The sequence below is a fragment of the Photobacterium angustum genome (assembly GCF_003026365.1).
Classification (GTDB): Bacteria; Pseudomonadota; Gammaproteobacteria; order Enterobacterales; family Vibrionaceae; genus Photobacterium; species Photobacterium angustum.
The window spans coordinates 1-57671 of record NZ_PYOM01000010.1 but is presented as its reverse complement, the minus strand read 5'-3'; the positions used below and the strand labels follow the sequence as shown (position 1 = coordinate 57671).

51 protein-coding genes and 1 tRNA gene (1 of these 52 running past the window's edge) are annotated in these 57671 nt (G+C 37.8%); 24 read left to right on the top strand and 28 right to left on the bottom strand.

What is annotated here, in order from left to right:
• Both CTN01_RS11860 and CTN01_RS11855 read left to right on the top strand, forming a co-directional pair.
• Window positions 1-272, top strand: the end of a protein-coding gene (locus CTN01_RS11860; RefSeq protein WP_005365854.1) for a nucleotidyltransferase family protein. Its footprint begins 517 nt before the window's first position; 272 of the gene's 789 nt are visible here — the last part of the coding sequence; the start codon falls outside the window, past its left edge; it ends in the stop codon at window positions 270-272.
• 226 nt (window positions 273-498) lie between these two features.
• The gene (locus CTN01_RS11855) at window positions 499-975 is read left to right on the top strand and encodes a DM13 domain-containing protein (RefSeq protein WP_045149428.1); all 477 of its coding nucleotides are present in this window, start codon (window positions 499-501) and stop codon (window positions 973-975) included.
• Window positions 976-1156: 181 nt separating this feature from the next.
• Here CTN01_RS11855 and CTN01_RS11850 read toward each other — a convergent pair whose 3' ends face one another.
• Window positions 1157-1801: a LysE family translocator gene (locus CTN01_RS11850; RefSeq protein WP_045149430.1), complete on the bottom strand. Its 645-nt coding sequence runs from the start codon at window positions 1799-1801 to the stop codon at window positions 1157-1159.
• A gap of 151 nt (window positions 1802-1952) precedes the next feature.
• On the opposite strand from CTN01_RS11850, the gene CTN01_RS11845 reads away from it, so the two are divergent.
• Window positions 1953-2228, top strand: coding sequence for a nitrogenase-stabilizing/protective protein NifW (locus CTN01_RS11845; RefSeq protein ID WP_005365860.1), 276 nt, complete (start codon window positions 1953-1955; stop codon window positions 2226-2228).
• Between the two features lie 109 nt (window positions 2229-2337).
• On the opposite strand, the gene ykgO is transcribed toward CTN01_RS11845, so the two are convergent.
• Together ykgO and CTN01_RS11835 are read right to left on the bottom strand one after the other, a co-directional pair.
• Window positions 2338-2481 (bottom strand): type B 50S ribosomal protein L36, encoded by a 144-nt coding sequence (gene ykgO, locus CTN01_RS11840; RefSeq protein WP_005365863.1) that lies wholly within the window; start codon window positions 2479-2481, stop codon window positions 2338-2340.
• Between the two features lie 2 nt (window positions 2482-2483).
• The gene (locus tag CTN01_RS11835; RefSeq protein ID WP_005365865.1) at window positions 2484-2741 is read right to left on the bottom strand and encodes a type B 50S ribosomal protein L31; all 258 of its coding nucleotides are present in this window, start codon (window positions 2739-2741) and stop codon (window positions 2484-2486) included.
• Between the two features lie 159 nt (window positions 2742-2900).
• On the opposite strand from CTN01_RS11835, the gene CTN01_RS11830 reads away from it, so the two are divergent.
• The 4 genes from CTN01_RS11830 to CTN01_RS11815 all read left to right on the top strand — a co-directional run bounded on the left by CTN01_RS11830 (window position 2901) and on the right by CTN01_RS11815 (window position 6368).
• Window positions 2901-3284 (top strand): hypothetical protein, encoded by a 384-nt coding sequence (locus CTN01_RS11830; protein ID WP_005365867.1) that lies wholly within the window; start codon window positions 2901-2903, stop codon window positions 3282-3284.
• Window positions 3285-3295: 11 nt separating this feature from the next.
• Window positions 3296-4678, top strand: coding sequence for a class II fumarate hydratase (locus CTN01_RS11825; RefSeq protein ID WP_045149432.1), 1383 nt, complete (start codon window positions 3296-3298; stop codon window positions 4676-4678).
• A 482-nt stretch (window positions 4679-5160) separates the two neighbouring features.
• On the top strand, window positions 5161-5535 hold the full coding sequence (locus tag CTN01_RS11820; protein WP_244156068.1) for a fumarate hydratase: 375 nt from the start codon (window positions 5161-5163) through the stop codon (window positions 5533-5535).
• A 254-nt stretch (window positions 5536-5789) separates the two neighbouring features.
• Window positions 5790-6368: a DJ-1/PfpI family protein gene (locus CTN01_RS11815; protein ID WP_045128753.1), complete on the top strand. Its 579-nt coding sequence runs from the start codon at window positions 5790-5792 to the stop codon at window positions 6366-6368.
• A 128-nt stretch (window positions 6369-6496) separates the two neighbouring features.
• Here CTN01_RS11815 and CTN01_RS23040 read toward each other — a convergent pair whose 3' ends face one another.
• The 3 genes from CTN01_RS23040 to CTN01_RS11800 all read right to left on the bottom strand — a co-directional run bounded on the left by CTN01_RS23040 (window position 6497) and on the right by CTN01_RS11800 (window position 8446).
• Complete coding sequence (locus tag CTN01_RS23040; protein WP_244156069.1) at window positions 6497-6730, bottom strand: hypothetical protein; 234 nt, start codon at window positions 6728-6730, stop codon at window positions 6497-6499.
• A gap of 207 nt (window positions 6731-6937) precedes the next feature.
• Window positions 6938-7468 (bottom strand): hypothetical protein, encoded by a 531-nt coding sequence (locus tag CTN01_RS11805; protein WP_244156070.1) that lies wholly within the window; start codon window positions 7466-7468, stop codon window positions 6938-6940.
• Between the two features lie 135 nt (window positions 7469-7603).
• On the bottom strand, window positions 7604-8446 hold the full coding sequence (locus CTN01_RS11800) for a DMT family transporter (RefSeq protein ID WP_107188329.1): 843 nt from the start codon (window positions 8444-8446) through the stop codon (window positions 7604-7606).
• 557 nt (window positions 8447-9003) lie between these two features.
• On the opposite strand from CTN01_RS11800, the gene CTN01_RS11790 reads away from it, so the two are divergent.
• Entirely contained in the window at window positions 9004-9252 is a 249-nt protein-coding gene (locus CTN01_RS11790) for a hypothetical protein (protein ID WP_045149436.1), read from the top strand.
• 130 nt (window positions 9253-9382) lie between these two features.
• Here the strand turns inward: CTN01_RS11790 and CTN01_RS11785 are convergent, their stop codons facing one another.
• Entirely contained in the window at window positions 9383-10243 is an 861-nt protein-coding gene (locus tag CTN01_RS11785) for an AraC family transcriptional regulator (RefSeq protein WP_045149474.1), read from the bottom strand.
• 154 nt (window positions 10244-10397) lie between these two features.
• Between CTN01_RS11785 and CTN01_RS11780 the strand changes: the two genes are divergently transcribed.
• Window positions 10398-11114, top strand: coding sequence for a sugar isomerase domain-containing protein (locus CTN01_RS11780; RefSeq protein ID WP_045149438.1), 717 nt, complete (start codon window positions 10398-10400; stop codon window positions 11112-11114).
• A gap of 433 nt (window positions 11115-11547) precedes the next feature.
• Here the strand turns inward: CTN01_RS11780 and CTN01_RS11775 are convergent, their stop codons facing one another.
• From CTN01_RS11775 to CTN01_RS11765, 3 genes are all read right to left on the bottom strand, one after another.
• A complete protein-coding gene (locus CTN01_RS11775; protein WP_045149439.1) occupies window positions 11548-12984 on the bottom strand; it encodes a glyceraldehyde-3-phosphate dehydrogenase in 1437 nt (478 codons plus the stop codon).
• A 398-nt stretch (window positions 12985-13382) separates the two neighbouring features.
• Window positions 13383-14621: a cysteine desulfurase-like protein gene (locus tag CTN01_RS11770; protein WP_045149441.1), complete on the bottom strand. Its 1239-nt coding sequence runs from the start codon at window positions 14619-14621 to the stop codon at window positions 13383-13385.
• Window positions 14599-15237: a 2OG-Fe dioxygenase family protein gene (locus tag CTN01_RS11765; protein WP_005365892.1), complete on the bottom strand. Its 639-nt coding sequence runs from the start codon at window positions 15235-15237 to the stop codon at window positions 14599-14601. Before CTN01_RS11765 ends, CTN01_RS11770 begins: the two co-directional genes overlap by 23 nt.
• Before the next feature lie 576 nt (window positions 15238-15813).
• Here CTN01_RS11765 and CTN01_RS11760 point away from each other — a divergent pair.
• The 5 genes from CTN01_RS11760 to CTN01_RS11740 are packed head-to-tail and all read left to right on the top strand — an operon-like array spanning window position 15814 to window position 21463.
• The gene (locus CTN01_RS11760; RefSeq protein ID WP_045185920.1) at window positions 15814-16953 is read left to right on the top strand and encodes an efflux RND transporter periplasmic adaptor subunit; all 1140 of its coding nucleotides are present in this window, start codon (window positions 15814-15816) and stop codon (window positions 16951-16953) included.
• Window positions 16953-18227 carry a TolC family protein gene (locus CTN01_RS11755; protein WP_045149445.1) on the top strand — a complete coding sequence of 425 codons (1275 nt, stop codon included), beginning with the start codon at window positions 16953-16955 and terminating at the stop codon, window positions 18225-18227. Before CTN01_RS11760 ends, CTN01_RS11755 begins: the two co-directional genes overlap by 1 nt.
• A complete protein-coding gene (locus CTN01_RS11750; protein WP_045149446.1) occupies window positions 18224-19438 on the top strand; it encodes an ABC transporter permease in 1215 nt (404 codons plus the stop codon). The genes CTN01_RS11755 and CTN01_RS11750 overlap by 4 nt, the downstream gene beginning before the upstream one ends.
• Window positions 19439-19440: 2 nt before the next feature.
• Complete coding sequence (locus CTN01_RS11745) at window positions 19441-20715, top strand: ABC transporter permease (RefSeq protein ID WP_045149448.1); 1275 nt, start codon at window positions 19441-19443, stop codon at window positions 20713-20715.
• A gap of 1 nt (window position 20716) precedes the next feature.
• The gene (locus tag CTN01_RS11740) at window positions 20717-21463 is read left to right on the top strand and encodes an ABC transporter ATP-binding protein (protein WP_045149450.1); all 747 of its coding nucleotides are present in this window, start codon (window positions 20717-20719) and stop codon (window positions 21461-21463) included.
• Window positions 21464-21527: 64 nt separating this feature from the next.
• Here the strand turns inward: CTN01_RS11740 and CTN01_RS11735 are convergent, their stop codons facing one another.
• The 7 genes from CTN01_RS11735 to CTN01_RS11700 all read right to left on the bottom strand — a co-directional run bounded on the left by CTN01_RS11735 (window position 21528) and on the right by CTN01_RS11700 (window position 31470).
• Window positions 21528-21917, bottom strand: a complete 390-nt coding sequence (locus tag CTN01_RS11735) for a hypothetical protein (protein WP_045149452.1) — start codon at window positions 21915-21917, stop codon at window positions 21528-21530.
• A 731-nt stretch (window positions 21918-22648) separates the two neighbouring features.
• Window positions 22649-24658 (bottom strand): diguanylate cyclase domain-containing protein, encoded by a 2010-nt coding sequence (locus tag CTN01_RS11725; protein ID WP_107342161.1) that lies wholly within the window; start codon window positions 24656-24658, stop codon window positions 22649-22651.
• The gene (locus CTN01_RS11720) at window positions 24648-25265 is read right to left on the bottom strand and encodes a YfiR family protein (RefSeq protein WP_045149453.1); all 618 of its coding nucleotides are present in this window, start codon (window positions 25263-25265) and stop codon (window positions 24648-24650) included. The genes CTN01_RS11725 and CTN01_RS11720 overlap by 11 nt, the downstream gene beginning before the upstream one ends.
• A 9-nt stretch (window positions 25266-25274) precedes the next feature.
• Window positions 25275-27401: a TonB-dependent receptor plug domain-containing protein gene (locus CTN01_RS11715; protein WP_045183280.1), complete on the bottom strand. Its 2127-nt coding sequence runs from the start codon at window positions 27399-27401 to the stop codon at window positions 25275-25277.
• 501 nt (window positions 27402-27902) lie between these two features.
• A complete protein-coding gene (locus CTN01_RS11710) occupies window positions 27903-29843 on the bottom strand; it encodes a monovalent cation:proton antiporter-2 (CPA2) family protein (RefSeq protein ID WP_045149454.1) in 1941 nt (646 codons plus the stop codon).
• 11 nt (window positions 29844-29854) lie between these two features.
• Window positions 29855-30469, bottom strand: coding sequence for an NAD(P)H-dependent oxidoreductase (locus tag CTN01_RS11705; protein ID WP_045084178.1), 615 nt, complete (start codon window positions 30467-30469; stop codon window positions 29855-29857).
• Between the two features lie 170 nt (window positions 30470-30639).
• Window positions 30640-31470 (bottom strand): AraC family transcriptional regulator, encoded by an 831-nt coding sequence (locus CTN01_RS11700; RefSeq protein ID WP_244156075.1) that lies wholly within the window; start codon window positions 31468-31470, stop codon window positions 30640-30642.
• A 311-nt stretch (window positions 31471-31781) separates the two neighbouring features.
• Here CTN01_RS11700 and CTN01_RS11695 point away from each other — a divergent pair, with 311 nt between their 5' ends.
• Window positions 31782-32933: an iron-containing alcohol dehydrogenase gene (locus tag CTN01_RS11695; protein WP_045149455.1), complete on the top strand. Its 1152-nt coding sequence runs from the start codon at window positions 31782-31784 to the stop codon at window positions 32931-32933.
• 70 nt (window positions 32934-33003) lie between these two features.
• Here CTN01_RS11695 and CTN01_RS11690 read toward each other — a convergent pair whose 3' ends face one another.
• Together CTN01_RS11690 and lptA are read right to left on the bottom strand one after the other, a co-directional pair.
• Entirely contained in the window at window positions 33004-33471 is a 468-nt protein-coding gene (locus CTN01_RS11690; protein WP_045149456.1) for a GNAT family N-acetyltransferase, read from the bottom strand.
• A 125-nt stretch (window positions 33472-33596) separates the two neighbouring features.
• Window positions 33597-34091: a lipopolysaccharide transport periplasmic protein LptA gene (lptA, locus tag CTN01_RS11685; RefSeq protein ID WP_045149457.1), complete on the bottom strand. Its 495-nt coding sequence runs from the start codon at window positions 34089-34091 to the stop codon at window positions 33597-33599.
• Window positions 34092-34472: 381 nt separating this feature from the next.
• Between lptA and CTN01_RS22780 the strand changes: the two genes are divergently transcribed.
• The 3 genes from CTN01_RS22780 (at window position 34473) to CTN01_RS11675 (ending at window position 36427) form a co-directional block, all read left to right on the top strand.
• Window positions 34473-34616, top strand: a complete 144-nt coding sequence (locus CTN01_RS22780; RefSeq protein ID WP_045149459.1) for a hypothetical protein — start codon at window positions 34473-34475, stop codon at window positions 34614-34616.
• Between the two features lie 145 nt (window positions 34617-34761).
• Window positions 34762-35406, top strand: coding sequence for a DUF1007 family protein (locus CTN01_RS11680; RefSeq protein ID WP_230627057.1), 645 nt, complete (start codon window positions 34762-34764; stop codon window positions 35404-35406).
• A 19-nt stretch (window positions 35407-35425) separates the two neighbouring features.
• Entirely contained in the window at window positions 35426-36427 is a 1002-nt protein-coding gene (locus CTN01_RS11675) for a nickel/cobalt transporter (protein ID WP_045149461.1), read from the top strand.
• A gap of 16 nt (window positions 36428-36443) precedes the next feature.
• On the opposite strand, the gene CTN01_RS11670 is transcribed toward CTN01_RS11675, so the two are convergent.
• Both CTN01_RS11670 and CTN01_RS11665 read right to left on the bottom strand, forming a co-directional pair.
• The gene (locus CTN01_RS11670) at window positions 36444-36845 is read right to left on the bottom strand and encodes an ACT domain-containing protein (protein WP_045084172.1); all 402 of its coding nucleotides are present in this window, start codon (window positions 36843-36845) and stop codon (window positions 36444-36446) included.
• Window positions 36846-36889: 44 nt separating this feature from the next.
• Complete coding sequence (locus CTN01_RS11665) at window positions 36890-38188, bottom strand: lipopolysaccharide biosynthesis protein (RefSeq protein ID WP_045149462.1); 1299 nt, start codon at window positions 38186-38188, stop codon at window positions 36890-36892.
• A gap of 868 nt (window positions 38189-39056) precedes the next feature.
• Between CTN01_RS11665 and CTN01_RS11660 the strand changes: the two genes are divergently transcribed.
• Window positions 39057-39130: transfer RNA gene (locus CTN01_RS11660), tRNA-Gly, on the top strand.
• A gap of 181 nt (window positions 39131-39311) precedes the next feature.
• Window positions 39312-39434: a hypothetical protein gene (locus CTN01_RS23110; protein ID WP_255418313.1), complete on the top strand. Its 123-nt coding sequence runs from the start codon at window positions 39312-39314 to the stop codon at window positions 39432-39434.
• Window positions 39435-39475: 41 nt separating this feature from the next.
• Here the strand turns inward: CTN01_RS23110 and CTN01_RS11655 are convergent, their stop codons facing one another.
• On the bottom strand, window positions 39476-40393 hold the full coding sequence (locus CTN01_RS11655) for a hypothetical protein (protein WP_052666673.1): 918 nt from the start codon (window positions 40391-40393) through the stop codon (window positions 39476-39478).
• A gap of 238 nt (window positions 40394-40631) precedes the next feature.
• Between CTN01_RS11655 and CTN01_RS11650 the strand changes: the two genes are divergently transcribed.
• Window positions 40632-41576, top strand: a complete 945-nt coding sequence (locus tag CTN01_RS11650) for a questin oxidase family protein (protein WP_045149464.1) — start codon at window positions 40632-40634, stop codon at window positions 41574-41576.
• 219 nt (window positions 41577-41795) lie between these two features.
• Complete coding sequence (locus tag CTN01_RS11645) at window positions 41796-42041, top strand: hypothetical protein (RefSeq protein WP_005365946.1); 246 nt, start codon at window positions 41796-41798, stop codon at window positions 42039-42041.
• A gap of 76 nt (window positions 42042-42117) precedes the next feature.
• On the opposite strand, the gene CTN01_RS11640 is transcribed toward CTN01_RS11645, so the two are convergent.
• The 4 genes from CTN01_RS11640 to CTN01_RS11625 all read right to left on the bottom strand — a co-directional run bounded on the left by CTN01_RS11640 (window position 42118) and on the right by CTN01_RS11625 (window position 45624).
• Complete coding sequence (locus tag CTN01_RS11640) at window positions 42118-42435, bottom strand: hypothetical protein (protein WP_045084167.1); 318 nt, start codon at window positions 42433-42435, stop codon at window positions 42118-42120.
• Between the two features lie 205 nt (window positions 42436-42640).
• Window positions 42641-42817 (bottom strand): ATPase, encoded by a 177-nt coding sequence (locus CTN01_RS11635; RefSeq protein WP_005365948.1) that lies wholly within the window; start codon window positions 42815-42817, stop codon window positions 42641-42643.
• A gap of 225 nt (window positions 42818-43042) precedes the next feature.
• Window positions 43043-44746 (bottom strand): phospho-sugar mutase, encoded by a 1704-nt coding sequence (locus CTN01_RS11630; RefSeq protein WP_045149466.1) that lies wholly within the window; start codon window positions 44744-44746, stop codon window positions 43043-43045.
• Window positions 44747-45102: 356 nt separating this feature from the next.
• A complete protein-coding gene (locus tag CTN01_RS11625; protein ID WP_045185936.1) occupies window positions 45103-45624 on the bottom strand; it encodes a DUF2058 domain-containing protein in 522 nt (173 codons plus the stop codon).
• Window positions 45625-45941: 317 nt separating this feature from the next.
• Here CTN01_RS11625 and lysM point away from each other — a divergent pair, with 317 nt between their 5' ends.
• Together lysM and CTN01_RS11615 are read left to right on the top strand one after the other, a co-directional pair.
• The gene (lysM, locus tag CTN01_RS11620) at window positions 45942-46373 is read left to right on the top strand and encodes a peptidoglycan-binding protein LysM (protein ID WP_005365954.1); all 432 of its coding nucleotides are present in this window, start codon (window positions 45942-45944) and stop codon (window positions 46371-46373) included.
• A gap of 23 nt (window positions 46374-46396) precedes the next feature.
• Window positions 46397-46849, top strand: a complete 453-nt coding sequence (locus CTN01_RS11615; protein WP_045149468.1) for a YidB family protein — start codon at window positions 46397-46399, stop codon at window positions 46847-46849.
• Window positions 46850-46921: 72 nt separating this feature from the next.
• Here CTN01_RS11615 and astB read toward each other — a convergent pair whose 3' ends face one another.
• Together astB and CTN01_RS11605 are read right to left on the bottom strand one after the other, a co-directional pair.
• Complete coding sequence (astB, locus tag CTN01_RS11610; RefSeq protein WP_045149469.1) at window positions 46922-48256, bottom strand: N-succinylarginine dihydrolase; 1335 nt, start codon at window positions 48254-48256, stop codon at window positions 46922-46924.
• Between the two features lie 242 nt (window positions 48257-48498).
• A complete protein-coding gene (locus tag CTN01_RS11605) occupies window positions 48499-57606 on the bottom strand; it encodes a T1SS-143 repeat domain-containing protein (RefSeq protein ID WP_249033682.1) in 9108 nt (3035 codons plus the stop codon).
• Window positions 57607-57671: the final 65 nt, after the last annotated feature.

The window sequence follows — 57671 nt, the reverse complement described above, 5'->3', positions numbered from 1 at the left end:
GTTACCGAGATTTGAATGTATTAGTTGAACTGCCACAAAGTAAGATCATTGCAGAAGTACAACTTCACTTAAAAGATATTTCTGATGTGAAGAATGGTAAAGAGCATGATATTTACGAACAAATTCAGAAAATTGAACGTTTAGCTCTGCATCAAAAACGCCCCCTGACAGAGTTTGAAGAGAAGAAAATTAAAAACCTACGTCAAGAGTCATTACATTTATACCAAACCGCTTGGCAGCAATACTTACAACCTAACAGTGTTGCCGTTTAATTCACTTTTTTATTCACTTCAACGCCCTTCTTGTTAGGGCGTTTTTATATTGATCACTTAAATAATAATTTTTAATTGGTTAACGAATAACAATAAACAAAGCCCGTAGTGAGTGATCATTACAGGCTTTTTGTATATTTATTAAAAATAAAGTATTAATAATTTGAATTTATAACAGTTTTAAGCAATACCGATACAAACCTAGTGTTTCAGCAAAGGTAGACTTATGACTATCAAAAAATCAATCACACTCCTTATCACTCACTTACTTGCTGGCGCATTTGGTGTCGCTCTAGGGATCTATTTACTACCTATTTTGACTGCGCCAACAGCACCAACAACATCTGAAGTCACCAGCCTTTCCACACAAGCACAGTATTCAGCAGAATTTAAGCGTGATTTAGCTGGCAGCGATTTTCTTCATTGGGGCAAAGGAAAAGTATCAATTTCACCAACAAAGATAACCTTAATGGGAAAACTCGCACCGGGCCCTGATTATAAACTATACCTATCATCTAAATTTGTAGAAACCGAGACAGAATTTAACCAAGAAAAAACCAACATGGTGTTGGTAGGAAACGTGAAAACTTTTGATAATTTCGTTGTGAATGTGCCTCAGAGCATTGATATAACCAAATACAATACCGTGATCGTGTGGTGTGAGTCTTTTGAGCAATTTATTACTTCGGCTAAATACCAGTAACATCGAGTACAGCTACATTGTGACGAGAAAATCACTTATTAGACAAAATACAATAACCTTAAGTACACCACTCTCACAGCAAATGTTATTAATTTCAGCAGACACTTGCTGAGCATTTATATTTAATATGATCAAAAAAGCGATCCTCCGATCGCTTTCGTTTATCTCAAGCAAACCGATATCAATTAGAACTTGATAACGCAACCTTCGCGCCTAATGCCATTAACACCGCTCCCATTACTTTTTCGACATACTGTTGTGCCGATAGGAAAGCATTTTTAATGTAACTGCGGTTTAAGAACACAGCGACTAGCGAGAACCACACAAAACACGTTATCGACACAATGGCACCATAGGTAATTTGAATAGCGATAGGTGTCGATGCACTGACTAACTGAGTAAATAAACTCAGGAAGAATAACGTCGCTTTAGGGTTTAACATATTGTTTAAAAATCCCATTTTAAAAGCTGCTATAGCACTAATATCTTGCTTTTTAAGATCAGTATTTTCTAATGTTGCCTTCGCAGTGCTTTTTAGGCTTTTATAACCAATATAAAGCAAATAAGCCGCACCAAGGTATTTAACGATAGAAAAGAGCACAATAGATTGTGAAAGTAATACGCCAATCCCTGCTAAAGTATAAAAGATATGTACCCAAATCGCAGCAGCAACACCTAATGCAGTGAGAATACCTGAACGCGTTGAATGAACGAGGCTATTTCTAACCACAATAAGGAAGTCAGGTCCCGGTGCAATAATGGTTAAAATCGTAATAGTAACAACGGCTATTAATTCTGTTAGGTAGGTCGTAAATAACAATTCCATTTTAGTATCCTTTTTCTTTTCGTCCCTCCTACAATAGTTAAATACGATTAATAAACAAACAATTTATTAACAATTCCAACCACAGATCAAAATCAAAACACCTCACCTCCCTCTATGTTACCTTTCGCTTTCACCATAGAGAGACAGCACCATGACCAAACCAAATATTCTCAACACGATTAAGAGTTTTACTTCTATTGAGCAAGCGCTTGATTACTTTGAGATTAGCTACGACAGCCAATTTATCAATACCAATCGTGAGGCGTTAGTAAAACGCTTTGGTGGTTATTTAATCATGGAAAAGCCTGATGATTGGTTTTCAGGACGCCGAGCATTGAAAAATGCCTACTGTCGTGTACAACGCTCATTATTAGATAAATCAACAAGACAAGCTTGTCGCGGATGTACTAGTTGCCAACGTCGATAATAAAACAAAAAGCCCATCACGATCGTAATGGGCTTCATATGTAATATGTTATTTTAATATAATTGACGATACCTAGCCGGTTAGGATTCATCCTTTTACTATTGCTATCTTACTTTTTCTTCTTTACCTTGCCTTGTACTGCTTTAAATCTTGGATTTGATTTACAAATAACATAAAGGCGACCACGACGTTTAACGACTTGGCAATCCTTACTACGCTTCTTTGCACTTTTTAATGAGCTTAATACCTGCATCGTTATTCCCCTTTTAGCCCTGTCATCGCAAACTGTTTATTAAATCGAGCAACACGTCCATCACGTTTAGTCATCTTCTGCTTACCGGTGTAAAACGGGTGAGAATGCATAGAAACATCTAACGTAACATAAGGATATGTTTCTCCCTCTAGTTCAACTGTTCTTGACGTTTGTATTGTTGAACCAACCATTATGTACTTGTCTGCACCAGTATCATGAAATGCCACCGTTCGATATTCTGGATGTATACCTTCTTTCATTTTTACTCTCCCTTGCTGCTTTATTGTTATGTTATAACATAACAATAATCAAGGTCAACATAGATGATAATAATTATCAGTAGCAATTAAAACTTGAAATAATTTTCAAAACAATCAATGATAATGATTATCAATAAGATCTATATCGAGATGCGGATAATGACTGAAACCACTTTTTTATACCAATCATTTTATAAAGCAGAAGATCTCTTTCTTATTCATCAAAATGAGAATGGGTTAGAACATGATCTTGTTGCTAATTACATTCAATCAAGTTTAAGCCTCGCGACTTGGTATAGAAAAGAATCTGATTTTGCGAATCCATTATTAGAAGAGCTTTTTCTTCGCCGCCTCTTTTACAACCTTTTGAATACCATTAATGACGCAACAAAATGCCCAATACTTCGTAGGATTTGTTTAAACCAAATCCATGAGCCTCTAATTGCGCTAAAACATTATTACAATCAATCAAGAACAGGCCATAAACACTTTTTATTACTGCAAAAAGATCTTAAAGAAATCCAATACCTCAATGATCTATAAAGGAAAGATTAATGACTACATACCGCATAGAAACAGATAGTATGGGTGATGTACAAGTACCTGAAGCAGCACTCTATCAAGCGCAAACCCAACGAGCTGTTGATAACTTTCCAATCAGTGGGTTAACCATGCCAGCTACATTTATTCAAGCATTAGCATTAATCAAACAAGCAGCCGCAAAAGCCAATTCCGAATTAGCACTATTAGAAACAGACACCGCCGATGCGATTATCTCTGCCTGCCAAGAAATCATTGATGGACAGCATTTAACGCAATTTCCAGTAGATGTATTCCAAACTGGCTCAGGAACCAGTTCAAACATGAACGCCAATGAAGTGATTGCAACACTGGCATCACAAAAACTTGGCAAAACAGTGAACCCAAATGACCATGTCAATATGGGGCAAAGTAGTAATGATGTTATTCCAACCGCTATCGCAGTAAGCGCATCGCTTGCTACTGAACAAGAGCTTATTCCAGCATTACAGTATTTAAGCCAAGCCATTGAGTCAAAAGCACAGACACTTGAAAATGTAGTTAAAACAGGACGTACACACTTAATGGATGCAATGCCAGTTACTTTGGCGCAGGAGCTCCGTGGCTGGAAATATCAAATAGATGCAGCATCAATTGGAATACAGCAAACATTGCCGCAAGTGAAAGCCTTAGCACAAGGCGGTACAGCAGTAGGAACAGGCGTCAATGCAGTACCGGCCTTCTCTGATTTATTTGCTAAACATCTCTCTGCGACAACGAAATCATCTTTCAAACCTAGTGACAATTTCTTTTATAACATGTCTAGCCAAGATGCGATTGTTAGCCTCTCAGGACAACTAAAAACAGCGGCTGTCGCAATAATGAAGATCGCCAACGATCTACGATGGATGAATTCAGGCCCACTTGCAGGACTAGGAGAAATAGAACTCCAAGCTTTACAACCAGGTTCATCTATCATGCCTGGTAAAGTTAACCCTGTTATTCCTGAATCTGCAACCATGGTGGCAGCACAAGTGATTGGCAACGATACGACTATCACTATTGCTGGTCAATCTGGTAATTTTCAACTAAATGTTATGCTTCCCGTCATTGCTCTAAATATTAGTCAGAGTATTGAGCTACTAACAAACACTTCTGTTCAACTCGCTAACAAAGCAATATTGAGCTTCACAGTTCGTGAAGATAACTTACAAACTGCACTTGCGAAAAACCCTATTCTGGTTACGGCATTGAATCCAGTTATTGGTTATTTGAAAGCCGCTGAAATTGCTAAAAAAGCTTACAAAGAGCAACGCGCAATTATTGATGTTGCAGAAGAAGAGACCGATCTTAGCCGTAAAGAGCTGCAAAAATTACTCGATCCTGCGAAATTAACCCAAGGTGGCATTGCTAAATAGTATTAAAATAAGTGTAATTAAGTATTTTTATTGATTTAATTCACTAAATAAAGTTTTCAAATACCATATACCCGTTATTTAAAATCCATCATTAAATAACGGGTGATCAATGTTATAATTAGCATCATTTAAAAATTATTAACTATCTTGTTCAACCGACTCTTTCTCAGCGAAAAAACATTAATATCTATTCAAGCTAATTGAGAACCAAGCAATATGGACTAACTTATCTGAAAGCGACGAAGAAAATAGGGTTGGCATGCGTTTATTAAGAACAACCATGATCAAAATTTAAAAAACTTCATTTAAAATTCTTCCTGATTAACCTAAAAAACACGATAAAAGAGAAACTTAAACATTAATCTGAATAGCCGATACAATTGCTGTTAATTTTCCAACCTGATATTGCAAAATTAGCCATGATTAGGGGTATCACAAAATTTCTCTTTGGTTAAAATATCGAAAAATTATGGCTGATTATCATGCCATTGTTGGGCTTTTTTGCCCTTTTAAACGTCATCATTCAGGAATATACATTCATGAACCAACCAGCAGACACAATTGCTAAAACTGAGCAAGATAATTCAACGAATGATATGCAACCTGCACAGTTTAATATTGCACGCATCCTTAGCATCGTCCTTAATGTGGTATTAATTCTCGCACAAATTAAGTTATTAAAAGTTCACGACGTTACCATAAAAACATACGGACTTTTCATTCTATGTAACGTCAGCATTTTATTTAGTATCTTTGCGCCACGTTTAACAAGCTTTAAATTAAAACAAATTCTCAAATACGCTTATATGCCAACGGTTATTGCCGTATTCATTTTTATAGGTCAAGTCACCAACTAAACACTGATTTAACACCACGTATGGAGTGTTAAAAATAATGATTACGATTATGCTAACACTTCATTAATTATTCTATTTCACTTCAAATAACTACTAAATTACAGAGTCATTCATTACTCTATTAAAACATTCAAAAATGTATTACTCATCACAACCTTCTCTCTTACCTCCAGTAATGTTGCACGATATGATAGTTCTACTAAACGTTATATCTGTTCCTTTCTCCTTTAAGATCGTTCATGCATGGAGCAAAAATGAATATAGGTATTTATATTTACGAGAATGCAGAAGTTCTCGATTTTTCAGGACCTTTCGAAGTCTTTAGTACCGCTAAGCGCTTACATGCAAAAGATTGGGATATATTTCTCATTGCTGAAACGTCCGCTCCAGTGACTGCACGAGGCGGTTTCCAAGTTCTGCCACATTACAGCTTTAATGATCACCCGCATATAGATGTTCTTATTGTTGTCGGTGGTATTCACACAGAAGAAATGAATAAAGCAGAAGTATTAGCATGGATAAAGCATGTTGATACAACAGCAACACACGTTGTTTCTGTTTGTACTGGCGTTTTTTTACTGGCGAAAGCCCGGTTGTTTACTCAGTTATTTGTTACGACCCATTGGGAAGACATTCCAATTTTAATCGAAACCTTCCCTAATCTAAATGTCATAGATAACAAGAGATGGGTTTGTGATGGAAAGTATGTTACATCCGGAGGAATATCAGCAGGAATAGATATGAGCTTATACCTTGTATCAAAATTACACAGCTTAGTGCTTGCCGAGCAAGTGGCACATCAAATGGAATACCATTGGCAACAATACCCTTAAATGATTTACAAAAAATACCAATGAGCAAAAAGCCATAACGATCACATCAACCGTTAAAATGCCCTTTCGGAAATAGGATATCTAGCCAAAGCGATTAAACCAATCAACAAATTAATGGCACTATAAGACTACGAGCATAATTGTTTTTTCAAGGCTGTATAAGAAGTTTGCTGAGCATGAATGCGAACCGAGTGATGGTAGACTAAAACCTCCCTAGCCCCGGCTCCCATCGCTAGTTCTTTTAACACTCGCTCTTCAATATCAGTGAGTTCACCGTCTACTTTTTCCAATTGGTGCATCACAATACGTGGGCTTATCGCAAACTTGTTATTACCTAATACTTCACGGACAGCATATTGCAACAGCTTATCTGCGCAAGCAAAGTCACCGACAAACTAGCGTTTATGATCAAACGGATTAAGTACTGTAATATTTGAGCCTGATAAATATTTACGTTATCTCCTACCGCTAGTACATTCTTTTTCTTACCTTCAACTGCAATATAAGGAGATAAAGCCACCCTTTCACACGATCCAAATACCTGAACAGATAACTGCTTAACACTCAATTCAACTAATAGGTCGCGTTTGAATTTTTGTAAAAACGACATTGCCTTGCTCTATCCTTAAATCCACGCTAATAAAAAAGTGATGCTTAATGGGAGTGTCTAATTCAGGTTTAGTCACGATCATCGCATAATAGCCAAAACTAAGATCTGTTTTTCTCCCCACTAAAATAACGCGATCATTCAATGATAATTTACTCGCGACTTCAGAGGGAATATCACAAATACTATTATTCATAAATTGTGTAAAATCTTCAGGCTTAATACACCAACCCATGCTTCTATCTTGTGAAAGACCTTTAATGACAATAGTTTGATACGCAATATTGATAGGAAAAGTAATAATTACACTAGGGATCACTTTTATATAAAATATGTAAATAAATAGCGGTGTTATAGTAAAGAAAGTGAATGCTGGTGCAATACTGAATATTTTATTTCCTTTCCTTGTTATACGTGTAAATGCGATTTCTCTAAAGGTATCATTCGTTACAAGAAAATAAAAAACAGTAACCAAAGAATAATACAGGAGCATATTGTCATCATTAACAACATTTTATGAGCATCTGCATACACCAATGTAGACGGCGTCAAAATCAGAAATAATAATCCACTAAAAATAAGAAATACGTAATAACCCAACGATGCGAATAACGACAACATTAACTATTCACCATTTTTTTCTAGGTGAACTCACATTCATTAAATTACCCACCAGCATAAAACTGGCACCTAAGAAAAGAGTCCAATCAATCCCTTCCTCATAAACATAAAACCCCACAATCGCTATTAAAGGTAAGCGTAAAAAGTCCATCATAACCACTAAGGTTACATCGGCAGATTGCATTGCTTTGGTCATACAGAAATGGGCTAATAATGCTGAAACAGACACTAAAACAATCCAGCCCCACGCAAAGACATTTGGCGATTGCCAACCTTGGTAAGCCAGTATTACCCCAAACGGAAGTTGTACTAAACACATGAAAAATAAAATAGTTAATGGCTTATCTGAAGTAGAAAGTGATTTAGTTGAAGCATGAGATACGGCATAACACATCGCCGCCCCTAGCACGATTAACGAAGCACTATTAATGATTTTAATACCGGGCTGAACAATAATAACTACGCCAATAAAACCTAGCATTAAGGAAAACAAACGCTTTGAGGTAAATCGTTCATTTAAGAACAATGTGGCAATAATTGCAGTCCAAATAGGTACGGTAAACTCAATCGCAAAAACTTCTGCCAAGGGTAATAATGTTAATCCTAATAACCAGCCATATTGACCTGCAAAGTGGAATACATTGCGAAACACATGTAACCGCAAGCGTTGTGTCTTAAATAAACGGGTATCTCGATAATATAAGATAATAGCACTAATAATGCCTAATCCAATGATACTACGCAGTGCCATTAACTGAGCAGTGGTGATATCACCAGACAACTCTCTTGCACCAATAGCTATTAAACAAAACGAGCAAAGTGCACCCATCATCCATAATATTGACAGCATCACTGCTAACCCTTTTTGAATACTTGTGATATTAATGATTTAAAATCTAAACCACGGTTATAAACCCAATAATAGAGATAAAAAAATTTAAGCTACTAGAAAGAAAAATAAACCACTTTAATTAATGTGGTTTATTATTAAAGGCTCTAATTTTTTAACAACAGATGGTTCTCTATTAATATCCAGCTCAAAACAACCATCAGTCCCTATCTGATATATCTGACTTATTTTTAGCTCTTTACAATTTTTATTGTAGGTGCCTATAACGTTAAATATTCCAAAATCAGTGTTTATTCGACTTATATTAAATTTTTGCATTTGTTCAACTTAATAATAAATTACCCATCTTATAACTTCTTATCTTGTCTTTCTTTTCGAATACAAATAAAGGCGAAGTACGACACATCTTCATGTAACAAAAAATCCCATTACCATTTTAGTTATCGACGATTATGCAATTGCAAAAGGTATGTTTGCATAACTCAATAAAGACAGAATAAATTATCAAGAATATGCTTATCTCAATACTTAAATATTGATTTTAAAGGGGTGAGATGATGAAAAAGGCTCTTAAAATAAATACTGTCTATATCAATATGGAAACAATTGTTGCTTTTGATCTTGACTATAAAATTGATGGTAATCGTGCTTTGTATCTAATGACCAATAGCAATGAGCTACCTTTTCTTGAAATTGAAGTCGCAGAAGATGGGCTAGCAGAATCTACCGACTATCAAGCACAAAAAGTAACGAATCGAGAATATAATCGTATCAAGAGTGAACTCATGGCATACATGGGGTTATAAATTATTATACGCAATTCTCTATGTAAGATTCGCAGCGCTTTATTCATCCTAGTTTTATCAATAAAGCGTTGTCTATCAACTTATTTTAATCATCGTCTATTCCCTATAGTGGAGGGTTAACGAATCCTACTCATTTGAATTGTTTCCGATATAACGAAGGCGAGATGCCTTTGTACTTCTTAAATGAGCGGTTAAAGTTGGAACGATTGGTATAACCGACACTCTCGGCAATTAAACTTATAGGTTGTAATGTCGTTATTAGCAAATTAGACGCGTGATTCAACCTCAATTTGGTTAAGTAAGATATATAGCTTTCGTTAAAGTGTTGAATAAACCAACGGTGAACGGTGTTTTCACTCACATACATATAGTCCGCGAGTTTCTTTAAAGTAATGTCAGATGAATAATGTTCGTCGATGTACTTACAAATTTGAGCTATCTTACTGAAATCATTGTTGTTGGGCTTTTCCTTTTCTTCTGATTGAGCATAGGAGAGCAGCGTTGTATGTGATTGATCGACCGATAGTTCATCTAAAATTTGGATCAAAACGGCAAGCTGGCCGATTGGGGTAAGATCATCAAAACTATTGAGGTGTTGATAAACCTTTTCTGCAGTTTGAGTAGAGAATCTCACGCCTTTATTCGCATCTCTAATAATAGGCATTAATGTTCTTAGCTCGGCACAGCTATACATAAGATTAGAAATCCATTCTTTGCTAAACCAAATAACATGTGCTTCACATGGATTCTTTTCATCAGAATTTATTGATTCAAAACTATGAGCAATTTCAGGGCCCATCAAAAGCAGTTCGTTGTGCTCAATTTGCCCTTCAAAATGGGCTACACGAGATTTACCTTGAAAGTTTCTATGTAAAACCAATTCAAATTCTTGATGAGCATGCCAATTTTCAGCCTTGACGACCTCTTTAAACATCTTATAACGCCATGACCAGCCAAGCCTTTGCGGTATTTTTTGTATGGTTGCTTTCATTCTAATGTTATTCAGAATCATTCTTCACTTAGATAGATGATGACATATCATTTACATAATTCAAGAAAAGTATCTAAAGTTGTTGGAATAGTATCAAGAGTAGTAATCAGAACTGCTAAGGTAATTGAATCGGTACAATAAAGGAGACCCAACAATGTCTGAATATTTTGATTGTTTACTGCCAAAACTTACCTCTTTAGTAGAAACTAACCAGAAGGCGTTAACTCAGGCAAAAGAGTTGTTCGCTCAAGCCATCATAAATGACAACATGATACAAGTCTTAGGAACAGGTCATTCGCACATGATTGGTTTAGAAGGATTTATTCGTGCAGGCGGCCTTGGCAATATTAATGCTATTTTAGACTCAGTACTGCTTACCAATGATGGTGCTTTAAGAGGCTCCGCAATGGAAAAGTTGTCAGGTTTGGCTGAAATCATTTGGGATGATCAGAATATTTCTCCCAATGATGTAGTAATGGTGATTTCCAATTCAGGACGAAATGCGCTTCCAATAGAATTTGCACAACTTGCTAAAGCTAAAGGGCATCCGGTTATTGCTATAACGTCAGTAGAACAATCATCTAAATACCCAAGCCGCCATAGTTCAGGTTTGAAATTAATGGATATTGCAGATGTCGTCATCGACAATCAGGTTCCCTCTGGTGATGGCTTATGTAATGTGAATGGTAAAGTCACAGGGGCATTTTCTAGTATAGCAGGCATGATAATCATGAATACGCTGGTTGTAGAATCTCAGAAAGAAGCGTTAAAGCAAGGCGTCACTCCACTGATTTTCTCTAGTCAGAATGTCGATGGTTTCGATAATGACTATGTATATAAGCATTTTGGTTCTCGTTTAAAGTCCATGTAAATGGTTGGTATGCCAATTTAGTTTATAAGTTAAATAGCAAGTCAGCACAAAATTCAAACGCTGCGAACACGCTTACAAAATTGGCACTTCTCTTTTAGGAAATGCCATTAGAGAATGTTCAAGACAAAAGTGTTTTAGTTGGTTGCTTTATCTAGGCTGATAGGCATTAGAAAAGTAAGGATAACGCCACATTAAGCGGCTAAAAATAGAAAAATCAGCATCGAATAACGATTCATGAAAATGAACCTTTCCCTTATTATTATCACACCGTAACAAAGATCAATTTTCGCTTAACTTAACAGTAGATAAAGCCACTCAGAACTATGCTGAGTAGTACTAAGTGGCAATCCTCTTCATAAAAACAGACTAGTGAAACACATACATTTTCACTGGTATCTTTGTTATTTTAAGAGCGGTGTAAGAAAACTATTCATTAAACGGAAGGATACGTTTTATAACGTACTCCCATCATTTGCTCCATGCAATGAACAACTTGGCAGCTATAACCAAACTCATTGTCATACCAAATATACAAAATGGCACGATTCTCTTGTACGATGGTCGCAACACCATCAATCACTCCCGGATAACGCGAGCCAACTAAATCTGTCGAGACCACTTCTGTCGAGTCAGTGAAATCAATTTGTGCAGACAACCTTGAAGAGAGCGCTATTTCTCGTAAATAAGCGTTCAACGCTTCTTTATCGGTACACTGCTCTAATTGAAGATTCATTACAGCCATTGATACATTTGGAGTTGGCACACGAATCGCGTTACCTGTGAGTTTCCCTGCCATTTCAGGCATGGCTTTTGCCACCGCTTTAGCTGCACCTGTTGATGTCAGTACCATGTTCAATGAAGCTGCACGACCCCGGCGATCTCCGGTATGGAAATTATCTATGAGATTTTGGTCATTAGTAAATGAATGTACTGTTTCAATATGACCAAACAATACACCAAACTTATCATGTACTGCCTTTAATACAGGAGTAATCGCATTAGTCGTGCAACTTGCAGCAGAAATTATCGTATCTTCACGGTCAATAACATCTTCATTAACACCAAATACAACGTTCTTTATTTCTCCTTTCCCTGGCGCAGTCAACAGCACCTTTTTAGTACCTTTACAGGTAAGATGTTGGCTAAGCCCTTCCGTATCGCGCCACACACCAGTATTATCAACAACTAAGGCATCCTTAATACCGAAAGTGGAATAATCTACATCTTGCGGTTTATTGGCATAGATCACTTGAATATAGTTACCGTTCACAATGATGGCTTTACGTTCATGATCGATAATAATACTGCCATTAAACTGGCCATGCACAGAGTCTCGGCGTAGTAAACTTGCGCGTTTTTCCAAGTCACCCTCTTTTCCACCTCGTACCACAATAGCACGTAATCTTAATGGATATCCGGGACCACTCTTTTCAACTAATAATCGAGTTAATAAACGACCTATACGACCAAAACCATACAGCACCACATCACGAGGTTCTGTCATTGGATCATCTTCAAGTGAACCTTTCAGTGCTGCTTGCAAGAAATCATCTAGCCCATGTGTATCTTCATTACTATCCCAAAATGTATGTGCGAGGCGCCCGACATCAATACGACAAGGTGATAAATCCATATTAATAAGATGATGAATAATTGGTTGAGTTTGTTCAACTGTGAGTGAACAACCAATATATCGCTTTGCAACACGGTGAGCTTTGATAATATCGATTGTTGTCGCATTAACTAAGGTTTTGCCAAAGAGTATAACTTCAACACCTTTTTGACGGTACAGCTGACCTAAAACTGGAGCAATGGATTCGGCATAAGTTTGACTAGTTTGCCATTCTAGGAAGTGCTTTTCAGGGCTCATTTTTTCTCAGGACCTTTTCACGTTAAATTTCTGCTTTCATGGCGATTGTAGGGTAGCCACTTAGCATTAAGAGTGCATTTCAAGCCGTGGTCTATAGCGCCACTTTAAAGACTCGAAAGCACAGCATTTCAAGCTGTAGTTTTTATGACTGAGTGTTATGTTCAGCTAGCAAAAATAAGCGTTACGCATGTTTGATAACGAGTAAAATAATGAAGTACTTAAATAGTGATATATGGCATTAATAAGCCAGTGACACATTAAAAATGGGAATGTTTCATCACCCCCATTTTTAACGTATTTGGTTTACGGAAAATTGAATCGTAGCCAAATCAAGTATGAACAACACGAAGACATTACCAATTGAAAAATAAGGTCTCTTATTAAAGATTACTCAATCGTTAAAGTATCTGATCAAGGGCAATGAAAAATCGTTCGATTTCTTCTTCAGTGTTATAATGCATTAATCCGACACGTAAGATCCCACCCTTTTCTGTTATTTTAAGTGCATCTGTCAACATATCTGCGTAAAGATGACCACTCCAGGTGTAAATCTCCTGCTCTCCTAAGTGAGCAGCTACCTCTGCTGGGTTCAATTCACCAAAGCGCAGTGCAAACGTTGCTGTTCTGTTATCAATACTAGGCTCGCCGAACAATTCAATTGCAGGGTAGTCTTTCAAGCGCGTCAGGAACTTGCTCGCGAGAAAACTCTCGTAATTGCCAATATTCTCATAACCACTCTCTAATTGTTCTCGTAAACACTTTCCGTGTCCTAGAGACGCTAAGTAATCAATTGTCGAAGAGAATGCCGATAACGCCTCAAAATTTAACGTTCCTGTTTCCCAGCAATTCGGTGAGTATGAAGGGGCTGGCTCTACCTTATAAGGAGAGTAATACTCTAAGGCCTGTTGGCGGCCGTACAATACACCAAGGTGAGGACCGAAGAACTTGTACGCAGAACCTGCAACAAAGTCAGCGCCTAAAGAAGTAACATTGATGATTTTATGAGGCAAAAGATGCACTGCATCAATATAAACGACGCTGCCATTGGCTTTACCAAGTCGTGTTATTTTTTCAATATCGACTAACGTACCCGATAGATTACTCGCTGCAGTCACAGCAACAAGTCGGGTTTTATCATTAAGTAAGCCTTCAAACGCTTCAAGGTCAAGTTGGCAAGTGTTATCCAAGATAGGAATATAATGAACTTTTACTCCTTTATCTTGAGCTGCCATAGCCCATGATGAGCGATTTGAACCATGATCTGCTGTACTCAGTATGATCTCATCGCCCTCTTTCCAATCGTTACTTATCGCACGGCTAAAATGGAAAGTCATCGAGGTCATGTTGGCCCCAAATATAATTTCTTCTTTTTTTTCTGCACCGAAAAGTGCTGCCGCTTTCTCACGACAAGTATCAACAAGCTCTACCGTTTTACGACTGACAGAAAAATGGCCACCAAGGTTAGTATTACCTTGCTTAAGATAATTACCATAACTCTCTATCACACTAAGCGGTTGCTGTGCGCCTCCGGGGCCATCAAAATAGATAGCTTGACAACCATCAACCTGACAATTTAACGCTGGAAATTGTTTACGTAACTGATCTACATGTTGACTAAGCGGTAAAGACGAAGACATCTCTTACTCCTTTTTGCCCTTCAATATTGGATAATGTTTCAGATATGTAATGATAAAAGCGTTCGTCATTGAGTATTACGAATTGATTTTCTTCAAGCACTGTATTCATATGTGGATGCTGCTCTACTGGAGAAGCAAAGATTTGCGTATATCCACCTGAGATATTTTTTCTTTGAACACAGAAAATACCAACATATCGGAAGCCATCTTGATGTATTCCTTCTGGCGCAGGTGCACTTGCAGCATCATGGTCGCAAGTAACACGAATTTGGTGAACATCCACAACTGAGTGATCATCTATAGCCCCAGTACTTTCCATAAATGATTTCAGAAGATGCTGGAATTCAACGGTATTTACCATGTCTTGTGACATATCAGAAAAGTCACGTTCAACGTCACCGAGCACCCGATTAACTTGAGATGACTGTTTAAATTTTGAATGAGGCAGTTTAATGATGTTTCCATTTTCAGACTGAAAACGCGCGTAAGCACGAAATCGATGATCGCTGTTGATGTACTTATCAGGGGGTAGTTGGTCAAAGAATGGGGCAACCCTCGCTGCTACCTTTGACGGTACTTGGAAAGCTTCGATTAAGAATTTATTTTCTATCTTCATTAAACATCCTTATCCCTATTCGTGTTAATAAGTCGTTAATTAATGTTATAATATATTGCTAAAACGTTTAATTTCAATCAAATAAGCCAGAAAAAACATAAATTCCAAAATTCAAATCTAATACATAAGAAAGAAGAGTGATTATTCCGACAATTAAGCAAGTATTGGTCATTTAATCTATTAATTATTAAAAAGAAAGAAGGAAGGTATGGTTTTTGATGTCATTTAAAGTAGTTTCAATTTTTAAATGTTAAAGTGACTTCCCTCAGAAATATTCACTCATTAGTTTGAAAGGCATAAACCCTCCCGTAAAATAAATATAGAACTAGGCAAAATATAACCACTTGATAGGAAGGGTAACGCTTATTTATTCATATTGCTCCTATAGAAAATGCCAATGTTTACTTTACTTCTTAATAAGTATTTCCTTTTTATTGTTCTAAAAATAACTTGACAGTTAAATAACACTTTTAATTTATATGTATTTAAATTTTATTCATTTAAATTGTGAACTCTACTGATTATCGTTGTCATATTTAGACTCCTTTTTTCGATTTACACCGTTAGAGTATTACTATGAAAAAACGCTGGATTGTCGTTGCAACCCTAAGTGCTATTGCTGCCTTAGGTATTTATGCAGTTAAAGCTCCCTCTTCTGATGAACACCATTTCACCATGCTAACTGCTAAAAATGCAACTATTGAGAAACAAGCCATTGCGGTAGGACAAATCATGCCGGCTCAAGCGGTAAAGATTAAATCTCAAATAGAAGGGATAGTAGATAAAATTTATGTCAATTTAGGCGATAAAGTAGAGGCGGGCTCTCCCGTTATAAAGCTTCGTCCAAACCCTACTCCACAAGATCTCACACGTGTTAATGCTGACTTATTAAAAAGCAAAGCCGATTTAGAATCAGCCAAAATAAAATTGGCGAATTTAAAACGTTTAGCGGCACAAAAAATTATTCCAGCTAATTTCGATGCCTATATTCAAGCACAAGCCGCTGTGAAATCGAAAACCGCTGAGTTAAAACAAAAACAACAAGAATCTGATCTAATGAGTAAAGGCGAATCAGATGCTGGCTCCACCAAGCTCACTTCTATTATTTATGCACCGATTAACGGTACGGTATTAGATGTCAAAGTCGATGTCGGTGAACCGATCACTTCAACGGAATCAAACCAAGCAGCAACAGAAATTATGACCATGGCTGATATGAAAAATATCATCTTTAAAGGTTCAGTGAGTGAACATGATGCAGCCCAACTGACGGAGGGAATGCCTGTTAATTTAACCCTTGCGCCTTATCCTGATCTAAAAATTGCAGGAAAACTCACTAAAGTTGCAGTGCAATCAGAAAAACTAAACAAAGAAAATAATAGTAGTAATAATAACCAACAAACGCAGAGCTTTGACAATGGTTTTGCAGTTAAAGTCAGTGACATTCAGTTTCCTAAAGATATTACTTTACGCTCAGGCTTTACTGCTACGGCACATATCACATTGAAAAAAGCGACAGACGTAATGACGGTACCTGAGCGTGCACTGTATTTTAAAGGTAATGATCCTTTTGTGCTTATCGCCGATGACTCAACGAAAGGCTATAAAGAGGTTCCCGTGAAGCTAGGCTTATCAGACGGTATAAATGTCGAAGTCTTATCAGGTATTGAACCAAAACAAAGCATCATCGATGCTAGCATGGTCGAGGGCTTGTAATGACAGCTATATGGCGTAACACACTTTTGAGTCTTTCACTGGGTTTGGTATGCACTCAAAGCTTCGCATTAACAATTGATCAAGCATGGGCCGCGGCAAAGAAAACAAGTCCTGATTACCGCATTAAACAGCTTGAAGAAAGTCAGAGTAAATACGGTGTATCACTAAGTAAGAGTGCACTACTCCCTAGCCTTCAAGGAGGTGCTAGTACAAGTTGGACTAAAGATGGCGGCAACAGTAATGGTTATAATATTTCACTGAGTCAATCGATTTGGGATAGCCAAAACTGGGCTGCATTGGATCAATCACAAGTAGATGTGGTTATTGCAAAAATCGCTATTACACAACAGAAAAACACTCTGGCAGAAGAGCTTATCCAAGCTTATTTCGCTTTAGCACAAGCTCAACGTTCGCTTATCATTGCAGAGCAACAACGTAAAGATAGCCAACAACTACTTTCACTAACAGAACAGCGTTACAAAGCCGGTTTGATCATGTCAACTGGGATTGACGATGCTAAAGCGCATGTCATCGGCACTGAAACAACAGTTTTGCAACGCCAATCTGATCTAGCTGAAAAACAGTCCGATCTCGCTATCGTGATCAACCAAACACCTGATCGTGTCAATGAAATCGACAGCCAAAACCTTCACCAACCTGCACTGGCAGTCAATGATGAAAAAGCATGGTTAAAAAAAGCTAAAGATAATAGCCCTGAATTATTGATTGCGAAACAAAATGTAAAACGTCAGCAACTCGGGATAGATAAAGCACAAGCGGGATACTACCCTACCGTTAACGGATCCGTTGGTTACAGTAATAACTTTAACAATAATAGCAAAGGAATTAATGCAAGCCTTGGTGTTTCTGTTCCAATTGACCTTAACGGCACTATTAAAACCAAAGTTTCACAATCTAAACTCGAATTACAAATTGCTAAACAGCAATTAAGAAAAGTCGAACTTAATCTCGAAAATAATGTAAAGACGCGCTTTAACCAACTTGCTCTGGATTGGAAGCGCGTTGAAATGGGTGCGGAAAAAGTTAAGTCGGATGAAAAAGCGCTGAAAACCAAAGAAGTTTTATTTAACTCTGGGGCTGATGGTACTACAGCATTAGACGTTATCAACGTCCAAGATACGGTGTATCAAAGTAAAGAAGACTTGCAGCAACTTCTCTATCAATACTGGTTAAACCGAATTGAATTACTGAAGCTTACAGGTCAACTCAATGACCAAACAATTACCCAGATTTCTCAGGCATTAACGCCATGATCACATTGCTAAATCAAACAGTTCAAACACTGCTTACCCATAGGTTAAGAAGTGCATTGGCCATTATTGCGATAGTCTGGGGTATTGTTTCAGTTTTAGTCTTAGTAGCATTAGGTGAAGGATTTTATCGTGAACATTTAAAATCCTTCTCTATGCTGATGAGCGATACACAGAAAGTCTCTTTTGCACAAACGAGCAAACCGTGGCAGGGATACCCTTCAAGAAGAAAAATTACAGCGACAGAAAGTCAACTCAGTGCACTGTCTGACGTCCATCAAATAAAGCACGTATCTATTTTATATTCGAATGCCAAAGCACAAGTCACAGATATTGACGGTACTCAATTAAAAGGCAATGTCTTTGGTATTGATAACCACTTTCTGGCACTTAATAACACGCGTTTAGAGCTAGGCTCTCGTAAAATATCACCGAGTGATTTAGCGAACCATACCCGTGTTGCTATTATTGGTTGGCGTTTAGCTAAACGCGGAAATATTCGCTTGAACGACAAGATCAACATCAATGGTATTCCGTTTCAAGTGATCGGTATTTCAAAAAAAACAGAAAGTAGTGGGCTTACTAGAATTAAACGTGCTGCGTTAATTCCAACTACAACATTTAATGACTTATGGCTAAGTAACCCTTCCGATCTTTTAGTGCAACCTGCTAAAGGTATTTCAAGCGTTGCATTACGGGCAGCAATGCAAAACTTTTTCGCGAAAAAATACCAATTTGATCCTAAAGATAAGCAAGCCGTACAAATGCCCGATTTCAGCCGCTTTGCTGATTTCTATACCAGCCTATTACGTGGTATCCAGCTATTTCTAGGTGCTAGCGGTGCAATGACACTCGCGGTAGGTGCATTAGGTGTTGCTAATATCATGTTTTTATCTGTAGCAGAAAGAACCCGCGAAATAGGCGTAAGACTTGCCATTGGTGCTACCCCTACTCATATTTTGATGCAGTTTATGGTCGAAGGTGCGGTATTGGTCACGGTGGGAGCCCTCTGCGGTATCATCGTATCTACCATCATCATTCAATTCTTAAACCTTCTCTCATTACCCGATTGGCTAGGTCATCCTGTTATGACGTCAACGTCTATCGTGTTTACTCTTATGATCACAGCAGTACTCGCTTTATTAGCAGCGTTTTTCCCAGCACGTAGGGCTGCACATTTAACACCCGTGATTGCATTAAGTGCGAGGGCTTAGAAATGTTTCCTGTTAAACAAATTTTTCATGAAATGGCAGCAGAAAAGCTTCGCCTAAGTCTTACTATTCTTGCTATTGTTTGGTCGACAGTTTGTATCAGTACCATGCTCGCGTCTGGTGAGGGTTTACGCCAAGGGTTAATTCGCAGTTCGACCAGTGGAAATGGCAATCTAATTTATGTTTCTAGCGGTGTCGCATCCATAAATTATGGTAATTTTTACAAAGGTAAATCACTTGATTTAACTATTGAAGATCAAAAGATTATTCAAGCACTACCTACAGTAAAAATGGTATCAGCAACAGCAACATGGGTAGAAAATCCGCATTATAAAGATCGCCAAGCATTTATGTTCCCTTTTGCGGTAGAGGACAATTATAAAAAGCTCAATGATTTAACATTAACGGCAGGTAGCCGCTGGTTTAACCCTCTTGATACAAAAGAACAGCGAAAAGTCGCTATTTTAGGGAAAACAACAGCAGCACTGTTATTTAACAAAGCGGCGTTTAGCTGGGATAAAGACGTCAAACTCGACAGTGATCCTGTAGGTAAACAATTTAAAATTGGTGATGAAGATTTCACCGTCATTGGTGTACTAGAAGATGATCGTAACATTGAGTCGGGCTCTCCATCTGAATACAGTACATTGATTCCACTGGCGACATGGCAACGCTTTTATCCCAATGCTCCAATCCAAGGCATTAATGTAGAACCTCAACCTACCGCCAACCGTGAACAATTGGCCAAAACTATACGGCAAGTAATAGCGCGAAAATACAACGCTGATATTTCTGATGAACAGTTAATTCAAACGGATGACATGCTGCTACAGCAAGAAACCATGCGTTCATTTTTACTAGGGCTACAAAGTTTCTTAGGAATTATTGGCTTTGTAACATTAGGTGTTGCGGGGATAGGTATCGCAAATGTCATGTACGCCAGTGTAAAACGTGCAACACGTGATATTGGGGTTCGGATGGCAGTAGGAGCAACACCTAGCCACATTCGTTTGCATTATATTGTGCAGGCTATGATGACGATGGCTATGGGGGGTTTTATCGGATTACTAATGACGCTAGGGCTTGTCAGCATCATTGACGCAATCCCTATTTCAGATTCGGGTTTTTATACTAGCTTAGGCAGCCCTAAGCCTGAGTTGTCACCGTCCGTTATGTTAATCGTAATTTCTGCATTAATTCTGGTTGGTATTCTTGCAGCTTGGTTTCCTGCCAATAAAGCGGCAAGTATTACGCCATTAGAGGCATTACAAAGTGAATAAAATGACAAATACATTGGGTACCTCCCCAGCAAACACAACTTTAGTTGAGCTTAATCATATTTGTAAGTTCTATGGCGAAGAAAATAATTTAGTTAAAGCACTAGATAATGTCTCTCTCACTATTGATTCTGGTGAGTTTTTATCCATTCTTGGCCCTTCAGGTTCTGGCAAATCTACACTAATGAACATGCTGGGTTGTTTAGATAAGCCGACATCTGGCGAATATTTGCTGGATAATAACGATGTCTCATCAATGACAAGCCACCAACTTGCAAAAATCAGAAACCACAAAATTGGTTTTGTTTTTCAAAGTTTTAATTTATTAGAATATGCTACTGCATTAGATAATGTTGCGCTACCTCTGGTATACCGAGGCGTAAAAACAAAAGAACGTCGAGCAAAAGCGGCAGATTTGTTAGCCCAAGTAGGACTCGCCGATCGTATTCACCACAAACCGAATCAATTATCGGGTGGTCAAAAGCAGCGTGTGGCAATAGCAAGGGCTTTGGTTAACGATCCACAAATTATCCTTGCGGATGAACCAACGGGGGCATTGGACTCTAAATCAGGCGCAGAGATTGAAGCTCTTTTTAATGACTTGCACCAACAAGGAAGAACATTAATTGTCGTTACTCACGATGTCAGCCTAGCAGAAAGAACGCCACGCATTATCACTATTAAAGATGGACAAATAATTTCTGATAAAAAAACAGGCTATAAACCGCCTTTAGCATCGGCAGTTATTTAACCTTAATTAGAAAATAGCGGGCATTTTGCTCGCTATTTCCGAATTTCGTTTAGAGGCCATTTTCTTATTTTTCAATAATACATTGATATTGATAATTACCATTCGTTTCACCTGCACTGTTTTGTATTGATTGTTTTAAACATTTAGCATTTTTAATAGAAAACTGTTTTAGTTTTTTATTATCAATATCATCGAGACCAATGAAAGGCTGTAACGTATCCACTAGCTGTTGTGCTAGCTCTCCTTTTATTGTGCGTTGCTCTGTCACTTCCTTATAATCACACTGAATTTTGTGCTGATGAGTATCGCAATGTATATCATCAACAATAACCCACGCCTTACCCATGCCATGCTCTACATATACGATTTTCGCCAATACGTTATACAAAACCTGATCATTTGCCATTGCATGTGAACTAAGTAATAACCCCACCAGCAACAGAGTCTTTCTCATGTATCTTTCCTCTTTTAATGTGGCTTAACTTTACCACATCAAAAAAGCGAAACTTTACATCCAGTAAAATTTAACACTACTCAAACATTTATCACTAAACTCATGTTCCTTTTTGCTTACTTATTTGTAAGAGATCTCTTACAAACAACTAAGACAATCACGCTTTGATTTGAATATAGCGTCCATGCTGCTTTTATAACTCTATGTTTATAAAATAATAAAAGTAACGCATTAAAATAATAAATAGATACAGAAAAGAGTAGTTTCCACTTCATACCTATATTCTATTCCTACTTTTACCTATTATTAATGGTGTCAGAGGGAACTGGCAACAGGAACAGGATTGGAACCAAGGACGTTGGTGATCTCAGGATGAGATGTGATGAACTAGGATGGTTTATCAAACAAGGACTGTGATGGATACTACAGGAAGTAGTAAAGGTAGATAGGATATTTGCCAGTCAGGACGACACAAGGACACTTCAAGAAGAAGTAAAGGACACCTCTAAGGAAAGAGATGAGAGTTATAACAGGATGTTATGACGGGTTATGGAAGCCATAGGAACAACTTCAGGAAGAAGTAAAAAGGATTATGCTGAAGGATCACAGCAGTCAAAGGAATGATGCAAGGAGCACGATAGTAGCAGGATGGCTGCAAGTAAGACCTAAGGGCGCAACGAAAGTTGCGCCCTCTCTTTTTGATAATATTTTAAGCAATACTGTCTAAACCACTATTCGGCAGATATGACTGTTTTGAGCTGATTAAATTCAGTGATACGCCCTTTACCTTGCATCTTTGATTGATACATCGCCATATCCGCACAATGTAAAACACTATCAATCCCCGTCACATCTTGAGGTTCAATATAATAACATCCGATGCTCGCACCAATATTAATACTGTGACCTTTAATATTAATTGGCTGAGAAATATTGTTAATAATACGCTCTCCTATATTCAAAATAGGTTCACGGCTTTTTACAGGATTGAGTACAGCTACAAATTCATCCCCAGCTAAACGCGTAACAATATCGTTTTGACGAACACTCATCATTAATTTCTTAGCGACAATTTGAAGAACTTTATCACCAATATCATGACCATAAGAGTCATTTACAAATTTGAAGCCATCTAAATCAATAAACAGTACAGCCATTACATCACTACGAGGAAAAGTTAGTGCTTCTACTAGATAATGGTGTAAGAATTCACGATTAGGTAAATGCGTTAATGCATCATGCTGAGCAATATACGCTAAACGCTGTGCTTCTTTTACTGAACTGATATCTGAAGCCAATACAACAATTTGACTCTCATTACTTTCAGTATCAATAAGTTGATTTATTTTTAAATGTAATGGTGTCGTAACACCTCTCTTACGATTAAAGAATGAACATTCTCCTTGCCATTGCTGATCTAGCGACAGCGACATTAGAATTTCTTTTCTTATAAGCAGCGTTTCGGTTTCAATTAATACCGAACGGTAATATTTACCAATAATTGTTTCGTGGTCTTGACCTATCAGTTCACAAAACGCTCTATTTACCATTTCAATATGACCTTGACTATTGAGTAATAAAATCGCTTCACGGCTGTTTTCAAAAATCTTGGCTGCCAACTGTTGTTGTCGCTCTGCCACACTCCGTTCTGTTACATCTTCTAGCGCAAATAAAGTCTGGTTTTTATGCTGTAATGGATGGCTCACTACTTGATATATTGCAGTTCCCTTTGTGCCCACCGTTTTAACTAAATCATGACTAAATTGCTTATTGCCTTGTAATGCTTGATCTAGTTGATCTTGAAAGTTTTCAAGCTCAATCGGTTTAATCACATTACAAATATGTTGAGATTGCAAAACTTGTGGGGAATCATGAAATAGTTTCGAGCTACTATCATTGGCTAAAATAATACGTCCGGAATGATCAACAACTAACAGCGCATGCTGTACCGTGCTTATCACATCATCGGCAAATTCTTTCTCGTATTCTAATTGAGAAATAGTCTGCTTAATTTTTAATTCACGCTGATTCAGTTTAATGATCATCGTATTAAAACAATCGATCAATTCACTTATCTCATCTTTCGAACTGGCTTGATGCTGTACAATTTCAGTTTGATTAAAATGAATCACATTAATCATCGCATCATTCAGTTGACGGATAGGACTGATCATCCAATGCCGTAATCGACGGATAACAAAACTACTAAATAAAATTAAGATAACTAGTAAATACAAGCTAATTTCTATCTGAGACGATTGAAGAGCATGTAATCTATCAAGAGACACAACAATGTGCATTTTTGCAAGCTCTGTGTTCTCTATGTAAATAGGGATCTGCACATATAAATACTGGTTACTAAAAACATATCCCCGCGTTTTAACCATGACTTCTTCTGCATCATTTGTTGGTATATGCCTATTATCAGTATTGTTAAATCCAGCAAAAACGACATTATTCTCCGTTAATACAGAAACAGATACGATCATAGGATCGGCTGAAAATGCCGATAAAATCTCTTGTCCTGTTGTCGCATCATCAAACTGAATAGCTGCGGTTAAATTCGTGCCAATACCCGTACTTAATATCGTTATTCTATTTACTAAATTCTGCTTTTCGCTCTCTATATATTTATAAGAGCTTAACGTTTGAAAAACGATAAAAAGTACAACAACAAAAAAGACTAACGGCAAATATAGACGTTGATTAAGAGAAAGAGAATTCATCCAATTATTGCGCATGATTTTCTCCTCCTTGTTGTTGGCTATTAAGAGAAGGAAGTATCGCAATTTTCAATAATTTTGAGCTTATGGTTAACTCTGCTTTCTTGGCACTCGATATAGCAATAACAGGGCGGACTTTATTATTGACTGAACGTAATTCAATCATCCCTCCTTTTGCTAAAAAGGAATTACCAGTACCAATCGTCAGCACCCCTTCTTTAATTGGGATATGAGTTAAACCCAGTTCTTTTTGCCTAGAAATATAAGCAATTTGGCACTGCTCAAGCTGACTAATGCTCGTTAACGTAACAATTTTGTTATTTTTAGCTTTCAACAACCGGCTTAATGTTAACGCGATATTATCAGTACCTAAAGTGCAATAGGTTAATGTTCTATTGTCTTGAGGCCAAGTAACAAACTGAGAAAAACGGTAAATATAGACTGCAGATATTTCGTAGTCAGCAACATTATCTGCATTGGCTTTATTTGCAAAAGTATAAATACAAATAAATACTGCAGCAGTAAAACACAAAAAGTACAAACGGCAAAAATGGTAAGGCTTTGTAAGAAGCCCTACCATCTTATTCAATACAACTTTACCCGGGGTGCAATAGTTACTCTGCATTCCGCCTCATTACAATTTTGTCCATGAAAAACGTAAAAATGCTACTTCTTCTAGTGGTGCTTTATTCGGTAAATCTTCATATGTTGAACTACCTAAACCATCAACCACAAACTCAACAAGTGGCCAATCTTGATTGTATTGCCACGCAACACGTACATCCATTGTCGTTATCGCAGGTGCTTTATAAAAAGCGATTGGCGATGATACTGAGCTCTTATGCTTTAGCCAGCCATCAATTTGCCACTGTGAGTTTAAAGTCCACATCGTTTGTAAAGAAACGTAATGTTTAGGCTGGTGGTTATATAATCCTTTATATCCACCATTATCATAGGTATTACATGACATATATTCAGGACTACATTTAGCTTGTGTATCTATGTAACTGTAAGATAAATTAAAATTAAGTTTTTGTGTGGGTTGCCAATAAATAGCTAACTCAGCACCATAACTTTGAGCCTCTAGCGCATCTGATAATTTGTATTCATAAATATCTAATTGACCCGGTAGTATTGAGCCATCAATACATTCTCCATATTTACATAATTGATATTTATTACTCAACATACGAAGCTTTTTATATTTACTAAAGAAAATAGTTGAATCTATAGAAAAAGAGTTGTTTATCTCACCACGGTAACCTGTATCCCATGTCACTACAGACTCATTATTCATATTGATATCCCCTGACGTTAGTATAATGGCAGGGGGAGCACATTTAGAGTTGTCTGTTTTACAAGTAATATTATGCCAATTCACCATATATGTATCGGTGCTTGAGTCTACTGCAGATGGTGTAACTACAGCACGCCCAATCCCTGTCCATAACTGATGTTTTTCAGAAACTCGATACAACAATCTCGCTTGAGGCTGAATTTCAGTCGTATTATTACGAGTGAAATGTTCAACTTTTACCCCTAGGCTAGAAGTGAACTTATCTGTTAGCTGGGTTTCTAGTTGCGAGAAAACATTATAAATCTGCTCGCGTTCTGTTTGCCTCGAACTAGTACGATGATATGGATCCATACCAAGGTAAAAGTCTGCTTTTTTCTCAGGAACTTTTATTTTGGTATAACGCGCACCTAAGCCTAATGTAAGCTCATTGTTTGGATTTATTTGCTTGATGGCTAACACATCAGTGTTAAGTGTATCGTATTCACCATTCGCTGAAGGTTCTGTTCTTGAGTTACTATCAATCCACAATGTTGCTTCATAATGCGTATCATCAACCGTTTTACCTAGGTTTAAATTACTATAAAAGCCACGAGAAAAGTCGTCCAATCCTGCTTTATAACCAACGATAACACTCATTGGATCATTAGGATTAAAGGGGGTCTCTAAAATATCATAGCGATACCAATCAGAACGCTCAGACTTGGTATGATAACCGCCTATCTGAAATGTTAAAAACCGGTCATCTTCAACATAATCAGTGCGAAATGAAATGTTATAACTATTCCATTCATCATCATTGAAAGTGTAATAGTCAGATTGAACACCTTTAATTGATAATCTTGCTGTTGTCACCTCATTAATTTGAAAACCGTTACGATAACTAACTTCTTTATAATTATATTCACCTGCTGCGACTTCAAGAAATTGCCCCAACGTTTCATTACTATTTTTAGTAATGATATTAATGACACCGTTAGTCGCATTCCCCCCCCACATTGTCCCTGCAGAACCACGTAATATTTCAATGCGATCAATATCATCTAAAATAGCATCAATGGTGTGCCAAAAAGTACCAGACATTAAAGGACTAAATACACTACGACCATCAACCATGACTAATAATTTATTAAACAGTAATTCATTTAAACCACGCAAGGACACTTGCCAATTAAATTCACTGATCTTAGTCACCTGTACTCCAGGCGCTAAGGCTAAGGCTTCTGCTATCGAGCGAACACCACTGCGCTTAATTTGCTCATTGGTAATAACATAAATAGCAGCAGGCACATCACTTAACGATTGTTCTTTCTTTGCAGCCGTCGTTACTGTCACACTTTGCGTTGTGAGATCATCTAAATCCATCGACATCAAGTCATCAATTTCAGATGCTAATGAAATATTGGCGTAACTAGAAAAACAAAGTACTGAAAATAAAATAGGTGGTTTGATTAAGTAATTTTTCATAATTATTAGAAAGTAATAGTCTCAAACTAATTCTAGCAAAGTAGTTCTGTTTTTTAATAATTACAATTTATAAAATTAAAACACCACACAAAATACCACTAAGGAATAGTTGGTGGTAAAAAAGATTCTTTTAAAGTCACAATGATACAATTAGATAAAAATATAGCTAACAAGGCAATATTCAAAAAGTTAAATATACATTTACTATCATAACTATTAATAATTTGTTACCTAAAGCATTCCTAAAAAGAATTATATTTTTCTTAACTAAATGTAAATAACTCGACTTAGTTAACATTAAATCACTACCATCTTAATAATAACAACATTAAAGTAAAAAGCTTATCTCGGTGATTATTTATTATCCCCCGTCATCCTTAATAGGTATAAATGATACCTAGTCATTCGACATTGTTTCAATATTCTAATTAAATAATTCACTCAATAAAAAAGGAGCCTTGCAGCTCCTTTTTTATGACTTAAAATGATAGAAAGTACCTATTAGTGGTCATGTTTTTCAACTAATCCTTGTTCTACTTCATCATTAAACACTTTAGGTGGTGGCGTCCAACCACGCTCTGACTTCGTATGCTTGTCAGTCCGCTCTTGTTTCATGATATCACTTAATGTTGATTCTAATTGGTTAAACAATTCCACATAGGAAGTATTAAAGCGATCTTCTTCTGTACTATCTAACCATGTTTGATACAGCTTCTCTTTACTTCTAGCTTCAGTTTCAACAAACGTGGCTTTTTGCTGTTCAGCTCTGAATGGATGCACTCCTAAGTTTTTCAATGCTTCCGTGCCCAAGGCTAGTGCAGAGCGGTAAGTTTCACTGATCACATAATCAGCGCCAGCACAACGTAATGAATAATGATGACCTCGATCATAAGCACGTGCCAATACGCGTACTTGGGGATATGTTTGCTTTATATAATGAACAAGCTCTGTTGCTCGCTCTTTATCATCAATGGCAACAATAAACAGTTTTGCCTCTTCAATACCTGCGGTATGAAGTAAGTCATGTCGCGTCGCATCACCAAAGAAACTCTTAATGTTAATTTGGCGCATGTTGTCAATTTGCGTTACTGAATGGTCAAGCACAACTGTTTGCACCCCATTCGATGCTAATAGTCGGTTTACAATCTGACCAAAACGGCCAATACCGGCAATGATGACTTTTCCTTGTTCATCAATTTCATCAGCTTCACGCTCGTTTTTAGCCTCGCAGAAACGAGGTAAAATGACACGATCATATAAAATAAATAAACCTGGCGTTAAGAACATTGATAACGCTACCACCAGTGAGAGTGTTTGGCTCATTGACTCAGGTAACACGTTGTTTTGTACGGTATAGCTTAATAATACAAAACCAAATTCACCTGCTTGCGCCAAACTTAACGCAAAGAGCCAACGGTCACTGCCTTTTACCTTGAAAATAAAAGAAAGTACTAACAAAACAATAAACTTAACCAGCATCACACCAATGGTTAAGCCAATCACCGTGCCAAATTGATCAAACAATACTTTGAAATCAATACCCGCACCAACGGTAATAAAGAACAGACCTAATAGTAATCCTTTGAAAGGTTCGATATTAGATTCTAGTTCATGTCTAAATTCACTGTTGGCAAGTACCACGCCAGCAAGGAAAGTACCGAGTGCTGGCGATAAGCCGACTAGGCTCATTAAGGCTGCAATACCAATAACTAGCATCAATGCTGTTGCAGTAAAAATCTCACGCAAGCCAGATGAAGCAACAAATCGAAATAACGGACGACTTAAATAATGGCCACCAACCACAACACCAACGATAGCTAAAATAATCACAATCGCATAAGCCCAACCAGGAAGACCCGCTACTAGGCTAAGATCATCATGATGCTCTGCAGCTTTTGCTACAACGGCTTGAGACTTTGCCACTAATTCAGGTACAGCCAGTAAAGGGATCAAAGCTAACATTGGGATAACGGCAATATCCTGGAACAGCAATACTGAAAATGCGCTTTTGCCACCTTCCGTTTTACTTAGTCCTTTTTCACTGAATGTTTGCAGTACAATCGCAGTAGAAGAAAGTGAAAAGATAAGGCCAATAGCAAGGGCGTAAGACCAAGCAATATCAAATAAATGAGCAATCCCCATAACGGTTAGAGCGGTAACGACAACTTGTAAACCACCTAACCCTAATAAGCGATGACGCATACCCCACAACATTTTAGGTTCAAGTTCTAAACCGACAACAAACAGCATCATAACGACACCAAACTCAGCAAAATGCTGAATCGTTGTGGTTTCACTACCAACTAAACCAATAACGGGACCAATAACCACACCTGCGATTAAATAACCCAGCACTGAACCGAGTCCTAATCGCTTAGCAAGCGGAACGGCAATAACGGCAGCCACCAAATAGATGAAAGCCTGCAAAAAATATCCAGTCATAGTAGTCTCTTCTATTTAATGACTAATTCTAGGCTGTGATTCATTTTTGATAATTTACTCGCAACCTCATAGTTGAATTTATTATCTTGAATCGCAATCAGAACACGTTTCCAATTTTTAAGGTGCTGTTCAATACGGTTTTCTTCATTCGCCATGCCCGCACCAAAGAGTGCAAATGGCGCTAGAAAATCCATACCTGTTAGCTCTGCCATTTGCTCTAGAGGTTGCAATAACTCACGAATGGTATAGTGGTTAAAGCCATCTTTACGATAGCTCGATTCAGAGCCACCAGCAGTCAAAGCGCAAATGAATTTTTTACCTACCAATTCATTCCCTTCACTGCCATATGCAAACCCATATTCAAGCACTAAATCTTGCCATTCTTTTAATAGCGATGGTGTGGAATACCAATAGAGAGGAAACATAAACACGATAACGTCATGTTCGCGAAGGCGTTGTTGCTCTTTATCTATATCAATACGATAGGTTGGATATTCGGCATATAAGTCAACGCACGTTACATTGGCAATAGTTTTAGATGCATTAAATAACGGTACATTGATTTCTGAACGATTTGGCGAAGGATGTGCAAATAGGATCAGAATTTTAGGTTGAGACTCAGGCATGATTTTCCTGTTTTAATAATAATTCGTTCCACGACGACGATGTGACAACTAACCGCTTCTAAAGTTCCGCACTATGTATACAAACAACAAGTTACATCCCTAGAAAGAATAACTATTATACCTGAAATTACACAATCAACTTTAGTTAAATATTTATTGATATCAATAGATTATTTTCGTGAATAATCTGAAATTTCATCAATACGGCTAGGTGGTACACCAAAATAACGCTTAAATTCTCGGCTAAATTGAGCAGCACTTTCATAACCTACTCGTTGAGACGCTAGGCTTGCTGAAAGACCTTCTTGCAAAATATAGTTTTTTGCATGATTCAACCGAATTTTTTTGATGTACTGCAAAGGAGGATCCGTGACAACTTGTTTAAAAACTTTATGAAAAACTGAAACACTCATCCCTGCCATTGCTGCTAATTCATTAACATGTAATTTTTCTGCAAAGTTCTTTTGCACATGACCGATCACGGCCGAAATTTTAGCTAAAGAACTGTCTTGCTCGCAGTAGTGTGCCAATAAATAGCCTTTCTCACTTTGCAATAAGTAATAGAAAAACTGGCGGAGAATCGAGGGGCCAAGTACCTTAGCATCAAGAGGATTATGCAAAACATTAAGCAATTCCAACATACATAGGTACATTGACTCAGTCATTTGTGCAGGAGAAACACCACAGCGTGTATCCATCTCCCCCCAATTTTTTGATTCTAATCCCATATCAGAAACTAACTGGCTGATGACATTAATATCAAGATCAATATTGATCCCCATTAATGGTTCTTGCTGAGAGGCAAATGTTTCACACGTAATCGGATAAGATGTCGACACAATAAGACATTGTTCAACGTCATAACCAAACTGATGTTGATTTAAATGCCCTATTTTACTTCCCTGAAAAATAACAACTATTCCTTGCTCATACATCTGTGGCGTCAGCTTATGGTAACGATCAATACGAAATAATCGTACACCAGTTAGCAACGTATGCACCCTATTAGTTTGGTCTGATATTTTGTAATATTCACATAATTGACTAGCAACTATAGCTAGCTGTCTTTTAAGTTCAGCTCTCATTGTAAACCCATCAACCTGTTTATTGACGTTCGACATAACAGTCATTGTCCTGTCATTCTACACCTGTTTACCCTATAACGAACATAACACAACAATGTAGTTAAAATAGAAATAGGCAAGAAATAAAGAGAATTATGTATTTAGTTTATCCTACGTTCGCTTCTACACTAGAGATCTCAAGACAATAATTAGAATATCAATATCACAACGATATAACGGAGCCTACAATGGATAAGTTCACCTACCAAAACCCTACAAGCATTCATTTTGGTCAAGGTCAAATCGCGTCAATTAGCCAAGCTATTCCTAAAGATAAAAAAGTATTGGTTATTTACGGTGGCGGTTCTATCAAATCAAATGGTGTTTATGACCAAGTAACAGCAGCGTTAGACGGATTTAATTGGGGAGAATTCTCAGGCGTTGAGCCTAATCCACAGTATGACACACTGATGAAGGCTGTCGAGCTGGTTAAAACTGAAGGTTATGATTATCTACTAGCGGTAGGTGGTGGCTCAGTTGTCGATGGTACTAAATTTGTTGCCGCTGCTGCCTGTTATCAGGAAGAAGATCCTTGGAACATTTTACTTAAACAAGAGCCTGTCACTAAGGTTGTTCCTCTTGGTTGTGTATTAACCTTACCTGCAACGGGCTCTGAAAGTAACGGTGGTTCCGTGGTTTCGCGTGGTAAAGACAAATTATTCTTTGGCTCACCACTCGTAAAACCTGCATTTGCTGTTTTAGATCCACAAACAACATTAAGTTTATCTCCTCGCCAAGTTGCAAACGGGGTTGTTGATGCCTTTGTTCATACAATGGAGCAGTACTTAACCTATCCTGTTAATGCAAAAGTCCAAGATCGTTTTGCTGAAGGTTTACTGCATACATTAATTGAAGACGGTCCAAAAGCACTAGCGACACCCGATGATCTGGCCGTTCGAGCTAATATAATGTGGTCTGCCACTCAAGCTCTCAATGGTTTAATTGGGGTTGGCGTCCCTGCGGATTGGACAACACATATGATTGGCCATGAATTAACAGGTAATTACGGTATTGATCATGCTCGTACGCTAAGCATAGTATTACCTGCTGTCATGAAAGTACGTCGTAAAGAAAAAGAAGAAAAATTATTGCAATATGCTGAGCGCATCTTTGGTTTAACAACAGGAACAGCAGATCAACGTATTGATGCTGCGATTGAAAAAACCATCGCCTTTTTCAAACAAATGGGTGTACCAACAACACTTACTGACGTTGACTTAGGTGAAAAAGATATCGATGTTCTTATCGAAAGCCTTAAAAAACATGGCATGATCGCATTAAGTGAACACCACGATATTACGCCAGAAATCAGTCGTAAAATCTTAATGACGGCATTATAAGTTTTAAGTGTAATACGGTAACAATATGAAAAAAGGGAGCATTAGCTCCCTTTGATTTTTTCTATCATCATTAAACCGAAATAGTAAAACGCTGGCGAGTGACATCACCCCAGTAGCTATCGTGATAAATATCTTCGGCATACTGTTCATTTGTGTACGCACCAATCGCACGACGCCAAAAAGCAATCGCATGCACTGCGCCTTCAATTTGCTTACTTTCCCATTCACCTGGCATCATTGAAAATAAGCTATGAGCAAAACGTTGACCTGCTTTATTTTTACGAAAGACAGGTACAACATAGAAATCACATACCTCATAATGACAGTTACCATGGTCAGCAATCGCTGCTAATCCCGCAGGCACACCATCAAAATATAAAAGAAAGCCAAGTACATTACCTTCTATTGGCGTATCAAGCGCAAATTTACCATCGTTATCAGGCACTTTTTTCGTCAGTGGTGAAAACTCAGCTTCATATGCCTGAGTTAAGTTTAAATAAATGGATATGTTTGAATCATTAACTTGTACTAATTCCACTGCAGCGACCTTCTTTCTCTATTTTATTTGTCTTTCTATAAGATCATTGATCAGTTCTTTGAACAACGTGCAAAATCCATGTCAATTTAAGCAAGAGCAAAAAACACTACTGCTTATTTTACTCATCAGTTATTTAAATTATCAGGCAGTAAAACAGTATTTACTTGGCGTGACTTAGAGCCTTTTGCTTTCATCACCTGAGAAGCCAAGTTATAGCTTATTTCAGCCGCTTGGATAGTGCTGCCATTTTGAGTTATTTTGGCCTTATCCTTTAACACCAACATGTTATTTGTAGGTGTATAGATACCGTAAAACGACTCACCATCCACCACCTTTCCATCTTCCATTACACGATGAAAGTAAGCTGGTTTACCATAAACTTCCACACTCTTTAGTGCTTTTGTCTTGCTGTCCAACTTTATTACGGCCTTATCAGCTTTAATCTGAACGCCACCCTGTGTGATATCAACCTTGCCAGTTAGCGTTGTAACATTATTGATAACATCAACATCTTGTGTAATTGCTTCCAAATGGATAGGGAGTTGTGTATCTGCTTTTTCAGCCCATGTTGATGAACTCAGTAACAACATACATCCAGCCGCAAATAGCTTTAATTTCATACTTAGTTTCTTCTACTCTATTATTTATTTCTTCTTTGCTTATTATACCTTGAAAATCAGCAAATAGCGGCAAAGCTATGAAAAATTTGAAATGGTGTTTTTTATTTCATCAAAACGCTCACTAATACCAAGTTTAGCCTTACCTGTATCACATGTTTCAAAATTAGTGCCATCTACAAACTAAATACCAGTTTATAGATTATCTTACTGCACAGATTTATATTACAGAATTATACAACTACAAACACTCAACGATATAAAACATTTATCAATCAATTAATTAAACCACGTGTATTCTAACAACTAAGATTTGACATGTCGTTAACACACCTACCGCTATGCATGTTATTAATAAAGAATTACATCATATTGGAGTGCTCAATGATTATAAGACAGAAGCTATATATATCACTAGGTATAGTGTTAACGCTGATTGCAGGTTTTGACCATAATCAACTTCTTGCCATCTTTGGTGGTATTATTATTGCGACTTCTGCATTTTTACTCGCAGAATTAAAACCCTAATCTTAATTGCCATATATCCTCAAGATTATTTGCACTGAATTCACTTTGAGCAAGCAAAAGGCACTGTTATAATATAACATTACCTTATTCTTCTTTGATGCTTAAACATAGTGCCAAGCTTGTAAATATGGAGATAGCATTTTCTATGCGTTGGATTTCTTTTCCTGCAATATTACTTTCGTCTTTAACCTTGTTTTCAACCGCTAGCCAAGCTCATCCACACTCATGGATTGATATGAAAACTTATATCCAAGGTGATAAAAAACAAATCACAGGATTTAAAATGGTATGGACTTTTGATGCTATGACAACAGCATATATGCTGGACGGTGAAGATATGTCGCCGGAAAGCAAAACAGAAACACTTGCTCGTGTTGGTGATTCTGTAATGAAAAATATGATGAATGAGCACTATTTCACTTACTTTTATAATGATCAAGAACCAATCAAATATAAAATCGCTACCGATGGGGTATTAACAAAAGACCGCGCTAAAGCGACACTGACATTTGAACTTCCACTGTCTAAACCTCAGCCATTAACTAAAGATTCATTACGACTACTTATTTTTGAACCAAGTTACTATGTTGATATGGCTTGGAAAGCGAAAAACGACATCATCTTATCGCCAGAGCTAAGTAAAGTCTGTACTTTTGACCTCGTTGAGCCTAACCCAAGTCCAGAGCAAATGCTTTATGCCCAGTCATTACCACCTGATGCAGATCCCGATAATGCACTTGGTCAGTTATTTACTCAAACAGTAAAACTGCATTGCCAATCAGCCGACTAACTCTTATTAAAGGATTCTCATGGAGCATCATCATTCCGAGCAACATGCTCATACGAACAAAGGAAACTATTGGTTAGGCGCAACCCTTGTGGCCTCTTTTCTAATTATTGTCGGTTATTTACTTTGGCACAACTGGCCAACGTTAATGCTTAGCACCATAAAATGGCAACGTGAAATAAACGGCCAATTGAGTGACTTGCTTTATGACGCCAAAGAAAACCCCGCAGCTATCTATTCACTTGCAGGCCTCAGCTTTTTATATGGTGTTTTCCATTCATTAGGCCCTGGACACGGCAAAATGATCGTAACGACCTATTTAGCAACAAATCCCGCAAAAGTAAAAGCAAGCTTAATCATGACGGTTATCTCTGCTTTTTTACAAGCCTTAGTTGCTATAGTGCTAGTTAGCGTTCTGCTGGTGTTTTTTAATTCATCGATGCGTGAAATTAATAGCGCAGCAGACCGATTCATCACACTTAGCTTCGTGGCCATGTTATTACTGGGTGTAATTGTTGCTTACCGAGCTTTAAAACAAAGCTGGCAATTATACAAACAGAAAACACATAAACATGACCATAGCCATAGCCATAGCCATAGCCATAGCCATAGCCATAGCCATAGCCATAGCAGTGATTGTGGTTGCGGGCATAAACACTTTGCTGATGCTGATAGTATTAATCAAGCAACCAATATGCGTGAATATATTGCAATTATCGCCAGTATTGGTATTCGTCCATGTACAGGTGCGATATTAGCACTACTTTTTGCCAATATGGTTGATATGTACTGGTTAGGTGTAGTGAGTGCTTTACTGATGGCTGTGGGAACGGCGCTGACGACTTCAACGATCGCTACGATGACACTTTCGGGTAAAAAGCTAGTAACAAAATATCTTGCGTACTCTGATCACCAGCATTCATTTACCCCATTAGTATTTAAGCTATTTGGCGGCTTATTGCTCATAGGTCTTGGTTTACTGCTGCTTAATAGTCAAAGCTATGGAATGTCGCCTGTACTCTAAATAAATCTTTTCTATGCTAGCGTTGTGATAGTTCAGTTAACGCTAGCATAGCTTGCTCGGCATGATTTTCATTGACGAAAATATGATCATGATAAAACCCTGCCATCACATTGGCACTAATTCCATGCTTAGCAAGCTCAGATGCAACAGCAGCCGTTAAACCAACAGCTTCCAAACTTGAATGTACTTTTAATGTAATACAACGATACACATTGTTGATTTCAATATTATGCTGGACTGCACTTTCATAGCTTAAAATGAATGTCATTCCTTCTTCTTCACGAAATGTCGCTAATGGTGACATAGAAGCAATAGCATCTAGATTAGTATTTTCTGTACAACAATAAATGTAACGCGAAAGGCTTAATTCTGGTTGTAAATTCACCAGAAGTTCTGTCAAGTCAGTGATACCAGCCATTTTTCTCTTTCCCTAAATCAATCCAATACAATATTAAGTACAAGCTAGCCATTGGATAAAGCCAGCTTATACCCGTTTAATATTTTACGTTCAGCAATCGTTGATAGAATGAACATCATTACATAACCTAAACATAATGCGACAATAATAGCGACGACATTTGCAGTAAATATCGATAATAAATAATAACTTGCTATTAATGTGATGATACCGCTAAGACGAATGAGTAAGCTTAATGTGAATTTCCCATGGGCTTTTATATAGGCTAACTGGTAAGCATTTAGCATCATAAAAATAAAGAACATAGAAAAATGAAATAATACAATAACGGCCCCGTGATACTGAGGGGGAAAAACAAAACCTATAATTTCACGTCCACCGATAAGCATGATGAGGAAAAATGTCACACTCACTATTGCTGCGAGACGAAAGATCCAACGCCTTATTGCTTTAATTTGTTGGTGATCACCTTGCTTAATGCATAAGGTTAACTCAGGCAAGACAAAACGATAAATAGGAAACACAAATAACATCGTCATGTAAGTGAAGATCGGACGAACAACGACTTGGAAATCACCAAGTTCATCTAAGCTAAAATGCGTGATCGTCAATAAAACCGTGATATAAATCATCAAGATACTCGTCCCTGCTTCTAATGAGGCAGTGAAACTTTTGCGAACATAGTTACGCATATTAGGATCAAGTTGAACCGATTTTATTGGTTTGGTCGCAATTTGTTTACGTCGCTTCCAGTACATAAAATGGGCAGCAACAAGCGATGAAAACGCCATGCTATAAAACAGTGAGGCAAGTGGTGTAAAGTGTAATACGTAGTAACAAATAACAAAGCCCGCTACATTCGTAACAGGCTCTATCCAAGTCACTTTATTAGATACATCATACAAGCGATACATGGCTATCAAGTTAGTAAAATAAACCTTCATTCCCATGCTAAATATCACACCAACCATTTCAAAATAGCCTACGTTGATGTGTAGTTCGTGTTTAATGTATGGAAGCACAACTCCCCATGTTAAGAGAACAATCGTGATCAAGCAAAACCTGAAGATATTAATAATGTCACGATCATTATTCGTTTGGCTATAAGTCACGACCATAGAAGAGCGAAAACCCGTCATTAATATTAATGAAAGAGATACGATATCTATCACACTATTAAACAGTGCTAAATCGTCTTTATTAACCCACTGAGCGAGCCAAATCTTGAATAAAAAACCAATAGAAATACTTGCTAGTGTCGCGGTAACACCAGCTTTAAAAGCCGTTTTCAATCGAGATAAAGCATCTTCACTTGTTGGCGGGGCAATATTTTGCTTTTCCATATATATAAACAATAAATTATCAGACTAATTATAATACGTTATTTATCCTTAAATATCTCTCGTAAATATAATAATCCATTAATCCTTTATTGGTTATATTTCTTTAGGTAATGAGTATAATGACTCAAAAATATTTAATTCTGATTCAAGTTCTGACAACAATAATGAAACATTTGCAACATCACCATTCTTAACACAGATTTTAATTTTATCTCGAATAGTTTTAATTTTATTACGACTAATAGCAATTAACGACATTTCTTGAAATCCAACGTAAGATAGTACAAGTTTAATATGTGAAAGACATTGTCCACTACAAGGATATTTTTTTGTTAGGACAATGACATTTTTTTATCTCGGTTTGAATAACACCTTTAAATGTGACATAAATCACACTTGATAATGAGAATGGCTCGCATCTTAGTCGAAAAACTATTTAACGCTCTGAAAAAGACGTTTATTAATTACTTCACTTTCTGCTTATATAACTGCTCAAACGTCAAAAAAGCAGTATCTAAACGATTTAAAAGCCGATTTGCCATATTATTATAGTGATGAGATAAACAGAAACGTATTGCACGTTCAAGATTCCTTATCATAAACCTTGCAGACGATAATCGAACACGAAGTATTAACTTTCCTGTATAACTTTTCTTCATATTATTAAAATGTAATGTGAGTGAATTGGTATAGATTTATAATAACTAAATATTCCATGTCGTATATATATCTGAAATCGAAATCATACATATACAAATTGCTATAAGTTACAGTAATTCTGTATTAAATTCATTTTGTTAATATTTAACCTTTCTTGTTATTTTTTAATTGACTCATCACTTCGCAAAACTTATGGTAAAACTACAGAGCGGATATCGTATAATGGTATTACCTGAGCTTCCCAAGCTCAAGAAACGGGTTCGATTCCCGTTATCCGCTCCAGTCTTTATCAAGACCTACTCTTTAATTTTAACGAACTGGTTCTCTTATCTATAACGTCAATATTTTGATTAATATAAATCATCTTACTTTACTCATGATACACACAAAATTCTGCCCACTTGAATCTCTTTATTTAACTGCGTAAAGTTGCCTTCCTTACTACGACTAACTGAGATAAATAATGAATAATTGGATTATATTAGCCTTTCTTAGCATATTCATTATCGGCTGTGCTCACTCACTGTCAGAAGGCACATCGATTCAAGCTCATGGCAATGTTGAAATGAGCCGCAGTATTAAGTAATTATAAAAATAAAGACCAACATATTTTGTTGGTCTTTATGTTTAATCTCCTAACGCTACACCAAAATGTTCATCACAGGACACATTGCTTGGGCTACCACCCGAATCATAACCACAATAATCAAGCTCTAATATATTGTATTCTTGCCGTGTTTCTTCTAATAACTGCACAAACTCTTCTTTTGTCACCTTACGCTCTCGATAATAACTCGCATATGTTGATGCCCCCATAAAGAAACCTTGGGCAGTACGTACTCGTGTATCATTCGGTGGTAGTGTTGTTAGCTGATTTTGGGTAAAACTCCCATCGGGTAAACGTACTTGATAAAGTACAGTATCATCACCGATCAATGTTGTTGTGGTACTTAACGTCATGCCAAAAGCTTCAAATGGTCCAGATAAATTACCATCACAATCTGACGCGCTTTGATCAGCACTAAAGACTTTTTCATTACCGTTATCACCGCATATACCAGAGCCAACAACATCTTCAACAGAATCACATTCAGATGAATTTTTAGCTGGATACAAAAATACGTTACGCTGTTTAATACTGTTGCCAATGACTTCTAAATGGATAAATCCGCGATAGTGATCGTAACGATATGGCCAACTCGCAGAAACATTGGGATCACCATCCGCCCCTAAAAAGGTATATTCGCCAACCCACCAGCCTTCTTCACGTTGCCAAGGAACAAAATCGAGTAAATTAACACTTTCTAAGTCGCATTCAGGTTCTGTAGCCGATTGAGTCAAGATCTCAGACTCAGACCCAGACCCAGACTCAGACTCAGACTCAGACTCAGACTCAGACAAGCTATCATCTACCGTTTGGGCTTCAACCGATTCTGACTGCACAGGCTCAGGCGTTGTATTTACCTTTACTGCATTTGCATTATCACTATTACAAGCCATTATTGAACCACACGCTATCAACGTTAAAAATATTCGCCAAGCCATACACTACAACCTATTAGTCATCTCTTAATAGAACAATGTAGTTTGCAAATGTATGGTGCTATTACTCAGTTATAAGATTTCATCACTTTTACTAGAAACCTCATCAATAAACTCATGCTATATTTCTAAAACACTGCTGTTATATCACTATTTTTCAATCAGTTAAACGATTAAGAGTAGGCACTCTTATTTAGAACGTCTAATCTTGGATATGTTGTAAATTGCATGGAAGCGATATATGAAAACATCATTATTAACCAACGAATTAATTGTAGCGGGATTACAATTTCAACCAACCTATAAAAATGGGATCAGTAATCATTTACCAATGACTTTAGTTGCACTTGATCAAATTGGGACAAATGACGAGTGTGTATTACTTTTCTATCATCAATATATAACGCAACTTGAAAACGTCGCTCGAAATGAGCCCTTTCTTAAACAAGCGAATGAAATAGAACAGCGTATTAAAAATGATGGTGTAGAAACAACACTCATCGCCTATATGCCAAGGTTAATTGCTAGTTTTAATACACAAGCTTTCCAGTGCATGATACGGTTATCTTATGCGATAAAAAGCCAGCAGCAACGTGAGATCGCTTATGCATTAGCCTATTGGGATCAAAGCTATCAACTCATTACTCCATTATCATTAACTGAGAAATACAACGCAGAGCAGCAACTAAAGCAACTGACGTATGCTTTTTCAAATAGCTCATTCGAAGCGAATAATATTAGTCAGCGTATTTTTGAAGTCGCTCAGAGCCCTAACTATCTAAAGCTTGCCCCCGTTCCTGTGGATATAACAATAGAAAAAGTATTGCAGTTAGTCGTTGAGTATTATCGTAAGACAAATAACTCTACCTTATTACATGGTATAACTGCCCTTCACGCTTTTATCGAACTGTTACAATATTTCCAAGATCAACAAACAGCATTGCAATGGTTTTGGCAAAGTTATACAGCAGCTTTTGCGACAGTAGGAAAAAACCTTCAGCAACCTCGTGATGTATTACCGACTCCCCCTCACCTAAGTTGGCTTGAAACGATCACACGTGGAGCCTTAAGTAAAAACGATCACACAATTACGCTGATATACAGTTGTAGTGAGCTTTATAAGCGCTATCCATTGGCAGAATTAAAGTATATTGCGAATCAATGTATAGCCAATGAAAACCTTTAATATCAAGCAATTTCTAGCCATATCATCATGTTTATATGGCTGTTTTTTATGCACTCCGTTTGTGAAACTTTCATTTATTTAACTTAATCTTATCCGGTACATAGCTAGCCATTTCAAAAATAAAGCATCAGAGGTAGAGTATTAGATTGTAGAGTTAAATTCAGATCTAAGTTATTTTATAAATAACTTACGCTTATTTTACTATTTGGTAATTAACAAATGAAAATTGAACAAGACGTTATTGAAACGCTAGAAGAACTAAAAACCTTTATTATCTCAATTGAAAATGGTGGTTTAGGCTTAAAAGATGTAGAAGGCATTGGCTTAGCTAAAAATAACGCTGATGGTCGCCCTTTCATCGCTGTTTTTGATAAGAATCAGCAGTTGATTTACGGACGCTGGTTAAGCCAAGATGTTTATGATAATGGTAAAGACATTGTTCGTAACGGCGTGAAACATCACTAATTAAATACTTTAGGATCTGATCTTTAGCGTATTGTTATTGCATTAGATCCTAAATACTGCCCATAAGACACCTTAACTATCGTTTTAGTATTTTCGGTTTAGATCTATATTGAAAATAATTCGGCATAAATAGTTTAGGCTCTGTCGTTTTATCGAGCACTTTTACAATATAAGCAGTAAGAATATGTCGACCAACCTTTAACGTATCTTCGGTTAAAGATAATGGGACTTTTGAATGTATTTTTACTCGCTGCAGATCTGAACGATGCCGTGCATTCACTGCAACAATACTTGCTTCATGCCTTGTTTTACACATAATACAAACATAACAATCAAACTTACCTGCACGCCCCCAGCCACTTAAAAAAATATTCTTTGCGGTCACATAATACATATATAGGTATGCTCGCACAGCTTTAATAATAAACACACAATAATGCAATTAAGTGCTTATGTCATATGCTATTTCGTTACTACTTAGAACCTATATTAAATATTTTTTATTCATACTATCAATTGGTTAGTGTCGATAGTTATAAAAATAATTAAGCCCCTGTATATTCGAAAAGTTCATCTAAATACAGAGGCTCAGTAGATACTTATTCCGGTTTTCTTTCACCGGTCATAAATGCATGAAGAATTTCTGGTGTTAGTTCACCTGCCTCTTCTAATCGCTTTAATTCAGCAACAATTTTCTTCTGCTCATCAAGCTCTGGAATAGGAAGCTCTGGCTCTTTTTCGTAATCATCTGGTATTGATAAATTTAAATCATGCATAGGAAAACCCTAACTTTTAAATAGTATATTATTTGCTGATTATACACGTAAATGTTTCACGATAGCATCTTGTTTACCGTTTCGCATGGATAGCCAAATGGCCTTTAATCTACACGGCTAGTTCCAAGTTGTTTACCAAAGTCACCGGCATAAAAAATGCGGCAAAATAGATCATTGGTGATCTATCAATACCGCACTCATCATCGTTCTACTAGATCGATTTACCTACAATGACTGTTGGTGCTTTTCAATCAACGTATCCATCGCTTCCTGAGCACGTTGCTGGGCATGAATCATGGTATCTTCATGTAACATTGGCTCTACTACTTCGTAGTAACATTTTATCTTAGGCTCCGTTCCAGAAGGTCTAACAATAACGCGAGCCCCACCTTGTAAGTGATAGATCAATACATCGCTAACGGGTAATTCAATACCTTCAACCGTACCATCACTAAATGTTCTCAACGATTGTTTATAATCTTCTGTACATACAATCGGTAACCCTGCAATCTCTGTTGGTGGTTGATGGCGTAATGTATCACCAATCGGCGCTGCGATTGGATCCAGTGCGATACTACGTTGCGCATTAATATACAAACCATGCTCACGATAGATAGCTTCTAATTGATCCCAAATAGTCAGCCCTTTAGCGTGCAACTCTGCGGTTAATTGTGCAAACGCGACTAACGCAGATAAACCATCTTTATCCCACACTTTACTGCCAATGGTGTAGCCCAATGCTTCTTCGTATGCGAAAAGGAATTGATGCTCTTCTGTTTGTTGTGCCATCGCCACATTAGTTAACCACTTAAAGCCCGTTAACGTTTGGTAATAACGCGCTCCAAGAGTTGTTGCAATCTTGCCAAGTAAGCTTGAAGATACGATTGTATTCCCCACTAGATTTTGATTGGCATGTGCATGGCTTAATAAGTAATAGCCGAATAATGTACCAACCTGATCTCCTGTTAGCATTTGGTATTCACCGTCTTCACGACGTACAGCAACAGCAAAGCGATCTGCATCTGGATCATTGGCACAAGCTAATACTGCATCGTGTTTTTTTGCTTCCGCAATAACAAGATCCATCGCGCCAGTTTCTTCAGGGTTAGGAAATTTGACTGTTGGGAAAGTACCATCAGGCTCTCTTTGCGCTGCAACACTGTAAACATGGTCAAATCCAGCATCAGCTAATAATGTTTCTGCCATTTCGGCACCAACACCATGCATTGCCGTATAAGCGATGTTAATTGATTGCGGGTTGTTGTGATTCATCAGTAACGGATTAGTATTCATCGTTTGGCGATAATCTTGGTAGTAGTCTTCATCTAGCCAAACGAGTAGCCCTTTATCTACAGCCTCTTCTAGCGGTAAATACGATAATTCGTGTTTTGTTGCTTTATCAATTTCATCAGCGATACCAGCATCTTGCGGTGGAATAATTTGTGCGCCATTTTCCCAGTACACTTTAAAGCCATTATATTGCGGAGGGTTATGACTGGCAGTAACAACAACAGCAGCAGCTGTATGAAGATGTTTCACGCCAAATGCAACAACGGGTGTTGGCGCCACTTTTACCGTTAAATAGACTTTAATGCCTTGTGCGGTTAATACTGATGCTGTGTCATGTGCAAATTGTTGTGAATCAGGACGCCCATCATAGCCAATAACAACACCTTTGCTGGCCCCTTCAGGGACTGAACGTAACAGATATTGCCCTAATCCAGCCGCTGTCTCTTGAATAACTAAGCGGTTCATTCGATTAGGTCCTGCACCAACAACTCCGCGTAATCCTGCTGTACCAAAGGCTAATCGACCGTCGAAACGATCCGTTAACTCTGCTTGATTATTGTCTTTGATAAGCTGTTCTAATTCATTTCGTGTTTTTGGGTCAGGATCGCGTTCCAACCAACGAGCGATATCACTATTCATTATTATTGTCCTGCTATGTTGATGATTTTCTGAATCACAATCGAATTGATATGTTCAAGAAGTTGCATCATTAAGTACTACATCATGCTATCAATAAACCACAAATGATAAACATTCGCATTATATACCATGCTCTTTTTATCACATTTACATCTGTATGTTTAATTATTGCACACGCAAACGATAGCGTGGATATTGCGCAGTACCTCATGATTTAACGATAAAAATAATATACTGATGCGCTACAATTGCGAAGGTTAAAAAACGCGTATAAAAAAACCGATAACGCTAAAAGCCTATTTGCTTTAGCTATATCGGTTTTTAATCCCTGAACCTATTTATTCAGTAAGATATTCTTACCACATCAGATCATCTGGAATAACAAAGTCTGCGTACGGATCATCTTCATCTGCAATACTGTCAGCTACTGTATTATTTAATACAATAGATTCTTCATCACGTTGTGCAATTTTATCAGCGACAGAAGCAGGGATCACTTCATAGCCATCAAGGTAACGTGCAATAGCTAAACGACCATTTACCAGCTGATTTTGCATTACTTTATCAACATAGATCTTTTTAACCGTTGAACCATCAGTAAAGTTGTAACCGATATCACCACTATTGCGATCTAAGCGATTCATTTCAATAAGCTGTTTAATTTGAGCACCAAGCTCTTTCGCTTTAATCTCTTCATCACGAACGCGATTAAGCTCTTTATCTTTTTCTAGCTGTGCTATGCGATTTGCTTCAACAGCAGCTTTTGCTTCTTTCGCTTGAGTACGAGATTTTTTCGTGGTTTTACCCGCCTTTTTAAGCTTTTTCTTATCTATAAGCCCTGCTTTAAGCATCTGCTCTTGTAGACTTAGCTTTGCCATTGAAACTCCGTAACATTCATCATTATTTATCAGTGTAGACACACTAATTTATAGCCGTATTATCACGTTTAGCGCTAAAACAGGTCAAGCTTAAACAATAAAATTACTTACAGACCTTAGATACATTCTTAATGACGAAAAGAAACGGTTATTCATATAACAAATCAGAGTTCAGCATTATTTCCTGCTTTCTAAACTCCCGAATCATCAGGTAGCTATACCTCACCATAATTTAATTGAGTTATTATCAAAATTTCGTCTAGTATCGTTAGAGGTCAACTTAATATATTGTCATTCATCATAAGGAAATATTTGTAATGGGTTTATTAGACTTCGCTCGCAACATAGGCACAAAGTTATTTGGCAATGAAGAAGAGGCGCCTGCAAAAATCACTCAACATATTGAAGATAATAACCCAGGCTTATCTGGTTTAAATGTTGAAGTTAAAGATGGTGTTGCCACTCTTACAGGTCAAGCAGAGAGCGCTGAAGCACGAGAAAAGGCAATCCTTATGACTGGTAATACTGCAGGTATTGAATCTGTTGTTGATAATATTGAAGCGCCAGCTTCAGCCGTAGAAGTGTCATACTATGAGGTACAATCAGGTGACAGCCTATGGAAAATTGCTGAAAAGACATTAGGCAATGGTGCAGACTATCAGAAAATTTTTGACGCTAACCGTGAAGTGATTATCGATGCCGATAAAATTTTCCCAGGGCAGAAGCTTCGAATTCCGGCTGCCGCTTAAGTTTACTGATTAAGGTGTAATGTATGGATATCGCACAAATATTACGTATTGGCGCTCAATTATTTGCTCAATCAAATGCAAATACGGAAGGCCTAAACGAAAACAGCATTGTCTCGGCACTTGCTCGCCTTCTTGGTGGTAATAGCAATGGTGAAGGTATTGATTTTAACAGTCTTCTTCAATCACTAAACGGTGCTGGTCTAGCAAATATTGTTTCATCATGGTTAGGTAATGGCGAAAACTCACCGATCTCTGCTGATGACATTGCTAAGATTTTCAATCAGGATCAATTATCAAGCTTTGCTAACGATCTACAAATACCTCAAGAGGAAGCTGTAACAGGCTTACAAGAAACTCTGCCATGTATAATTGATAAAGCAAGCCCAAATGGTGATATCGCATCCGACCTATTTCAAGCTGTGGGTGGTGTAGACGGCATCATGAATTTAGCTTCAAGCCTATTTGGTAAAAAGTAACTATTAGCTTGTATAAGGAATTTAAAGGCGATAAGTAATCACTCGACTTATCGCCTTTTATTTATGTAAATATCACTGCTGAAAGTTATAGACCGAGCCTAAATTCAGTATCTGAGTGAGCTCATCTAATGCGGTACGAGATTCCACCAACAAGTTGGGATCAGCTAAATCAGCTTCAACTAAACGATCACGATAATGCTTATCAACCCACTGGTTTAAAACAGAAAATTTGTCACCCGTCATTAACACCTCAGGATTTACAGCCTGCAATTCTTGTTCATTAAGCACAACACGTAGTCGTAAGCATGCAGGTCCTCCACCATTTGCCATGCTCTGCTTCAAATCAAAGATCATCACTTTATCAATGCCTTGCTGACTAGTTACTAGTTGCTGTACATACTGTTTAACTTGGCTATTTTCTTCACACTCTTGCGGTAAAACCAGTACGGTTTCTCCATTAGGTAACGATAATAATTGTGAGTTGAATAGATAGCTTGATATCGCATTATCTATCGACACACTCGAAGTAGGCACTTCAATGATCTTAAAGTCCTCACCCAATTTTTGTTTTAGCTCTGCATACACTTTCGTTTGATCAACATACGCTTGCTCGTGACAAAACAATAAATTTCTATTACCAACAGCAATCACATCATTATGGAATACACCTTGGTCAATCACTGCAGGGTTTTGCTGAGCAATAACAACTTGCTGCTCATCTAATTGGTGTAACCGTGCGATAGCTTCACAAGCCTCAAAGGTTTGCCTTGCTGGATATTTCTTTGGTTGAGTAAACCGACTATCAAAAGCATGACGACCGTGAACAAAAAATTCAACGCCAGCTTCACCATATTCACTACAAAAGCGAGTGTGATTAGCCGCTCCTTCATCGCCAAAATGATTCACTGAAGGTAAAGCGCTATGGTGATGGAAATGTTGTTCACTCGAAAACATCGCTTTTAAAATCTTACCTGTTGTAACATGCTCGATTGAACGGTGAAACTGATTAACTAAATTAGCTGGAGTGAAATGTACCCGCTTATCAACAGTATCAGCAGATGGAGATACTGTTGCAGCATTGGCTGTCCACATACTGGAAGCTGAATAGCAAGATGCTAATAACTTGGGACTGTGTTTTGCCGCCAGCTGGATAATGTTTTGATCTGAACCAGAAAAACCTAAATTACGAAGTGTAGCAATATCTGGTCTTTCTTGTGGTGCGATGATCCCTTGTACCAAGCCTAGATCGGCAAGGGTTTTCATTTTTGCCAGTCCTTGTTTAGCCGCTTGCTTAGGATTAGACGCTTTTGCACAATTCTTAGCTGACGCAAGATTACCATAAGCTAAACCACTATAATTGTGTGTTGGGCCAACTAAACCATCAAAATTTGCTTCAAATGCTCTCATCTTTCATCCATGTCATCCGCTAAATATATAGTAATTAACATAACAAAGTTTTTACATTTACATCAACAAAACACGTTTATGGCTAATTAGTCATTATTTTTAGATTATTATTTCATGTTAATCGTTAGCTTCCCTTATATAAGGTTATTGCCTTCATTTATTGTTAGTTAAATGAATAACTACGCAATTTTAAGTAAAAAAAAGCAGCCACTAAGGGCTGCTTTTATACTCTATTTTTCTATTTAGTGACCGCTGTCTATCTTAAATGCATTATGATCAAACAGTGAATTCATAATATCAACAGAAGATGCTCCATCCACTAATCCAAGGTCATTAGCAGGATTAACATTATCTAAGACAATATTTTGCGTTTTACCATCATCAGTTGTGATATCAAGATTAACATTGCCTTCATCATCAACACCTGCACTTACATGCTCTAATAAGTTATCCATCTCTGACTTACTACTATCATCATTACCCAGCAATTCACGTATATCGATCTTATCTTTACCAAGCTCAAAATCAGTAATGGTATCGGTATTATTGCTATTGGATAGCGATGTTTCATGCCAAGTAAAGAGATCATCACCAGCACCGCCAGTTAAGATGTCATTTCCAGCACCTGCGAGTAAATTATCATCACCATCAAAACCAAATAAAGACTCACCTTGGCTATCTGCGATTATGTCATTATTTGCGTCATCACCGAAGTTTTTAGTCAGTTCAAGGCTGCCATCATTAAATAGTGTAGTTAATTTATCAGTGTTACTCATCGCTGATGAGTGATCACCAAACAAGTCATTATTACTCACACCATCCAGCAGAATATTTTGCACTACCTGATCCTGATCGTTAGATATTTGAATCAATGTACTGCCATTTTCTTCTGTAATATTTAAACGGTGCTGTAAGTCATCAAGTGACTGGATATCTTTAGCATGTAATGAATCACCTAAACTAATGGTATCAATACCGACTTCGAAATCCATGATCTTATCTGTCGCAGGGGCATTTGCCGTACCGAAATCACTTTCTGACCATAGGAAGGTATCTTTCACCCCATCACCATGACCGCCTAAGTCACCACCCCATAGAATGTCATCACCAGCACCACCGACAAGAATATCTGAGCCTAAACCACCAACCAATACATCATCACCATCACCACCGTAAAGTGTTGCTGCTGCAGTACTGTCGATAATCAGATTATCGCCACTCACATTTGAATTTTGACCAATAACGTTGTTAGTTTGTGATAAATCATCTACGACGATATTGATATTCACTGGCGCAGATTCTGCATATGAATCATCAGATTCAGTAGATACTGCAACAACATTAATTGAGTGCGTACCTTGGTCAAGATCTTTGATGTACAAGCCATCAACCTTGTCTGCTGGCACTTCCCAATTACCATTGCCAAGATCTTTACCAATAACATTACCTTCTTTATCAACAACCTGACCTGAACCTAAATTCGTTAACTTAACGGTTAAGGTTTCAGATGCATCCGCTGATGCCGCAGCTAATAATCCGATTAACGGAAGCATAGTGCCGAATGAACTTCGAATAGCTGCAGTTTGTAAATGCTCTTGGCTTAGACTTAACGAAGGAGCATCCGCTTTTGGCGCAACGTTAATTTCAACTTTATTGGTTGTAACTTGATTACCGCCAGTGCCAGTATTACCACCGTCATTTGTGATAATAATTAACTCATCTTTACCACTGTAATTTTCATCACCGGTATAATTCACACCACTATTAAGCACGGCATTAATATCATCCATTGAGCCTTCAAGAGTGACATTACCTACACCATTTTGAACCACTTTAACTGGGCTGTTGTCTGGCAATGTAATGGTTAATGAACCATGACCAACAGTCAGTTGTATCGACATACCTGTGTTATTTGCCAACTCATTAAAGTCGACATCCGACACTTGCAAACCAGTGATCGCTGTTGCAACATCCTCATCAGCCGTAATACTTGTTGGTAGATTATTTACTGGCGCATCATTAACAGGCGTAACCGTGATATCTACGCTATCAGTATCGGTTAGAGCACCACCAGCGCCAGCGTTACCGTTATCGCTTGTGGTCATAGTTAACTGATCTTTACCTGCGTAATTCTCATCACCAGTATATTTAATACCGTCAGCAAGTAATGTGTTGATCTTATTGATATCACCGCTGATAACTAACTTACCGTCACCATTATCAACAATATTCAAACCTTGCATATCAGTTGCAATAATCGCTAATTGGCCATGACCAACTTCTAACGTCACCGTCATATCACCTGATGCGCCATTTTCTTTCGCATCAACATCACTGATCTTAAGACCATTGATCACATGGCTACTATCTTCATCAACAGTAAATGCATCAGGTACTGTATTCACTGGCGCATCGTTAACAGGCGTAACCGTGATATCCACGCTATCAGTATCGGTTAGAGCACCACCCGCACCGGAATTACCATTATCATTAGTGGTCATAGTAAGACTATCAGTACCATTAAAATCTTTATCACCAACGTAGTTAATGCCCTGATCTAACAGTTGATTAATCTTTGTAATATCGCCTTCAATGGTTAAGGTGCCATCACCATTACCTTTAATCACAAGCCCTGTTGTGTCTACACCATCTGCAATGGTTAGCTGACCATGTTGTACACTTAGCATTACGGTCATATTCATTACAGCACCATGATCATGGCTATCTACATCAGTCACTTGTAGATTCTTAATCACGAGTGTTGCATCTTCTTCAACCGTCAACGGATCTGATGGTAAATGGTTTACAGGCGCATCGTTATCAGGCGTAACATCAACATGAATCTCTTTTTGAACAGCGACACTATCTGTACCTACAACACCGTTATCTACTGCACGAATATCGAAATCTAACTTGCCGTCCCAATTATTCTGATTTGCATCACCTGGATGGAAGATCAATTTATCTAGCTGAGAACTATCTACTTTAATAATCCATGAACCATCTGATTGCTTAGTGCAACTTCCTTGAACACCGTCTGGTAATGTGAATGAGCTTGAATCAGACACATTAGTAATGGTGATTTGTAAGGCTTCCGCGCCATTTTCATGCACATTTGAGCCAGGATGCTTAACTGTGTTTTCGTCATCATAAGCTTTAATGCCTAAGTCCAACGTGATTGAACCATTTTCATCACCAGATGCATTTGGGCTTACATCAGTATCGACTTTATCGGCAACTGGCTGTACATCGATAGTGATGGTTTCACGGTTTTCAGCAGGCTTATCCAACGTTTGTTCTTTAGAGAACACGACAATATCGATATTAACTGTGCCGCTGAAGTCTTTGGGTGGCACAATTTTCACGTTGCTTAAATCAAATGATTCACCTGAGCCGCTAAGCGTCCAAATACCGTTACCATTGTTGGTTGCACCTTCAACAATAAAGCCATCAGGTATATTTTCTAACTTAATAGAAACAATATGCTCAGAACCATCACTATCTTGTAGTGAACCACCAATACCACTTAATGAAATTGCGGTATCTTCATTACCGACAATCGGTGTATCAATACCATGCCATTTAACTTCGTCATTAACAGCAACCACATCAAAACTAACAGTGTTATCAAACGTTTTAGATGCTGATATATCACCGCCGTTGGTGTCATCATAACGCGTGGTATCAACCACAGTTGTTTTCACTTTAATATTAACTTTGCCACTAAAATCAGGCGCTGGACGGAAATGGATATTACCCATTTCGCTTTCTTTAATCGTGATGGATGAACCTAACACATTACCGTGTTCGTCAATAAACACACCGTCAGTGCTGTCTTTTAGGGTTAGTGTTACTGATTCAACACTTTCAACTCCGTTTGTAATATCAGTATGTGAATCTTTTAAAGTCGCTGATAAATCGAGCTTAATATCTCCATCTTCATATGCGACATCTTTATAAACATGTTCTTTATTATCATCAGAAGTTGGCTGTTTATCACCATCAAGTCCTTCAGTTTCAACCACTTTGATATCGACGGATTTTGGTCCATCAACTTGTGGAGCAACTTGAATTGAAATGGTATCTGTTTTCGTTTGGTAATCACCACTCTCTGTATCGGTAGTGACATACTTCACATCAAGCTTAAAATCACCCGCAAAATCTTTTGGCAGAATGATATTTACACTTGATAAATCAACTTTACCATCAGCAGAAACTGGGACTTTTATTACATATTCACCCGTTTCATGATCAAAATTAGCCCCAGAAATCGTGGCTCCTTTCGGTAAGTCGCTAGCATTTATAACTAAAGTAAAGTCATCATGTATTTGATGCCCATCAGTAGTACTAATTTGTACTACTTTTTCCATCAATTGCTTACCAAAATCTAACGATTGATCTTCGCTACCCGTTACTATGTAACTATTATCAACGACTATATCTGCTGCTTTTTCATCATGCAGTTCAGTGTTATTACTAAAATCAAGTGTGATCTTGTCATGCTTAACAACTGAATTACTTGCGTCGCCATCATCACTTTGATCTTGTACTAAAGCACTAATCTCCAATTCAAGCTTACCCTTGAAGCCTTCAGGAGCTTTAATCTGCAAGTTGTCTAATTCTGACTGTGGTACTGTCCAGCTTCCATCACCGTTATTAATACCGCCAATGATGACGAAACCTTCAGGAATAGGCTCTAAAACAACTTGAGTGACAATTTCCTGACTCGATGAATCATCTTCTACCCATGCAATTTTACCGTCTGAATTAGCATCATTGGATAAATCAATTACACCATCAGAATCACAAGCAATCGTATCCAGCTCTTTACCATCATGAATTACGGTTAGGTGGCCATCATCTTCAACAACAGCTTTAATATCAACAACTAATGTACCTGTAATATCTTTTGATACTGTTTCTTTATTACCATCAACATCCGTTTCAGATACCGTTACCGTTGAAGTTAACGTAATATCTTTATCTGAATCTTCAGGAGCTCTCACTATTAAGTTAGTACCGCCCAACAACTGTTGAAGCTGACTATCACTAAATGTCACTTTTCCTGAAGCATCAGCGACTAACAATGTATTGCCTAAGAACAGCTGGTATCCCTGAGGTAAACCATTAAGTGTCAATGCTGTAATGTTCTCTTGCGAATCGCTAAATTCTGGTGGTAACCAGTTAATTACAGTTGCTTGATCTTCAAAGCCTTTAGATACCGTATCGTAGTTCGTTGCATCAATTTCAGGTGTTACATGAATGATTAGCTCACCATTAAAGGCTTGGCTTGCACCATCATTTTCAGTAACAACCACACGCACATCTAATGTAATGTCTTCCAAGCTATTTTCCGGTGGGACGATAACTACATCATTCAATGTAGCTAAATTAACTTGGTAAATTGGTTGACCATTCGCATCATCACCGGCATACACCAGTGTTTGCAAATTACCATGCTGATCGTAAAGTTTGGCACCTTCTGGAATACCAGAAATTACAACACTTAATGTTTCTGAACCATCGGTTACACCTCCAATAGTGTGCTCGCCCGATACTATTTTAAAATCAAAGTGCGCTTCGCCATCTTCTTTAATCGTGGTTTGTAAGCCAATTTTACCGTCATCTAATTTTGTCCAATCAGAATTATCGGATTCTATTGTCGGTGTATCTACTACACCGGTAAGCGCGACATCAATCGACTGAGGCCCAATCACTTTTTCACTGGTTTCAGTTATTACATTACCGTTCGCATCAGTAATGGTAGCCACATCTCGGATCACACCTTTTACCGAAATGCTAAAATCAACATTACTATCTAATGGTGGCTGTAATGATAAACCATTTAAATCTTCATAATGGATTTCATAAACACCACTAGCATTTGGCGTTAAAATCTGATCGTTTAAATACAGTACCGCGCCATCAGGCAACGCTGAGATTTGCAAGAACAAATGCTCTGAATTATCAGTATTATCATCTAACGACACAAAGTTGATATGTGTAGATAAATCAATACGTTGATCTTCGTTTGATTCAACACGCGTCACTTTTAGTGTGCCATCATCAGCTATAGGATTGACGTTGATAACAATCTCTTTTGCTTCAGACTCTGCAAATTGGTGGCCATTAACAAAGTTATCAAGTTCTTTACTCTCAGCTGTAATTGAAAGCTTGATATCACCACTAAAGTTATCTGCAGGGTTCACCTCTACAGAATTCATCTGCGAAGCATCTACTTTATAAATACCAGATCCAGGCGATGTCTCAACCAGAGCTTTTCCACCAATATCTAGCGTACATTTGTCTTGGTACTCTTTTGGGACTGTAATGTAGTAGTACAGTGCTTCGGAACCATCGGTATCTTGTAGATCAGCCGCGACACTTAATAGAACATTAGAGCCGTCTTCATCCACAACATAATGATCAACAGAGTTTGCATTCCATGTTGGTGTATCTGCAATACCCTGAACATCAATAGAGAACTCACCATTCATTACTGGGTGATTGCCACCATCGGTCGTATTTACTTGTGCAGTTACATCAAATTTAATACCGCTCGCAGATGTCGAGAAGTCTTCTGCAGGAACAAAAGTCACGCCCTGTAGCGTGTAATTTTCACCACTTGCATCAGCTTTAAATGCATCAGCAGGAATAGTAATTGAACCATCGCTATTAACAGCTAAAGGCTGGCCATTAAACATAAAGACGCCATGCGCTTCACCTTGTGGGTGAATCGTCACAGTACCAATATGCTCACCACGATCATTATCACCAACATTGATGCTCATATTGATCGCAATACCATCACGATTCACATCAACATTATCATTAGGATCGTTAGAGTGGCGACCGTCTTCCTCTTGGCCAAGACTATTATTGGTTTGAAGCGTGGCATCTTGATCTGATATCTCAAGCTTAATATTGCCCTGGGCTTTATCACCATCGCCATCAGTGACTTCAAAACCAATATTTTTAATGATGTTTTCTTGGCTATGGTTTAGATCATCATTTGCAGCAAAGTAAGTTTCACCATTAGGCTTAATCATTAGTTCGCCTAACGTTTCATTACCATCTTTCACTTCATAAATACGGTAGCCGCCAGACTCACGTAATGTCGATAAATCAATATGCTGCCCATCAACAATCAAGGCTGTTACATGTGCACCATCCGCACCTGCAGCCACAATCACATTTTCAAGTGTCGTAGTGCTGTGCTCTACAGTATTTAACGTTACATCTTGAACAGATGGAATATCATCTTTGATTGATACATCAATATTGACAGTACCGCTGGTATCACCATCTTTATCAACGGCATAAACAGGAAACTCGATGTGCAGCGAATCTTCACCTTGGGTTGGGTGATCAATTGTTCCTTTGAGATCGAAAATATAATTACCATCATGTGACAAGGTATAAGTGAAGACGACTTGTCCATTCGCTATCCCTTGATATGTACCCGCACCTGTCTGCTCAAGGACAACATCGTGCCCTTCTGACTTAATGGTATTTTGATCATTAAACGCTTTTACATCGACTTTAAAGTCAGACACATAATCACTGCCCTGATCGACTTGAATATCGCCTTGAGCCGTCACACCATCTTTTGATGTATGTGAACCATCCGATAACGCATCTTCATCAACACTGATTGCTGGAGCAGAAATAATGATAGGTGCGGCACCATCATTGATGGTGATTTGTGCATTTACATTATTGGCAAGATTATCACCGTCGGTATCTTTTACTTGGACAGGTACATCAATAACAATCTTATCGCCATCAACACTAACAAAACCTGAGGTTTCGCTACCATGGTGATCCAATGGCGCATGTTGAGTAATGGAAACTTTAACGTCTACATCATGGCCATTAGCTGCTTGTACCGCTGAAACAGTAACCGTTAGAACGACTTGACCATTAGCAGTACCAATTAGCTGACCATCGTGATAGCTAAAGCTAATTTTTGAACCTGATGCCGTTAACTCTGATTGCAACTCATCAATTAATGCAGAAAGATGCGTACTATCAATTGAGACTTTCATTGGATCTAAACGGTCAACACCAGCTTTCACCGCAATTTCAACATCACCTGAAACTGGGTAACCTCGTTCACCTGCTGTCGGTTGTAAGTCGCCTTCAGTAATAACGATAGAGCCTGTTTCGCCACCTTTTGCATCCTCACCATCATGAATGTTGATCGTGATCTGACCCGGCTTACTGTTATCACCGTCATAATCTTGAGCAACGACATCTAGCTTAATAATTTCATTATCAGCATTCTTGTCATCAACCTGATCAATCGGTTGTTTTTGTTCAACAACGTAATGACCACTAAAATCAATCTTGATTTCCATCACAACTTGAGATGGATTATCTTTTAATACAACGGTGATAGAAGAGCCGTCAGCACTTAACAAATACGTCGTTTCATGACCATTACTGGTTAAAACATCCAACGATGATTGGTTACCTTTAAAGTACACTTTCGCGACTTGGTCACTGCCCGTATCAATATCTATAGTGCCAGATGCTGTTGCTGTACCAGCCCCCCCTTCTTCCAACGTTGCTGTTGAATCATGACCAAACGAAGGCTTCTGACCATCTTTAATCGTAATGCTCACATCAACGGGTTTATCTAACGCGTCACCATCGGTATCTTGCATTTGAACAGGTACATCAATGGTAATCTTACCGCCGGTAACATCAACATAGGTGCCGTTTGATTTAACATGATCAAGAGGCAGAGACTGATGAATAGCCAAATCAACAGTCACATCACCATTCGCTGATGAAGACGGCGTCATGCTAATACTTACCGCTTCTTGACCACTTGCTGTCATACCCGTAATAGTGATTACACCATTAGCATCAGTGTGAACAGTGAAAGTCAGTGCTTCACCATTTGACGTTAAGCCATTGAGCTCTTTTACTAAATCTGTTTGTGCGCTATCAGCAATCTTCAAGCTATTAGCAACTAATGCATCATCTGTGGCATTAACCGTAAAGTGCGTATCAGCTGAAACAGGGTAACCCTTGCCAGCTTTAGGATCTTCTAAATCCCCCTCGGTAATAGTGATGTTTGCTACAACACCTTCACCAGTTGGATTTAGACCATCTTTAATATGGATTTCTAATTGACCCGTATTACTGATATCACCGTCTTTATCAGTCGCAGTGACAGCAAGATTAATATCAACGGTATCGCCTTTGCTGTTGTCTTGTTCAATCGGCAAGTACTGATGAACGGTGTAGCTACCATCTAAATTGATTTCGATCGTCATTACCGCAGCGCCATCATTCGCACCACCGTCGATAACAACTTTAATTTCATTACCATCAACCACATAACGGGTTGTTTGGTTATTAGAAATAATACCTTCAAGTGACGGCTGAGACTGCGCAAAATCAA

Bases quoted from the DNA above. Each gene is read 5' to 3' on its own strand.
- CTN01_RS11855 (WP_045149428.1), top strand. From the start codon at position 499: ATGACTATCAAAAAATCAATCACACTCCTTATCACTCACTTACTTGCT.
- CTN01_RS11850 (WP_045149430.1), bottom strand. From the start codon at position 1,801: ATGGAATTGTTATTTACGACCTACCTAACAGAATTAATAGCCGTTGTT.
- CTN01_RS11845 (WP_005365860.1), top strand. From the start codon at position 1,953: ATGACCAAACCAAATATTCTCAACACGATTAAGAGTTTTACTTCTATT.
- ykgO (WP_005365863.1), bottom strand. From the start codon at position 2,481: ATGCAGGTATTAAGCTCATTAAAAAGTGCAAAGAAGCGTAGTAAGGAT.
- CTN01_RS11835 (WP_005365865.1), bottom strand. From the start codon at position 2,741: ATGAAAGAAGGTATACATCCAGAATATCGAACGGTGGCATTTCATGAT.
- CTN01_RS11830 (WP_005365867.1), top strand. From the start codon at position 2,901: ATGACTGAAACCACTTTTTTATACCAATCATTTTATAAAGCAGAAGAT.
- CTN01_RS11825 (WP_045149432.1), top strand. From the start codon at position 3,296: ATGACTACATACCGCATAGAAACAGATAGTATGGGTGATGTACAAGTA.
- CTN01_RS11820 (WP_244156068.1), top strand. From the start codon at position 5,161: ATGCCATTGTTGGGCTTTTTTGCCCTTTTAAACGTCATCATTCAGGAA.
- CTN01_RS11815 (WP_045128753.1), top strand. From the start codon at position 5,790: ATGAATATAGGTATTTATATTTACGAGAATGCAGAAGTTCTCGATTTT.
- CTN01_RS11805 (WP_244156070.1), bottom strand. From the start codon at position 7,468: ATGCTCCTGTATTATTCTTTGGTTACTGTTTTTTATTTTCTTGTAACG.
- CTN01_RS11800 (WP_107188329.1), bottom strand. From the start codon at position 8,446: ATGCTGTCAATATTATGGATGATGGGTGCACTTTGCTCGTTTTGTTTA.
- CTN01_RS11790 (WP_045149436.1), top strand. From the start codon at position 9,004: ATGAAAAAGGCTCTTAAAATAAATACTGTCTATATCAATATGGAAACA.
- CTN01_RS11785 (WP_045149474.1), bottom strand. From the start codon at position 10,243: ATGAAAGCAACCATACAAAAAATACCGCAAAGGCTTGGCTGGTCATGG.
- CTN01_RS11780 (WP_045149438.1), top strand. From the start codon at position 10,398: ATGTCTGAATATTTTGATTGTTTACTGCCAAAACTTACCTCTTTAGTA.
- CTN01_RS11775 (WP_045149439.1), bottom strand. From the start codon at position 12,984: ATGAGCCCTGAAAAGCACTTCCTAGAATGGCAAACTAGTCAAACTTAT.
- CTN01_RS11770 (WP_045149441.1), bottom strand. From the start codon at position 14,621: ATGTCTTCGTCTTTACCGCTTAGTCAACATGTAGATCAGTTACGTAAA.
- CTN01_RS11765 (WP_005365892.1), bottom strand. From the start codon at position 15,237: ATGAAGATAGAAAATAAATTCTTAATCGAAGCTTTCCAAGTACCGTCA.
- CTN01_RS11760 (WP_045185920.1), top strand. From the start codon at position 15,814: ATGAAAAAACGCTGGATTGTCGTTGCAACCCTAAGTGCTATTGCTGCC.
- CTN01_RS11755 (WP_045149445.1), top strand. From the start codon at position 16,953: ATGACAGCTATATGGCGTAACACACTTTTGAGTCTTTCACTGGGTTTG.
- CTN01_RS11750 (WP_045149446.1), top strand. From the start codon at position 18,224: ATGATCACATTGCTAAATCAAACAGTTCAAACACTGCTTACCCATAGG.
- CTN01_RS11745 (WP_045149448.1), top strand. From the start codon at position 19,441: ATGTTTCCTGTTAAACAAATTTTTCATGAAATGGCAGCAGAAAAGCTT.
- CTN01_RS11740 (WP_045149450.1), top strand. From the start codon at position 20,717: ATGACAAATACATTGGGTACCTCCCCAGCAAACACAACTTTAGTTGAG.
- CTN01_RS11735 (WP_045149452.1), bottom strand. From the start codon at position 21,917: ATGAGAAAGACTCTGTTGCTGGTGGGGTTATTACTTAGTTCACATGCA.
- CTN01_RS11725 (WP_107342161.1), bottom strand. From the start codon at position 24,658: ATGCGCAATAATTGGATGAATTCTCTTTCTCTTAATCAACGTCTATAT.
- CTN01_RS11720 (WP_045149453.1), bottom strand. From the start codon at position 25,265: ATGCAGAGTAACTATTGCACCCCGGGTAAAGTTGTATTGAATAAGATG.
- CTN01_RS11715 (WP_045183280.1), bottom strand. From the start codon at position 27,401: ATGAAAAATTACTTAATCAAACCACCTATTTTATTTTCAGTACTTTGT.
- CTN01_RS11710 (WP_045149454.1), bottom strand. From the start codon at position 29,843: ATGACTGGATATTTTTTGCAGGCTTTCATCTATTTGGTGGCTGCCGTT.
- CTN01_RS11705 (WP_045084178.1), bottom strand. From the start codon at position 30,469: ATGCCTGAGTCTCAACCTAAAATTCTGATCCTATTTGCACATCCTTCG.
- CTN01_RS11695 (WP_045149455.1), top strand. From the start codon at position 31,782: ATGGATAAGTTCACCTACCAAAACCCTACAAGCATTCATTTTGGTCAA.
- lptA (WP_045149457.1), bottom strand. From the start codon at position 34,091: ATGAAATTAAAGCTATTTGCGGCTGGATGTATGTTGTTACTGAGTTCA.
- CTN01_RS22780 (WP_045149459.1), top strand. From the start codon at position 34,473: ATGATTATAAGACAGAAGCTATATATATCACTAGGTATAGTGTTAACG.
- CTN01_RS11680 (WP_230627057.1), top strand. From the start codon at position 34,762: ATGCGTTGGATTTCTTTTCCTGCAATATTACTTTCGTCTTTAACCTTG.
- CTN01_RS11675 (WP_045149461.1), top strand. From the start codon at position 35,426: ATGGAGCATCATCATTCCGAGCAACATGCTCATACGAACAAAGGAAAC.
- CTN01_RS11670 (WP_045084172.1), bottom strand. From the start codon at position 36,845: ATGGCTGGTATCACTGACTTGACAGAACTTCTGGTGAATTTACAACCA.
- CTN01_RS11665 (WP_045149462.1), bottom strand. From the start codon at position 38,188: ATGGAAAAGCAAAATATTGCCCCGCCAACAAGTGAAGATGCTTTATCT.
- CTN01_RS23110 (WP_255418313.1), top strand. From the start codon at position 39,312: ATGAATAATTGGATTATATTAGCCTTTCTTAGCATATTCATTATCGGC.
- CTN01_RS11655 (WP_052666673.1), bottom strand. From the start codon at position 40,393: ATGGCTTGGCGAATATTTTTAACGTTGATAGCGTGTGGTTCAATAATG.
- CTN01_RS11650 (WP_045149464.1), top strand. From the start codon at position 40,632: ATGAAAACATCATTATTAACCAACGAATTAATTGTAGCGGGATTACAA.
- CTN01_RS11645 (WP_005365946.1), top strand. From the start codon at position 41,796: ATGAAAATTGAACAAGACGTTATTGAAACGCTAGAAGAACTAAAAACC.
- CTN01_RS11640 (WP_045084167.1), bottom strand. From the start codon at position 42,435: ATGTATTATGTGACCGCAAAGAATATTTTTTTAAGTGGCTGGGGGCGT.
- CTN01_RS11635 (WP_005365948.1), bottom strand. From the start codon at position 42,817: ATGCATGATTTAAATTTATCAATACCAGATGATTACGAAAAAGAGCCA.
- CTN01_RS11630 (WP_045149466.1), bottom strand. From the start codon at position 44,746: ATGAATAGTGATATCGCTCGTTGGTTGGAACGCGATCCTGACCCAAAA.
- CTN01_RS11625 (WP_045185936.1), bottom strand. From the start codon at position 45,624: ATGGCAAAGCTAAGTCTACAAGAGCAGATGCTTAAAGCAGGGCTTATA.
- lysM (WP_005365954.1), top strand. From the start codon at position 45,942: ATGGGTTTATTAGACTTCGCTCGCAACATAGGCACAAAGTTATTTGGC.
- CTN01_RS11615 (WP_045149468.1), top strand. From the start codon at position 46,397: ATGGATATCGCACAAATATTACGTATTGGCGCTCAATTATTTGCTCAA.
- astB (WP_045149469.1), bottom strand. From the start codon at position 48,256: ATGAGAGCATTTGAAGCAAATTTTGATGGTTTAGTTGGCCCAACACAC.